This window comes from Brochothrix campestris FSL F6-1037 (assembly GCF_000525915.1).
GTDB classification, from domain to species: Bacteria; Bacillota; Bacilli; order Lactobacillales; family Listeriaceae; genus Brochothrix; species Brochothrix campestris.
On sequence record NZ_AODH01000029.1, the window covers coordinates 1 to 56,658 of the forward strand.

At 40.7% G+C, this 56,658-nt stretch carries 44 protein-coding genes, 6 pseudogenes and 1 riboswitch; of the genes and pseudogenes, 11 read left to right on the forward strand and 39 right to left on the reverse strand.

Going from position 1 to position 56,658, the window contains the following annotated elements:
* Positions 1 to 269 precede the first annotated feature (269 nt).
* Positions 270 to 2,039 (reverse strand): excinuclease ABC subunit UvrC, encoded by a 1,770-nt coding sequence (gene uvrC, locus BCAMP_RS06900; RefSeq protein ID WP_035314707.1) that lies wholly within the window; start codon positions 2,037 to 2,039, stop codon positions 270 to 272.
* 164 nt (positions 2,040 to 2,203) lie between these two features.
* On the opposite strand from uvrC, the gene BCAMP_RS06905 reads away from it, so the two are divergent.
* On the forward strand, positions 2,204 to 3,187 hold the full coding sequence (locus tag BCAMP_RS06905) for a hypothetical protein (protein ID WP_035314708.1): 984 nt from the start codon (positions 2,204 to 2,206) through the stop codon (positions 3,185 to 3,187).
* Between the two features lie 499 nt (positions 3,188 to 3,686).
* On the opposite strand, the gene aldA is transcribed toward BCAMP_RS06905, so the two are convergent.
* The 4 genes from aldA to BCAMP_RS06925 form a co-directional block, all read right to left on the reverse strand.
* A complete protein-coding gene (aldA, locus tag BCAMP_RS06910; protein ID WP_035314709.1) occupies positions 3,687 to 5,120 on the reverse strand; it encodes an aldehyde dehydrogenase in 1,434 nt (477 codons plus the stop codon).
* A gap of 175 nt (positions 5,121 to 5,295) precedes the next feature.
* A complete protein-coding gene (trxA, locus tag BCAMP_RS06915; RefSeq protein ID WP_035314711.1) occupies positions 5,296 to 5,613 on the reverse strand; it encodes a thioredoxin in 318 nt (105 codons plus the stop codon).
* A 117-nt stretch (positions 5,614 to 5,730) separates the two neighbouring features.
* Positions 5,731 to 8,085: an endonuclease MutS2 gene (locus tag BCAMP_RS06920; protein WP_035314713.1), complete on the reverse strand. Its 2,355-nt coding sequence runs from the start codon at positions 8,083 to 8,085 to the stop codon at positions 5,731 to 5,733.
* 28 nt (positions 8,086 to 8,113) lie between these two features.
* Positions 8,114 to 8,635 carry a CvpA family protein gene (locus BCAMP_RS06925; RefSeq protein WP_035314715.1) on the reverse strand — a complete coding sequence of 174 codons (522 nt, stop codon included), beginning with the start codon at positions 8,633 to 8,635 and terminating at the stop codon, positions 8,114 to 8,116.
* A 207-nt stretch (positions 8,636 to 8,842) separates the two neighbouring features.
* Here BCAMP_RS06925 and BCAMP_RS06930 point away from each other — a divergent pair, with 207 nt between their 5' ends.
* Positions 8,843 to 9,445 carry a nitroreductase family protein gene (locus BCAMP_RS06930; RefSeq protein WP_035314717.1) on the forward strand — a complete coding sequence of 201 codons (603 nt, stop codon included), beginning with the start codon at positions 8,843 to 8,845 and terminating at the stop codon, positions 9,443 to 9,445.
* Positions 9,446 to 9,572: 127 nt separating this feature from the next.
* Positions 9,573 to 9,950 carry a hypothetical protein gene (locus BCAMP_RS06935; protein ID WP_156921181.1) on the forward strand — a complete coding sequence of 126 codons (378 nt, stop codon included), beginning with the start codon at positions 9,573 to 9,575 and terminating at the stop codon, positions 9,948 to 9,950.
* Positions 9,951 to 10,074: 124 nt separating this feature from the next.
* Here the strand turns inward: BCAMP_RS06935 and pheT are convergent.
* From pheT to BCAMP_RS06960, 5 genes and pseudogenes are all read right to left on the reverse strand, one after another.
* Positions 10,075 to 12,485, reverse strand: a pseudogene (pheT, locus tag BCAMP_RS06940) (phenylalanine--tRNA ligase subunit beta).
* Between the two features lie 13 nt (positions 12,486 to 12,498).
* The gene (gene pheS / locus BCAMP_RS06945) at positions 12,499 to 13,542 is read right to left on the reverse strand and encodes a phenylalanine--tRNA ligase subunit alpha (RefSeq protein ID WP_035314721.1); all 1,044 of its coding nucleotides are present in this window, start codon (positions 13,540 to 13,542) and stop codon (positions 12,499 to 12,501) included.
* Positions 13,543 to 13,857: 315 nt separating this feature from the next.
* On the reverse strand, positions 13,858 to 14,205 hold the full coding sequence (locus BCAMP_RS06950) for a winged helix-turn-helix transcriptional regulator (RefSeq protein WP_035314722.1): 348 nt from the start codon (positions 14,203 to 14,205) through the stop codon (positions 13,858 to 13,860).
* A gap of 106 nt (positions 14,206 to 14,311) precedes the next feature.
* Positions 14,312 to 14,773, reverse strand: a complete 462-nt coding sequence (locus BCAMP_RS06955; RefSeq protein ID WP_035314724.1) for a dCTP deaminase/dUTPase family protein — start codon at positions 14,771 to 14,773, stop codon at positions 14,312 to 14,314.
* A 2-nt stretch (positions 14,774 to 14,775) separates the two neighbouring features.
* Positions 14,776 to 15,558, reverse strand: a complete 783-nt coding sequence (locus BCAMP_RS06960; RefSeq protein WP_035314726.1) for a TrmH family RNA methyltransferase — start codon at positions 15,556 to 15,558, stop codon at positions 14,776 to 14,778.
* A 146-nt stretch (positions 15,559 to 15,704) separates the two neighbouring features.
* On the opposite strand from BCAMP_RS06960, the gene BCAMP_RS06965 reads away from it, so the two are divergent.
* The gene (locus BCAMP_RS06965; RefSeq protein ID WP_035314728.1) at positions 15,705 to 16,079 is read left to right on the forward strand and encodes a hypothetical protein; all 375 of its coding nucleotides are present in this window, start codon (positions 15,705 to 15,707) and stop codon (positions 16,077 to 16,079) included.
* A gap of 528 nt (positions 16,080 to 16,607) precedes the next feature.
* On the opposite strand, the gene fni is transcribed toward BCAMP_RS06965, so the two are convergent.
* The 15 genes and pseudogenes from fni to BCAMP_RS07045 form a co-directional block, all read right to left on the reverse strand.
* Complete coding sequence (gene fni / locus BCAMP_RS06970; RefSeq protein WP_035314730.1) at positions 16,608 to 17,681, reverse strand: type 2 isopentenyl-diphosphate Delta-isomerase; 1,074 nt, start codon at positions 17,679 to 17,681, stop codon at positions 16,608 to 16,610.
* Between the two features lie 10 nt (positions 17,682 to 17,691).
* A complete protein-coding gene (locus BCAMP_RS06975) occupies positions 17,692 to 19,848 on the reverse strand; it encodes a DNA topoisomerase III (protein WP_035314731.1) in 2,157 nt (718 codons plus the stop codon).
* A gap of 160 nt (positions 19,849 to 20,008) precedes the next feature.
* The gene (locus BCAMP_RS06980; protein WP_035314732.1) at positions 20,009 to 21,466 is read right to left on the reverse strand and encodes a DUF6270 domain-containing protein; all 1,458 of its coding nucleotides are present in this window, start codon (positions 21,464 to 21,466) and stop codon (positions 20,009 to 20,011) included.
* A gap of 46 nt (positions 21,467 to 21,512) precedes the next feature.
* Positions 21,513 to 23,744, reverse strand: a complete 2,232-nt coding sequence (locus BCAMP_RS06985; RefSeq protein ID WP_035314733.1) for a CDP-glycerol glycerophosphotransferase family protein — start codon at positions 23,742 to 23,744, stop codon at positions 21,513 to 21,515.
* A 313-nt stretch (positions 23,745 to 24,057) separates the two neighbouring features.
* On the reverse strand, positions 24,058 to 25,527 hold the full coding sequence (locus BCAMP_RS06990) for a cryptochrome/photolyase family protein (protein WP_198015737.1): 1,470 nt from the start codon (positions 25,525 to 25,527) through the stop codon (positions 24,058 to 24,060).
* Positions 25,451 to 26,284 carry a Cof-type HAD-IIB family hydrolase gene (locus BCAMP_RS06995; protein ID WP_035314735.1) on the reverse strand — a complete coding sequence of 278 codons (834 nt, stop codon included), beginning with the start codon at positions 26,282 to 26,284 and terminating at the stop codon, positions 25,451 to 25,453. Before BCAMP_RS06995 ends, BCAMP_RS06990 begins: the two co-directional genes overlap by 77 nt.
* 127 nt (positions 26,285 to 26,411) lie before the next feature.
* Positions 26,412 to 26,771 (reverse strand): 50S ribosomal protein L20, encoded by a 360-nt coding sequence (gene rplT / locus BCAMP_RS07000; protein ID WP_035314736.1) that lies wholly within the window; start codon positions 26,769 to 26,771, stop codon positions 26,412 to 26,414.
* A 59-nt stretch (positions 26,772 to 26,830) separates the two neighbouring features.
* Positions 26,831 to 27,031 carry a 50S ribosomal protein L35 gene (gene rpmI, locus BCAMP_RS07005; RefSeq protein ID WP_029091835.1) on the reverse strand — a complete coding sequence of 67 codons (201 nt, stop codon included), beginning with the start codon at positions 27,029 to 27,031 and terminating at the stop codon, positions 26,831 to 26,833.
* A gap of 46 nt (positions 27,032 to 27,077) precedes the next feature.
* Positions 27,078 to 27,596, reverse strand: coding sequence for a translation initiation factor IF-3 (gene infC, locus BCAMP_RS07010; protein ID WP_232217940.1), 519 nt, complete (start codon positions 27,594 to 27,596; stop codon positions 27,078 to 27,080).
* A 220-nt stretch (positions 27,597 to 27,816) separates the two neighbouring features.
* The gene (locus tag BCAMP_RS07015) at positions 27,817 to 28,659 is read right to left on the reverse strand and encodes a polysaccharide deacetylase family protein (protein ID WP_035314740.1); all 843 of its coding nucleotides are present in this window, start codon (positions 28,657 to 28,659) and stop codon (positions 27,817 to 27,819) included.
* A 25-nt stretch (positions 28,660 to 28,684) separates the two neighbouring features.
* Positions 28,685 to 30,049 (reverse strand): TrkH family potassium uptake protein, encoded by a 1,365-nt coding sequence (locus BCAMP_RS07020; RefSeq protein ID WP_035314741.1) that lies wholly within the window; start codon positions 30,047 to 30,049, stop codon positions 28,685 to 28,687.
* Between the two features lie 7 nt (positions 30,050 to 30,056).
* Positions 30,057 to 30,807, reverse strand: a pseudogene (locus BCAMP_RS07025) (TerC family protein).
* 91 nt (positions 30,808 to 30,898) lie between these two features.
* Positions 30,899 to 31,657 carry a TerC family protein gene (locus BCAMP_RS07030; protein WP_035314742.1) on the reverse strand — a complete coding sequence of 253 codons (759 nt, stop codon included), beginning with the start codon at positions 31,655 to 31,657 and terminating at the stop codon, positions 30,899 to 30,901.
* Positions 31,658 to 31,721: 64 nt separating this feature from the next.
* A riboswitch (yybP-ykoY riboswitch) is annotated at positions 31,722 to 31,898 on the reverse strand.
* Between the two features lie 535 nt (positions 31,899 to 32,433).
* Entirely contained in the window at positions 32,434 to 34,008 is a 1,575-nt protein-coding gene (locus BCAMP_RS07040; protein WP_035314744.1) for a peptide chain release factor 3, read from the reverse strand.
* Between the two features lie 139 nt (positions 34,009 to 34,147).
* Positions 34,148 to 35,197: a M42 family metallopeptidase gene (locus BCAMP_RS07045; RefSeq protein ID WP_035314745.1), complete on the reverse strand. Its 1,050-nt coding sequence runs from the start codon at positions 35,195 to 35,197 to the stop codon at positions 34,148 to 34,150.
* 268 nt (positions 35,198 to 35,465) lie between these two features.
* Here BCAMP_RS07045 and BCAMP_RS07050 point away from each other — a divergent pair, with 268 nt between their 5' ends.
* Genes BCAMP_RS07050 through BCAMP_RS07060 form a run of 3 tightly spaced genes read left to right on the forward strand, consistent with a single transcriptional unit; the run spans position 35,466 to position 38,132 of the window.
* Positions 35,466 to 36,932: an MDR family MFS transporter gene (locus BCAMP_RS07050; protein WP_035314746.1), complete on the forward strand. Its 1,467-nt coding sequence runs from the start codon at positions 35,466 to 35,468 to the stop codon at positions 36,930 to 36,932.
* A 16-nt stretch (positions 36,933 to 36,948) separates the two neighbouring features.
* Positions 36,949 to 37,674, forward strand: a complete 726-nt coding sequence (locus tag BCAMP_RS07055) for an alpha/beta hydrolase (protein WP_035314748.1) — start codon at positions 36,949 to 36,951, stop codon at positions 37,672 to 37,674.
* A 5-nt stretch (positions 37,675 to 37,679) separates the two neighbouring features.
* Entirely contained in the window at positions 37,680 to 38,132 is a 453-nt protein-coding gene (locus BCAMP_RS07060) for a GNAT family N-acetyltransferase (RefSeq protein ID WP_035314750.1), read from the forward strand.
* 57 nt (positions 38,133 to 38,189) lie between these two features.
* Here BCAMP_RS07060 and BCAMP_RS07065 read toward each other — a convergent pair whose 3' ends face one another.
* The 7 genes and pseudogenes from BCAMP_RS07065 to BCAMP_RS07095 all read right to left on the reverse strand — a co-directional run bounded on the left by BCAMP_RS07065 (position 38,190) and on the right by BCAMP_RS07095 (position 43,272).
* Positions 38,190 to 38,708: a hypothetical protein gene (locus BCAMP_RS07065; RefSeq protein ID WP_035314751.1), complete on the reverse strand. Its 519-nt coding sequence runs from the start codon at positions 38,706 to 38,708 to the stop codon at positions 38,190 to 38,192.
* Between the two features lie 17 nt (positions 38,709 to 38,725).
* Positions 38,726 to 39,406, reverse strand: coding sequence for a ribose-5-phosphate isomerase RpiA (gene rpiA / locus BCAMP_RS07070; RefSeq protein WP_035314752.1), 681 nt, complete (start codon positions 39,404 to 39,406; stop codon positions 38,726 to 38,728).
* Between the two features lie 20 nt (positions 39,407 to 39,426).
* Positions 39,427 to 39,936 carry a shikimate kinase gene (locus BCAMP_RS07075; RefSeq protein WP_035314753.1) on the reverse strand — a complete coding sequence of 170 codons (510 nt, stop codon included), beginning with the start codon at positions 39,934 to 39,936 and terminating at the stop codon, positions 39,427 to 39,429.
* Between the two features lie 118 nt (positions 39,937 to 40,054).
* Entirely contained in the window at positions 40,055 to 40,843 is a 789-nt protein-coding gene (locus BCAMP_RS07080; protein ID WP_035314755.1) for an SDR family oxidoreductase, read from the reverse strand.
* Between the two features lie 60 nt (positions 40,844 to 40,903).
* A pseudogene (locus BCAMP_RS07085) lies at positions 40,904 to 41,807 on the reverse strand (RluA family pseudouridine synthase).
* 16 nt (positions 41,808 to 41,823) lie between these two features.
* Positions 41,824 to 42,612: an NAD kinase gene (locus tag BCAMP_RS07090; RefSeq protein ID WP_035314756.1), complete on the reverse strand. Its 789-nt coding sequence runs from the start codon at positions 42,610 to 42,612 to the stop codon at positions 41,824 to 41,826.
* 5 nt (positions 42,613 to 42,617) lie between these two features.
* Positions 42,618 to 43,272: pseudogene (locus tag BCAMP_RS07095) on the reverse strand (GTP pyrophosphokinase).
* 98 nt (positions 43,273 to 43,370) lie between these two features.
* On the opposite strand from BCAMP_RS07095, the gene BCAMP_RS07100 reads away from it, so the two are divergent.
* Both BCAMP_RS07100 and BCAMP_RS07105 read left to right on the forward strand, forming a co-directional pair.
* Complete coding sequence (locus tag BCAMP_RS07100) at positions 43,371 to 43,946, forward strand: CYTH domain-containing protein (RefSeq protein ID WP_051456943.1); 576 nt, start codon at positions 43,371 to 43,373, stop codon at positions 43,944 to 43,946.
* A 136-nt stretch (positions 43,947 to 44,082) separates the two neighbouring features.
* On the forward strand, positions 44,083 to 44,847 hold the full coding sequence (locus BCAMP_RS07105) for a DsbA family protein (protein ID WP_035314757.1): 765 nt from the start codon (positions 44,083 to 44,085) through the stop codon (positions 44,845 to 44,847).
* A gap of 46 nt (positions 44,848 to 44,893) precedes the next feature.
* Here the strand turns inward: BCAMP_RS07105 and BCAMP_RS07110 are convergent, their stop codons facing one another.
* Complete coding sequence (locus tag BCAMP_RS07110; RefSeq protein ID WP_035314758.1) at positions 44,894 to 45,811, reverse strand: Ppx/GppA phosphatase family protein; 918 nt, start codon at positions 45,809 to 45,811, stop codon at positions 44,894 to 44,896.
* A 234-nt stretch (positions 45,812 to 46,045) separates the two neighbouring features.
* On the opposite strand from BCAMP_RS07110, the gene BCAMP_RS07115 reads away from it, so the two are divergent.
* Complete coding sequence (locus BCAMP_RS07115; protein WP_051456944.1) at positions 46,046 to 47,299, forward strand: acyltransferase family protein; 1,254 nt, start codon at positions 46,046 to 46,048, stop codon at positions 47,297 to 47,299.
* Positions 47,300 to 47,414: 115 nt separating this feature from the next.
* On the forward strand, positions 47,415 to 47,774 hold the full coding sequence (locus BCAMP_RS14345) for an SGNH/GDSL hydrolase family protein (RefSeq protein WP_051456945.1): 360 nt from the start codon (positions 47,415 to 47,417) through the stop codon (positions 47,772 to 47,774).
* 235 nt (positions 47,775 to 48,009) lie between these two features.
* On the opposite strand, the gene pbp4 is transcribed toward BCAMP_RS14345, so the two are convergent.
* The 6 genes and pseudogenes from pbp4 to BCAMP_RS07140 all read right to left on the reverse strand — a co-directional run bounded on the left by pbp4 (position 48,010) and on the right by BCAMP_RS07140 (position 56,552).
* Positions 48,010 to 50,058, reverse strand: coding sequence for a penicillin-binding protein PBP4(5) (gene pbp4 / locus BCAMP_RS07120; RefSeq protein WP_051456946.1), 2,049 nt, complete (start codon positions 50,056 to 50,058; stop codon positions 48,010 to 48,012).
* Positions 50,059 to 50,389: 331 nt separating this feature from the next.
* Positions 50,390 to 51,119, reverse strand: a pseudogene (locus BCAMP_RS07125) (amino acid ABC transporter ATP-binding protein).
* Entirely contained in the window at positions 51,100 to 52,524 is a 1,425-nt protein-coding gene (locus BCAMP_RS14920; protein WP_408605184.1) for an amino acid ABC transporter substrate-binding protein/permease, read from the reverse strand. The pseudogene BCAMP_RS07125 and the gene BCAMP_RS14920 overlap by 20 nt, the downstream one beginning before the upstream one ends.
* Positions 52,516 to 53,268 (reverse strand): annotated as a pseudogene (locus BCAMP_RS15050) (transporter substrate-binding domain-containing protein); the annotation flags it as partial. The pseudogene BCAMP_RS15050 and the gene BCAMP_RS14920, both read right to left, overlap by 9 nt.
* A 276-nt stretch (positions 53,269 to 53,544) precedes the next feature.
* Positions 53,545 to 55,359 (reverse strand): oligoendopeptidase F, encoded by a 1,815-nt coding sequence (gene pepF / locus BCAMP_RS07135; protein WP_408605185.1) that lies wholly within the window; start codon positions 55,357 to 55,359, stop codon positions 53,545 to 53,547.
* A gap of 86 nt (positions 55,360 to 55,445) precedes the next feature.
* Entirely contained in the window at positions 55,446 to 56,552 is a 1,107-nt protein-coding gene (locus tag BCAMP_RS07140) for a competence protein CoiA (RefSeq protein ID WP_035314761.1), read from the reverse strand.
* Between the last annotated feature and the right edge of the window lie 106 nt (positions 56,553 to 56,658).

The following is a 56,658-nucleotide window of genomic DNA, read 5'->3' on the forward strand; positions in this document are numbered from 1 at the left end:
TCCACAGCGGAGCGCGGAGGATGAAGCGTCACCCGCAGAAAGCGTCCTTCACATTAGGAATGACTACAAAAAAAAGCAGCTACCAAAAAAGGTAGCTGCAAAAATGACTTATTTTACTAAATTTTGAATAACAACACTATTTGACATAGAGCCGAATTAAACCGGTTTTACTTTGAACGTTCGTTCAAGTGACTTTGTCTACGAGATGATAAGACTGAATAGAAACGTTGTTATATCCTCTAGTATTTAAATCCTAAACTTGGGTGATTTCACTTTAATTTTTCTAGTATGCGTTCAGCAATCACCTGCGGAATACCAATTTTAGTATACTCAGATAGCGGTGCCTCACTCATTTTTTTAATGGAACCGAAGTGTTTTAACAGCTTTTGTTTACGTTTCGGTCCAACACCTTCAATCCCATCCAATTTCGAACTAAAACTCGTTTTGCTATGCACTTGACGATGAAAGGTAATCGCAAAACGATGCACCTCATCCTGAATACGTTGCAGTAGATAGAAGGCTTCTGATCGTGGATCTAAGTACAAGGCGTCTAGCGGATCACCAAATACGAGGTAGCTCGTGTTATGTTTCGCATCTTTCGCCATACCAGCCACTGGTACATCAATGCCTAATTCATTGCTTAAAACATCTTTTGCGATATCAACCTGGCCTTTCCCACCATCGATTAAGATGAGATCTGGCATTGGAAGTTGCTCTTTTAACACGCGCCAATAACGGCGACGAATCACTTCTTGCATCGTTGCATAATCATCAGGACCTGTCACCGTTTTAATTTTATATTTACGGTATTTAGAACGCGAAGGTTTTCCATCTTCAAAACACACCATCGCTGAAACCGCATCGACACCTTGAATGTTTGAATTATCGAAGGCTTCAATCAGACGTGGCACTGGAATTGCTAGCGCTTCGCCAAGTTGCTCCGCCGCACCGATTGTGCGCTCATCATTGCGGGCAATCAGTGAGAATTTCTGTTGTAAGGCTATGCTTGCATTTTTATGAGCTAAAATCGTCAAATCTTTTTTGCTCCCTCGTTGAGGTACTAAACAAGGCACTTCTAATAATTCCTCAATTAAGTGATTATCAACTGAGTCCGGCAAAAAAATTTCTTGTGGCACTAAATGATTCATCCGTTTATAAAATTGCGCAATATAGGAAGTAAATTCATCAGCCGCTTCATCATGAATCGGGAACAACGATACGTCACGTTCGATTAACTTGCCTTGTCGCACAAAAAACACTTGCACACACATCCACCCTTTATCAACCGCATAACCAAATACATCCCGGTCTGTGAAATCATTGCTCGTCATCGTTTGTTTTTGAATCGTCAATTCGATACTTTCAATCTGGTCACGGTACTCGGCAGCCTTTTCAAACTCCAATCTTTCAGCAGCTGCCTGCATTTTCAATTGTAATTGTTTGACCACCTTTTGGTGACCTCCGTTTAAAAATTGGGCAATCTTAACAATCATATCATTGTAGGTCGCTTCCGATACGCTATTCACACAGGGGCCTAAGCATTGTCCTAAATGATAATACAAACAGGGACGCCCCGGAATCGCTTTACATTTACGGAGTGGATATAGTTTATCCAAGATTTTTTTCGTTTCGTTAGCGGCACTCACATTTGGATAAGGACCAAAATATTTCCCCTTATCATTTAACAATTTACGGGTAATGATTAAACGTGGATGACGTTCATTTGTAATTTTAAGATACGGATAGGTCTTATCATCTTTTAACATAATATTATATTTCGGGTCATGTTTTTTTATCAGATTAATTTCAAGTAACAGCGCTTCAACATCAGATCGTGTTACGATGTATTCAAAATCAACAATATCCGCTACCAATCGTTGTGTTTTACCATTGTGTGAACCGGTAAAGTAAGAACGCACACGATTTTTGAGAATTTTAGCTTTCCCGACATAAATAATCGTGCCATTACTATCTTTCATTAAATAGCAACCAGGGAAGTCAGGTAATATTTCGAGTTTATGTTTAATTAAATCATTCATTCGCTACACTCCTTATACATCTTCAGTATAACTGAGTTGGTCAGCTACTCGCAACTTTGCGAAATGCAGCAACCTTTGTTCGAAGATAATGAGATAAACTTGCAACTAACCTCAGACTGTTAGATAATATAGACAAATATAGAAATAGAAAAGAGGATTTACTTATGAGAGACAAGCTCTCATTTAAAACATCTGCCCCGATTGATCGCCAAACTGTCTGGCGCACGATTTGTGAAACGTATATTAAGCATTACATTGAACAAGATGATGATTTTCTCACGTATACCGATTTTTTAGAACCGTTTTCGGACGAAACTTTAAATCCTTTACTGCCCTCACTACTTGCAAGTTATTTTAGTGAACATCACATGGGACAAACAATTTATGAACAAATCGTTAGTGGCTTATCGATTCCTGATTATCAAATCAACCGTGTCGTTCATTGGTTTGATGATAGTGTAGTCAGCTTATTTGATGTCCTTGAACGGACACCGCAAAATAATTGGCTCTTACACAACCATCTGAATGCGCAAGAGTACTTCGTTAACCATCGCACACTCAAAGGATTAGATACGTATAGTAGTGAGCAACTTGACCAACTCTTTTATGTGACGCTTGTGCGTGAAAATACACATTATTATGCCTTAGAAAATACCATCACTCTCGGAGAAAAAGAAGAACGACTTATTTTTTCCCTCCTCAATCATAAAGAAACAAATTGGCAGCAAGATTTCACTAAACAGCAACAGTTATTTTTCAACATTGCCTTTACACATGACTTTTACTTAGAAAATAAACAATTGGATATGGGCACCTTTCTTGATACTGCCATGCATAAACAAGAAATTATGCTTGTTCTCGAAAATGAATTTGTACGGTACAAGTCACCTGAGCAACAACATGTTGCCCGGCATTTACTTGGTGAGGTTTTCTTGCAAATGACCACAGCACCAGAGTTGCAAAATGCTCAAATTAATTCAGTTGCTGCTGCTTTGACATACTTGTTGCAGCAACCACCCTTTAATTTTGGTACATCAGAAACGCAAAACACGATTGCGCAACGGTATAACATTTCTATTTCAACGATGCGAAAATGGTACCGTTACTTAAAAAATGAACTTACACCGTTTATTGATTCTTATCACTAAGAAAAATAGTAACTTTAAATTGATTGTACACAAGCTCATATAAGCCCTCTAAATTAGACAGATAACCTGTGGCAGCTACTTACTAGTACCAACTCTCAAAAACTTCAACGTTTTTTGACTAAAAAAGCCAGCGACGTCTTACAGTCGCTGGCTTTAAATTGTAAACAAAGTCTAAATAAACTTCATTTTCTTTGACATGCTATTACAGTGACTTTGTTGACGAGATGATAAGGCGGAATAGAAATGCTGTTATATTCTCTAGTTACATCACCTAGAAGCTGTTACCTTTCAGATAAATGGCAGCGACGGTAAACAGTCGCTATTCTTTTCCATTCCAATATCTTTAAAGTTGAACGAGCTGATTTCACTTTTGTTGTAGGAAAAACGAGCCTTCGAGATGCGTGAACAAGTGGTACCCGACTCCGAGAAGCAAGACATTGACAAGCTAGAAGAGCGTTTATCTTCAGTGGCTGGCTTTTTTTTATTATTTTACTATCTTTTAATTCGTTTCTAAATAGACAACCTGTGTTTGCAAATATTCTTCTAGGCCATGTTTACCATCGGCACCACCGATACCTGATTTACGAAAGCCCGCATGAAAGCCTTGCATTGCTTCAAAATTTTCACGATTAATATATGTTTCGCCAAATTTAAGGCCTCGAACAACCTTAAAAGCCGTATTCAAGTTTGACGTATAAACAGATGACGTTAGACCAAACTCACTGTCATTCGCTAAGCCAATCACTTCTTCTAAAGATGTGAACACTACAATTGGTAAAACTGGACCAAAAACCTCTTCTTGGATGATTGCCATTTCATTTGTTACATCGACAATAACCGTCGGTTCAAAGAAATTCCCTTCACCGGCTACACGTTTACCACCAAGAACAACACGTCCACCTTGTTCTTGCGCTTTTTTCACCTTCGCTTCAACACTATCAACAGACTTCGCATCAATTAATGGGCCCATATGCAAATCACTAATTTCACTTGTGTTGCCATATTTAACAGCACTCATCAGATTGACTAATTTTTGTATAAATACTTCTTGGATATCGGCATGTACATACACACGTTCTGCACAGTTACACACTTGTCCCGTATTAATAACACGGGAATCAACAATTGCTTTTGCTGCCAAGTCTAAATCGGCATCAGGCATCACAATGGCGGGCGCCTTGCCACCTAGTTCAAGCGATACTTTCGTAATGTTTTCAGCTGCAGCTTCCATCACTTTTTGCCCCGCAGACACACTACCGGTAATGCTAACCATGCCAACATCGGGATGACTGGCTAAACGATTACCGACGGTTGCACCTCCACCTGTTACTAAATTGAAGACACCTTTAGGCAAGCCGACTTCATCAACAAGTTTAGCGAATTCGTACGCATTTTCTGGTGTGAGTGTTGAAGGTTTTACAACGATTGTGTTCCCTGTTACAAGTGCAGGTGCCATTTTTCGGGCAATTAAAAAGAACGGAAAGTTCCAAGGTAAAATACCAGTCGTGACACCAATCGCACGCTTGAATAAAAAGATATTTTCATTTGGACGATCACTTTGGATAATTTCACCCTCATATCGTCGTGCCCATTCTGCCATATAATCAAGGTAATCAGCTGTGAAATACACTTCGGTCTCAGCTAACCCCTGTACTTTTCCACCTTCAGTTTTAATCAATTCAATGAATACGTGTGCTTTTTCACGGATTTTATTAGCGATTTTCTTCAAATAACCGGCACGTTCAATTGCAGGTAATGCTTCCCACTCATCTTGTGCCGCTTTAGCTGCTGCAATCGCACGATCGACCTGTGCTTGTGTTGCACGTGGTACCAATGATAACACCTTATTGGTTGATGGATCTAACACCTCATCAAAGTCTGTTCCGTCTTCAAACGCCCCATTGATATAAAACTGTAGTTTTTTATCTGACATTTTGCCACCCCTTTTAGTTTGATGTAACAACACCTTGTAAGCGCTATCACACATTAAATTATATCGCTTTTAAATATATATCGCCACTTTTTGAATTCGTTTCATATAAAAAAAACCGAAACGGAAATATCCGTTTCGGTTTGAGACTTCTTAGCATTTGATTCCAGTTTAATTCCTATAAATATTTGGCAATTGCTTCGTCTAACTCTTCTTTTGGACGGTAGCCAATAATTGTTTCTTTCACTTCGTTATCTTTTTTAATGATTAATGTTGGGATACTCATAACACCAAATTCTTTTGATGTTGCTTGATTATCATCGACATTTACTTTGACGATTTTAACTTTTTCTCCGAGTTCTTCGCTGATTTCATCTAGTACAGGCGCAACCATACGACACGGTCCACACCAAGGTGCCCAAAAATCCACTAATACTAAACCGTCTTTTGTTTCTGTTGCAAATGTTGCATCTGTTACTTCTTGTACATTACTCATTGTTATTTCCTCCCTTTATTTAACGCTTGTTCAACACAAGCTCATTGTTATGTGAATAGATCCTTTATTCATTGCATTAGTATAGCACCGAAACTGACGCATCGTCTATTTTTCTGCTTACTTAAGTTCGACAACCGTCATACCATTACCACCTTCAGCTGCTGCACCATGATGATAGCCTTTAACGAGACGATGTTGCTTCAAATAGTCTTGTACACCCTGTCTAAGCGCCCCTGTTCCTTTTCCGTGAATGATTGATACTTGGGCATAGCCCGCTAGTAATGCTTCGTCTAAGTACTTGTCCAAGCGATGAACCGCATCTTCATAGCGTGCACCTCGTAAATCCAACTCTGTTTTCACATGACTCTCACGCTTAATTGTCGTTAAAAAGCGCTGTTCTTGCGGTTTTTCAGTTGTGACATAGGTCATATTCGTTTCTTTAATGGTTGTCTTCATATGGCCCATTTGCACCTGCCAACTTTTCTTATCCACTCGTTTGATTAACTCACCTTTTTGCCCGAGTGATTCAACACGAACCGTATCACCGACAGCTAACACATGATTGGTAACTTTCGGTTTCACAATCGGCCCTTTTTTGAGTGTTTTTGGTCGTGCTTCTGACAGTTGATGGCGCCGTTCAATCAGTTCATGTTCTTTAAACTGACTGCGTTGCATACTCTGCATTTCGCGTAATTCTTTAATGATTTTATCCGCTGTTTCTTCCGCATTCATAATTACCGCATTGGCCTTCGAATTGGCATGATCCAACAGACGATTTTTATTCGTCTCATAAGAAACAAGCGCTTCTTCCAATTGTTTATGAAGCGCGCTTGCTTCATGCACGGTCTCCACCGCTTCTTCAAACCGTACTTCGGCTTGTTGGCGCATGTCTTCTAATTCTGAAATCATATTGTTTAAGTCGGTACTTTCTTCATCAACAAGACCGCGGGCACTATCAATCACATCGGCTGGTAAGCCTAATCGTTGCGAAATATCAAACGCGTTCGAGCGACCAGGGATACCGATTTGCAAACGATAGGTTGGTTTTAACGTTTCTACATCAAATTCAACCGATGCATTCATTGTATAGCTACGGTTATAGGCAAACGCTTTTAGTTCGGGATAATGCGTCGTTGCCATAATTTGTGCCCCCGTTTGGTGCATCGCATCGAGAATAGCAATCGCTAAGGCCGCTCCTTCTTGTGGATCTGTTCCCGCACCTAATTCATCGAATAACACGAGACTATTTTCATCAACTTCTTTAAAAATATGCACGATGTTCGTCATATGAGAAGAAAAGGTTGAGAGTGATTGTTCGATTGACTGTTCATCACCAATATCGGCGAAAATTTGACTGTATATTGGTAACTCTGACCCTACTTCAGCGGGGATTTGCAACCCAGACTGTGCCATCATCGCTAATAAACCAAGTGTTTTGAGCGTGATTGTTTTACCACCGGTATTCGGTCCGGTAATGATTAATGCCTCAAAATCGCCTCCGACATAAATATCATTCGGGACAATATCGGCCGGATTAATTAGCGGGTGACGGGCATCAATTAAGTTAACACGACGTTGATCATTCATTAACGGTGTCACTGCGTTCATTTGTTTCCCTAAACGAGCCTTTGCAAAGGTAAAGTCAAACACACCTAATTGATGTGTATTATGGCTAATTTCATTCGTAAACGGTTCAATTGCCACCGATAATTCTTTTAGGATACGAGCCACTTCATGTCGTTCTTTCACCTGAAGTTCACGTCGCTCATTATTTAAATCAACCACGGCCTGCGGTTCAATAAAGAGTGTTTGCCCCGAAGCAGATTGATCGTGTACAATCCCACCAAACTGACCTTTGTATTCGATTTTGACTGGAATAACATAGCGGTCGTTACGTATTGTTATGATGGCATCAGATAACATTTTACTCGCTGAACGTGAGCGGATGATACCTTCCAATTTTTCGCGTACATACCCTTCTGAGCGAACCAAGGCTGAACGAATCGCCCGCAACTCTGTACTCGCTGCATCCATCACATATCCCGTTTCATCAATTGATTCTAGCACTTCTTTTTCAATATCAAGCAAGGGGACAAGTGATTCTGCTAATTTCGTTAACGCAGGCATCTCAATCCCATTTGTTTCGAATTGCATGATAAACGCCTTAAAGAGACGAGCAACTTGTAAGTTGCGGGCAACCTGATACAGTTCTGTACCATTTAAGTCGGCACCGATTTCAAGTCTTTTCAGGGCAAAGGTGACGTCATGGATGCCCTGTAAAGGCGCTTCTCCACGTAAACGTAACACTTTGGCTGCCTCATCTGTTTGAGCTAACCGTTCTTGTACGGCGGTTAAGTCCGTTGCTGGCTTTAAGCCATGGATATGTTTTTCGCCTAAGCTTGATACAACTTGTTCAATTAGACGCTGTTTAATTTTTTCGAATTCGAGTACTGCTGCTACCTTTTTATTCATGTGCTCACCTTCCATAGTTCCATTTTAATTACTTATATTGTATCATCCAATGATAAAAATAATCGGATAATAAGGGGGTTTCTGTCACCATCCATTGCGCTAATTGTGACGATTGATAGGCTGTTTGAATCGTTTCGCTTGAAAAGAGCAATGAAAAATTCAGCACCATAAATATCACGGCATAAAAGATAACAAAGCCAAGTACACCACCGATAAGACCATTTAATTGTTTTAAGATGGGTAACTGTGTCACTGCGTTAATCAAAGTAATTATAATTTTAACGACAATCGAGCTGACGGTAAAAATAATCGCAAAGGCAATGACGTTATAAAATACAACCTCACTGTTTAAAAATGACAAGGCTGATTCGTTTGAGACATCAAAGGTAATAAACGTTAGATGTTGTGCTAATGGTTTATAGTACATATAGGCAATGAGCCACACGACAATTAAGCCGACAAACTTCAAGATATACTTCACTGCCCCTTGGCGCATCCCATTAAAGACACCGATTAACAGCAACAGGCTGATTCCGATTGTTACAATCATTACCTTCTTCCTTTCTGTGGAGCTGTTACTTTAATTCCTTTGTCTATTATAACAGTCTCTCTGCCTTTGTATTAACTTAAATGCCTTTTTACGACAGATTTATATCTTTTTCAAAAAAGTTAACTTTTTCACTTTACATATCAAAAGATAGGAGCTATACTATTGTAAGTAGATAACGCTATCACATAAAAAAGGGGATTACTTAACATGTCTAACTTATTTTTAGAAGCATCTCAAAAACGTCGTTCAATCTATGCATTGGATACGAACACCAACTTATCAAACGCACAAATTACTGAAACAATTCAAGCTGCTATTGCTCACTCACCTTCTGCTTTCAACTCACAAACAACTAAAGCGGTTGTATTATATGGTGACGAAAGTGCTAAATTATGGGCAATCGTTTTAGAAGCGTTACGTAAAGTAACTCCTGCTGAAGCATTTGCTGCAACTGAAGGTAAAATTGCTTCCTTTAACGCTGGTGTTGGGACCGTTCTTTTCTTTGAAGACACTAGCATTGTCTCTGGCTTACAAGCTGGTTTTCCATTATACGCAGATAACTTCCCATTATGGTCAGAACAATCTGCTGGGATTGCTGCTTTTGCAGTTTGGACAGCTCTTGCTCAAGAAAACATCGGTGGTTCATTACAACATTATTCTAACCTAATTGAAGATGAAGTAAAAGCTGCTTGGGAACTTCCTGCTGAATGGCGCTTAACTGCTCAAATGCCAATCGGAAACATTGCAGCACCTGCTGGCGATAAAGAATTTGCACCAATTGCTGAACGAGTTCTTGTTTTTGGTGAATAAAGAACGAAAGTGACTGCAACCCGTTAGAAGTAAGCAACTTGGAAGGGAAATGTGAGCGATTATTCACCGTCGCAATCATTTTCCTGAAAGTTGAAAGTTTCTGGTTGATGGAACTGGAAGAACAAAAGTGACAGCAGCTCGTTCAACTTCGAAGATATTGGAAGGGAAAAGGTCTGCGACTATTTGCCGTCGCTGCCTTTTAGCTGAAATATCCCAGAAGTTAGCTGATGGAACTGGAGGAACGAAAGTGACACTAGCTCGTTCAACTTCGAAGATATTGGAAGGGAAAAGGTCTGCGACTATTTCCCGTCGCTGCCTTTTAGCTGAAATATCCCAGAAGTTAGCTGATGGAACTGGAAGAACAAAAGTGACAGCAGCTCGTTCAACTTCGAAGATATTGGAAGGGAAAAGGTCTGCGACTATTTGCCGTCGCTGCCTTTTAGCTGAAATATCACAGAAGTTAGCTGATGGAACTGGAGGAACGAAAGTGACTGCAACCCGTTAGAAGTATGCAACAATCATTTAGAACAGCGTATCGGCACTACTATCGAGACGCTGTTTTTGTTTTGCAACGAAAAAAAAGCGTCCCTCAGATGGGACGCTTTTTTCACAAGGAAAACCTTATGCTCTTATCGAATTTCAGCACCAATTGCCACCAAGGCAGCCACAATCTTATCGTAAGATGCGCTAACTTCTTCATCTGTTAACGTGCGACTTGGATCAAAATAAGTTAAATTATAAGCCATCGATTTTTTATCAGCGCCCATTTTTTCATTGACGAAGACATCAAATAAGACGATGTGTTTCAACAAGCTGCCACCATTATCACGAATGATTGTTTCTAACGTCGCATTGCTGATTTCGCTATCGACTAACACCGCAATGTCACGGTGACTTTCAGGGAAACGTGGCATATCATAATACTGTTTTTCTACCGTATCAGCAGCTAATAACTGTTGAAGATTAAGCTCAAATACATACGTTTCTGGTAAATCTAGTCGTGTTGCTTCTGATGGGTGTAATTGACCCACAAAACCGATTTCATCCTCACCTAAGAAGATTGCTGCTGCGCGGCCTGGGTGTAGTTGTGGACGTTTTGTCGCTTCAAACCGTAAGGCTGTTGTTAAACCAAGTGAGGCAACAATCGCTTCAATTATCCCTTTCACATCAAAGAAATCAACGGGACGGGCAAGTTTTAACCATGGTGTTGATTCCGCTAGACCAGTCACCGCACCTGCTAAATGTTCTTCTTCGGTCGGACGGTCTGTATCATTACCATAAAAGACACGGGCAATTTCATAAAAGGCAACGTCTGATTGACGACGGGCAACATTATATGCGACAACATCAAGTAAACCAGCAATTAAACTCGTACGTAAATGCGATCGTTCTTCACTCATTGGCATGGCTAATTTGGTTAATGCTGTTTCTTTTAACGCTAAGTAACCCGCTTTCTCTGCTGTTTCTAACCCGTAAGTAATCGCTTGATAATAGCCATTACCTTCGAGTAAGTGACGCATTTCGCGTGTTTTTTTGTTGGCTGTAACTTAATTTACCTGGTGTTGCTTCGCCTTTTGGCAACGTTGATGGTAATTTATCATAACCATAAATACGGCCAACTTCTTCAAGTAAATCCGCTTCAATTGAAATGTCCGGACGACGCGATGGCACTTTTACCATAAAGCGATCGCCTTCATTTGTTGTTTCAAATTGGAGGCGACTGAAACTTGTTGCTACATCAGCTGCGGTCATGTCTGTCCCTAACACATGGTTAACTCGTTTAACATCTAATGGCAAGGTTACATTAAAGGCTTCACGATAATCAAGTGTTAACGGTTCAGCTAAGATGGTCGCATCGGCTAACTCAACCAGTAAGGCAAGTGCATGCTGACGAGCTTGCTCTGCAATAAAATAATCCATTCCTTTTTCATACCGCATGCTAGCTTCGCTACGGATACCGACAGCCTTCGCAGACAAACGTGTAACTGTTGGTTGGAATAAAGCTGTTTCAAGCGCTACTCGTGTTGTTTTAGCAGTCACTTCACTGTCTAATCCCCCCATGATACCCGCAATCGCAATCGGTGTTTCATTGCTTGTAATCACTAGGTTTGTCGCTGTTAATTGACGTTCTGATCCATCTAAGGTTGTCAATTTTTCGGCGTCATGCGCTCGACGTACCGTAATATCATTGCCAGCTAACGTATCAAAATCAAAGGCATGTAACGGTTGACCGTATGTCAACAAAATATAGTTGGTAATATCGACAACATTGTTATGCGGACGAATGCCCGCTTTCATCAACTTCAGTTGTAACCAGAGTGGTGATTCTTTAATGACGACGTTTTCAGCGATTGCAATGCTGTAATATGGAACATCGGTTGTATCGGCAACTGCAATCGATAGTAATTCATCGGTTTTTTGATCAGCTACGGCAGTAATTTCAGGAATGTTAACAAGCGGTTTTTCGCCAATGATTGCGCCTACTTCATACGCAACTCCTCGCATACTCAAGGCATCTGAACGGTTTGGTGTAATCCCTAAATCTAAAATCGGATCATTTAAGGCAAGTAATTCTAAAACATCTGTTCCAGGAGCTGGCTTGTCAGCAAAGACATAAATCCCTTCAGCATATGCCTTTGGCACAACCTTACCGTCGAACCCTAGTTCTTGTAAGGCACAAATCATCCCATTTGAGACTTCACCACGTAATTTAGCTTTTTTAATTTTAATGCCGCCTGGTAAACGAGCACCCGGTAAGGCCACAATCACAGCTTGACCAACAGCCACGTTTGGCGCCCCGCAGACAATTTCAGCTAAGTCTGTTTCACCGACATCAATTGTTAATTTATGCAATTTTTCAGCATTAGGATGTTGCTCACAAGTGATAACATGACCAACAACGATTTTTTTTTAAACCGTCAGCAAAACTAAACACATCTTCGACTTCAATACCAGTACGGGAAATGACTTCACCTAAGGCTTTCGCTTCTTGATTTAAGTTGGGTAAGTATTCTTTTAACCATTTATATGATACAAACATGTATGTTTCCTCCTTAGTCTTTCACTTTGAATTGTTGTAAAAAGCGGACATCATTCGTGTAGAAATGACGAATATCATCAACGCCATATTTCAACATTGCAATCCGGTCTGGTCCCATCCCAAAGGCAAAACCACCATAAATTGACGAATCAATTCCTGCCATTTCTAATACGTTCGGATGTACCATACCGGCACCTAATACTTCAATCCAACCGGTTCCTTTGCAGACGTTACAGCCAGCGCCACCACATTTGAAACATGAGATATCCATTTCAACTGATGGTTCTGTGAATGGGAAAAACGATGGGCGTAAACGGATTTCACGTTCTTCACCGAACATCTTTTTAGCAAAGGCTGTCAATGTACCTTTTAAATCAGCCATTGTGACATGTTTATCAATCACTAACCCTTCAATTTGTGTGAACTGATGTGAATGGGTCGCATCATCGCTGTCTCGGCGATACACTTTACCAGGACAAACAATTTTAATTGGTCCAGTGGAAAAATCATGTTTTTCCATGGTACGGGCTTGGACTGGTGATGTATGTGTACGCAAAAGAACTTCATCAGTAATATAGAATGTATCTTGCATGTCGCGCGCTGGATGATCCTTTGGTAAGTTTAGCATTTCAAAGTTATAGTGATCTTGTTCAACTTCTGGGCCTTCTACAACACTGTAGCCCATCCCAATAAAGAGGTCTTCGAGTTGCTCAACGACCTGTGTTAAAAGATGCGTTGTGCCTGTTTGAACGGCACGACTTGGCAAAGTGACATCAATGCTTTCATGTGCCAATTGTGCTTCGATTTTAGCGGACTCGAGTGCTTGATGTTTTTCTTCCATTGCCGCATTAATCGCTTCGCGTACTTCATTAGCAACTTTTCCCATCAACGGACGTTCTTCGTTTGAGAGCTTACCCATCCCTTTCATAATTTCAGTCATCGGTCCTTTTTTACCTAAAAATTTTACGCGGACATCGTTTAACTGACCTAAATCAACAACGTTTGTAATCGCAACAATGACTTCTTCTTTTAAACTTCTTAATTTATCAATACTCATCGTAATCCTCCTTTAATTGTTTGAACCTGTGGACAAAATAAAAAACCCCGTCTCCAAAAAGGGACGAGGTTCAGCGCGGTACCACCCTAATAAAAGAGCAGAAGGCCCTTTCACTTCATTAAGATAACGGCTGTTGATAGACAACCGGCTAACTTTACACATGCTGTGGTCCCGTTAGCGACTCCAGAGTTGAACGGCTTGTGTGTTGCTGTATGAGAGTAGTCTCAGTCTTGCTACTCCTTCCTGTCATCTTTCACACACACCTTATGCTCTTTCATAGTCTGTTTATTTAACTGTGTCTTAATTATACGGTGTTTAACCGTTATTTTCAACTGTTGTCTGTGGAATTTCAATCCATTTTTCGGCCCATTCATGAATATCTTTGGTCGCTTTTTGTAAATCCTTACCTTTTTGCGTCAAAACATATTCAATCCGTACCGGTGTTTCTGGATAAACTTTACGTTCAACTATTCCTTTTGCTTCAAGTTCTTTTAACCGTTCAGCTAGAACACGATCACTCATGTTCGGAATGAGTTCTGAAATTTCTTTAAAACGACGGCAGTCTGCGTTAAGTAACACTTCAATGATGAGTCCGGTCCAACGTTTACCAATTAATTGATAAGCTTCTTCAAACCTTGGGCATAATTTTTCTGAAGTAATCATCGTTACATTCACCTCGTCTCTCTATTTTACTATATTATAGCACCCAGTCGTAATGTTAGCCACTATCTAAATCTACATCACTTGTTTTTTGTAAGTAGTGTAAAACTTATAGACCTGAACTACCGATGCCACCATTACGTTGCTCGTTTAAGGTCAGATCGTTATCGGCAACAAAGTATTTTTTAAAAATACCTTGGGCAATTCGTTCACCCGCTTCAATCGTTACCGCTTCAGCGGAATGATTCACGAGACAAATACCAATGTTGCCATAATTACCAGCATTGGCATAGTATGAAGCATCAATAATCCCAACCGTATTTGCGAGCGTAAGATGACGTTTAATACCAATCGACGATCGCACATACATTTCAAGTACTTCGTCATCGAGCATGTAGGCACAGACGTCTGTCCAAAAAAGATGTTGTGCTCCGGGTGCGATAACAGCTGTTTCATTTGCACTAAAATCATAACCAGCTGAACGGGCATCTGCACGAACGGGCAGTGTAATTTGTGCTGCTTTAAATTTACGATGTTCCGTTGGAATGATTTCAAATCCTCTTGTTTTCATAGTTATCCCTGCTCTCTATCGTTATGGTCTGCTAAGTGATACGCTAAAATACCCGTCGCAACACCGACATTTAATGATTCTGATTTCCCATAAATGGGAATATAGATTTTTTCATCGAGTAACGCCATCACTTCTGGATTAATACCTTGGGCTTCATTTCCGACAACAAGTGCAACACGTTCAAGTGGTTCGATTTGATAATGACGTTTTGCTTTGGCATCAAGTAAGGCACCAAAAACAGGGATTTCAGCTGCTTGGATTGCTGGGATGAAAGTCGTTAAGTCAACCCCTGCCAAAACATTAATATGATAAAGACTGCCCTGCGTTGCACGGACGACTTTTGGGTTGTACATATCGCCACTACCCTTACCAAGGACGACCGTATCATAACCGGCCGCATCCGCTGTGCGAATAATCGTACCGATGTTCCCTGGATCTTGTACCTCGTCCATAATTAGTACAAAGTTCATATCATCGATGTTAGAGTGACTTTCAATCATCTCAATTTCAGCAAAAATCCCCTGCGTTGAATTCGTTTCTGCAAGCGCATCGGCTACCTGAGGTGTAACACTGAATTTAGCTAACATATCGACGTTCCAGTTTGTTGGGATTTTTGTGTCTTCTCGGACGATTAATGCTTTAATTGTTTGTTTAGCGAAAATGGCTTCTTCTATCAAATGAATACCTTCGACCAAGTAACTCCCACTGGCTTCGCGACCTTTTTTTGTTGCCAGTTTACGCCATTTTTTAATGCGGTCATTTTTAATTGATGTTATTTTTTCCATTGATTACACGTCCTTTTAGTTGAATACAATGCTTTAATTATAGCACATCTTATTATTTTTAATTAGTGTTATTATCAGTTACAATGAAGGTGATTAAGTCGCTGACTAACTCTAGAAACAGCTGACTTACGAAGAGAGGTGAAGTGATGAACGGCTTACTCCTGCTCACAACGGTTTTACTATTGTTTTTTTGCAGTTGGCTGCTCATAAAATATCTCAAAAGTGACAGTCGCCAACTCTTTATTGCGTCGCAAAAGCGCGAGTGGTACAGTTATCAAACAGTTGACAATGAGATTGTTTTTACTTGGCAAGGACGATTTTTCACCGCGCGTCCACAGCCGTTACAAGTGCACGATGACCACTTAGTGACGACTTATTTTATTACACCGTTTGACTACGAAAAACTAACTGGCTTAGATACCGCCGATGTTCGAATCATGACCGATTTGTTGGAAGAAAGTTATCCTCATTGTCATTTTCGTTGGGCCGATCCGTTGGCTACCCTTTTGATAGCTTTTTAAAACGAACATTTGATTAAGACCACTGACTTAAAGCGGCCCACAAAACACAAACACCCATCAGCGTTACTGATGGGTGTTTCAGACTGAAGATAAACGCTGTTCCAGGTCGTCAATGCCTCGCCTTCTCGGAGTCGAGTACCATCTGTACACTCACCTCTAAGGCTCGTGTTTCCTAGAACAAAAGAATTTAAAGCCGTTCTAAACGGCAGTGATTGGAGAAAATAACGTCTCGACTATTTCCCGTCGATGCGTTATTTTTGAAATCAACCAAGTTTAGGATTTAAATACGAGAGGATATAACAACGTTTCTTTTCGTTCAAGTCAGCTTGTAATCAAAGTCGTATCAAACTTCCTTGTCTTCTCAGTTGTTTGCTTCTAACAGGTTGATTTCACTTTCGTTTCTCCAGTTACATCAACCAGAAGTTTTCAACTTTCAGAAAAATGATTGCGACGGGAAATAAAGGCTGTAAAGAAAGTTCCAAGCTGTGTCAGAATTAAACGGAGCCAAAAGAACTTTCCTTCCTCCAGTTACATTAAGCGTTGGGCCAGTTGTTCCATTTTAACCCCACGTAACTCGCCCCATTCTTTGAGGCGACCATATGCGACAATTGGTACTTTTCGTAACTTAGATAAATTACGGGCATTCACCATTACCGCAATCATTTTCATTTGTAGTTTCCATTCTTCAACCCACTCGATCGTCGCCTCCACATCATGTTCTTTTAGATAAGCTAAAATCACACCGGCAATCCCGACTGCTTCTGCCCCAAGTGCTAAACATTTAATCGCATCCAGCGGGTGACGTACGCCACCAGAGGCAAAGTACGGCATATTCACATAATTTGGCGACTGAATCGCAATCAAAGACTGTGCAGTTGTTTGACCCCAGTCGTTAAAATAATCCCATTTTCCATCACGTCGACGCGCATTTTCGATGCGGGCAAAGTCAGTCCCACCTTTACCTGCTAGGTCAATAATATCGACATTGATATCGCGTAAGCGCATGATTGTTTTTCGAGCTAAACCGAAGCCCACTTCTTTCACAATCACAGGAACATTAACATGCTCTTTAATCGCCGCAATGTTTTCTAACCAATGATCAAAGTCACGTGACCCTTCTTTCATCACGAGTTCTTGGGCAACATTCACGTGAATTTGTAAGGCATCGGCTGCTAAAATATCAATAGCCTGCTGTGCCTGTATCGGTGATAAATCCGCGCTAATATTAGCAAACAATACACCCTCTGGATGATTTTTACGGACAATGCTATAACTTGAAGCCAGTTTAGGGTCACGAATTGCTGAATGCATCGAACCAACTGCCATCATCAGTCCTGTCGCTGCCGCTACTTCAGCTAATTGTCCATTTAATTTCTCAGTATGAGGGCTTCCACCAGTCATTGCATTAATATAAAGAGGGGTTTCAAACGCTAACCCCGCCACTTCACCAGCTAAATCAACATCGGCTAAATTTACCATTGGAATCGCATCATTAATCAGTTCTAATTCATCGAACTGTGACTGTAATTTCGTATTATGTTGCGACACCGCAAAATAAATATGTTCATCTTTACGACGTTGGCGTTCAATATTGTCGTTCATTTTCTTCCTCCTAATCGTTTAACTTCAACTTAGCAAGTGCTTCTGCTAACGGGTTATTAAACGGTTCATCATCCTGCCGTTGTTTTTTCATGTATTTGGCGACATCGCCTTTCGATACACGACCTTTTTTGTGTTTCTCAAATCGTTTATCCATCGCTTCTTGACTTTCACGATGACCACAAACACAAGAGTAGACTGCAGTTGAACCTTTGCCTCGTAGTTGTAATTTCTTCTTACATTCAGGACATCGCGCATTGGTCGTCCGTACCACGTTTTTCTTTGTACCACATTGTGGATCTGAACAAACGAGCATCTTCCCTTGTTTCGTTTTCACATCGAGCATAAACTTATCACAGGTTGGACATTTCGTCGCCGTTAAATTATCATGTTTATATTTCTTTTCACTTTTCTTAATATCGCTAATCACTTGTTGTGTGTAATTTTTCATCTCGGTAATAAATTGCCCTTTTGAATACTTCCCTTTTTCAATCTGCGCTAACTTTGTTTCCCAATCAGCTGTTAAATCTGGTGTTTTTAATTTTTGAGGTGCGAGATCAAGTAATTGACGCCCCTTCATTGTGACACGCAAGCCACCATTAACTTGTTCAACAACGTTCATCGCATACAGTTTTTCAATAATATCAGCCCGCGTTGCGACAGTTCCAATCCCACCGGTTTCTTTCAACGTTTTCGCTTTCTGAGAATCTTCAATTTGGAAGATTGTCGTCGGGTTTTCCATCGCCTTCAATAAGGTACCTTCATTTAAATAGGCTGGCGCTGTTGTGTGTCCCTCAGAAAGCGACAGTTTAGCAGCCGAATAACGCTCACCTTGTTTAAACGGTAACGCTTTAGCGTTTCCTTTTGTTTCATACAAGGCCTTAAAACCTAGCTCTGTCACAATCTGCTGTTTCGCTTTGAAAACATTGCCGTCAATCTCAGCTTCAATTACCTGCTCTGTATAGACGTGAGCTGGTAATAGAACACTCACAAATTTTTCAACAACTAAATTATAGATGGCCAATTCACGTGAACCCATTTTCAAGTAATTAGGGGCTTCTTCGGTTGGAATAATGGCATGATGATCAGATACCTTCGCATCGTTCACAAAGCTTTGATTCACCTTAAGTGGTTCACGTAAGACGGCTTTGACCTGCTCGCCAAACTTCGATTTACGGGCAGCCGTTAACCGTTCTTTTAAGGTTGGTACCACATCTTTTGAAATAAAGCGTGAATCCGTTCGTGGATAGGTTAATACCTTATGCGTTTCATAGAGCGATTGCATGATTTTTAACGTTTCTTTCGCTGAATATTTAAAGCGCTTATATGCATCTTGTTGCAAGGTTGTTAAATCATATAAGGCACCCGCATATTGTTTCTTTTCGCTATTTTTAACAGCTGTTATTTTGACCGGTTTCCCTTTGAGTTGTTGTGCTAATTGCTTAACGGTCGCCTCATCTTTAACACTTGTTTGTTGACCGTTATACCACTTGAAATGAGTGCCTTCAACCGTTAAATCCAATCCATAAAAAGGTGTGGATTTAAAACGGTTAATTTGATCCTGACGATGCGCAATCATTGCCAATGTCGGTGTTTGCACGCGACCACATGACAGTTGCGCATCATACTTTTTAGTTAAGGCACGGGTTGCATTGATCCCAACTAACCAATCCGCTTCTGACCGTGCAAGTGCTGCTTGATACAATGGTTCAAAGGCCTTCGCGTCACGGAGGTTATTAAATCCTTGTTTAATTGCTTGATTGGTCACGGAAGAAATCCAGAGTCGTTTAATCGTTTTATTTTTCAATTTACATTTTTCTAAAATCAGACGTGCCACTAGTTCACCTTCACGCCCAGCATCGGTCGCAATAATAACCTCATTCACATCATCGCGTTCGATTAGACGTTTAACCGCGTTGAATTGACTACTTGTTTGTTTAATGACAACTGTTTTCATTTGATTGGGAATAATTGGCAGTACCGCTAAATCCCATTCTTTATATTTATTATCGTATTGCTCTGGCTGTGCATTCGTTACCAAATGGCCTAACGCCCAAGTAACAATATATTTTGGTCCTTCAATTGATTGACGACTTGCGTTTGTCGCACCCATTACCCGTGCAATATCGCGGGCAACAGACGGTTTTTCTGCTAGAATAAGCGATTTCATTGTTTCCACCTACTTCGATTTTTTTTGGCTATTAATGGATGCCAAAGTCTCTCCCTATCTTATCATATTCACACGCGTTTCACACCACCACAAAAAAAACACGTCGCGGCACTTATCGCTAATAAATGCGCCGACGTGCTATATCAGTTAAACGTAGCAGTTAGGCTTTCCATTTCGCCGTTAGTCTGCTTCGCCAGCTTTTTTTGCTATGCTCTCGCGTTGCTTTTGGTTCACCAATTGCATTCCACTTTGTAGCGGTGTTTTCTTTGAAGTTTAAAATGCGGTAATAACGTTGCATGTTTTCATCAATCTGTGTTTTTTTCGTCAACTCTTGCATACAACTATCACCCGTTCGTTTTGATACGGTTAAAAACCAGCCACTATTTTTTGTTGGATGATCTTCGATTGTCCGAGTTACCTTATCACTCATATAATACTCGCCAGTTGTATTAATCGCTTTCAAATCAATGGTGCCATCCAAATAAATTACTTCATCACCCAAGTCAGTTTTATTCCAATTGCTCTGGCCAAAACGAGTCACAATACGACGATACGATTCAATGTTCGTTTTCAACGATGCCCTTGTCAGTTCTTGAATAAAGTAACCACTTGCGGATTGCGGATGATTTTTGAGGAAGTAACCCGCTGCATCTCTTGTCGGCTTATCGATCATCTGCTCATATTGATGCATTGGAATGTAGTAATCCCCCCATTCACGAACATCAGCAAATGACTGGACATCATCACCAACTTTTTTACAGATACCTCCTGGTAACACTTCTTCCAATTTGAAATAGCCTCGTTCTTCCATCACTAACTTAATTAATTGTTGTTGGGCATCATCATAAAATGCCTGATTAAAATGGAGGTAAAACGGTCCCCATTCATTTTCAGCACTACTGTAATAACGCTCTTCATCAAACCGTAACGCCTTCACTTCCGGATACCTCGTGAGGAGGTATGTATCCATCTCCGTCCAAATATCATTCATGCGTTCTATCGTTGCCGCTGTTCTTTTCTTATCTTTGATGACAACAGATAAGTCTTCAAAACTTTTTGTGTCTGAGTTGAAATAACGATTGGTGAATTTTTTAGTGTTTAAGATAATGGTTGTTTCTGGTGATTCTTGCTTAATATAAGCCATAAAGCGATCAATGCTATCTTTCCAAAGTACAAGATAGCCTGCTCTATCCGTTAATGGATTAATAGCCGCCTTGACCTCTTGTTTGACAACCTTATTATAAAAGTCGATTTTTTGATACTGCCATTGTTTCCCAGACACATAGCTGCCATCCTGCAGTTCAATCACACCATAATACGTATCCATATAAAAATCTAACAGTAAGTAATCCTGCTCATTCGTCGCGATTTTTCGCAAAAACACCTTGGTTAAATCCTCTTTAAAACACTTTTTCACAAAGGGATTAACCTTGCCTTCAAGCTCTGCTGGAATTTTCCCCAATAATTCCTCTGATAACGGTTGTGACATTAAAGACACGACAGACATATGATACTGATCATTTGAAAATGCAAAGAAATCTTTGTAATCCCTCACGATTGAACTCTTAAATAAATCTCGACTGACACAAGCACCAAAACTAGTCATTTTTGGTAACAAGAAAATCTCCCCTTCCATAGCTTATCCCTACGATGCTATGTTTCCCTTATTTTCGTATCTGCTGTTCAAACACCCCGCTCCAAAAGGGCGAGTCTTTTTCCAAGTTAATTACCTCATCAAACACAGTATCACCAAATAAGCGGCGCCATTCTCGTTGATAAGCTTTTTGATAATGTTTTTTTGATTGCTCGGTACTAAATTGTTGCGTCTTTTCGAACTCACGAATCGCCATTATTTCAGCTAAAGTTTTCGGCATCGTTGGTCCGTACGGTACGAAGTTAACGTCGTTGCCTAATGAAACAATACTCGCTTTTTTAGCGCTATCTTTTAAGACGCCACCTCTCATCATCGCAGTCACAAGATGGTTATTCGCTTGGCGTTCTTTCGTCCCCTTAACAAAACTCGGCAAGACCGTTGTATCGCTCAATAAACCACCTAAATATAAATCTTTTTGACGATATTCTTTGTTTGCAACAAGCTCAACTTCGCGACTATCATCTTTGAAAAACCAGAGGGCAACAGCTTCACCTGAACGGCCCTTATCAAGTGGACAAAAACGTGCTTTTGCTGCCAAATAACGCGGACTTGGGGTTTGATCAACAATCCCTCGTTCAACCGCTGCCACGAGCTCTTCAGTCGTTTTCGCAATAAAACCAGGTAATTCTTCCTCACTTAAATTTAAACCACGGGCGCTGCGATACTCGTCAACATCGTATAAATAATGCACGATTGGTTTTTCTGTCGGTATAAAATCAAAGAACACACTTGAATAATCTGAGATTAATACATCCATTGTACTCATCAGTAAATTCGTTGAAATATCACCTGGTGGCATAATAATATTGTCCGGCATTTTGACCATTTTTAAAACCGATCGTGTAATTGGATGCCCTCTAAATAAAATATTGGCATCAATTCGTGCTAGAGCCTCTAAGTCACTTACTAACTTATCGACATCAAAGTGATTGTCTTTAGACGTTCCACGCCAAGTCGGTGCATATAATACATTGGCTTTCCCATTATTGATTTTCAAACGTTCTAAAATAGCTCGTTTGACGGTATCATCCTGTTTCAGTGTAATATCAATCCGGGGATAGCCCGCAATTGCAACTTTTGCCGAACGAATGCCTTTAATTGAATAGGCATATTCCTGTTGTTCGACCATAAATTGATTTGGAACAATTAAGTGGGTCGCTTGTAAATAATTTCGTGTACTGATTGCAACACCGACTTCTTTGTTGGCACTTTGGCGTCCCACTGTTTTGTAAAAGATACCGTGCGTGGTGTGTAAGTACTTTTGACCAGGTTTACGTACAACATATTGTGCAAAGACCGAATCACAAATTAGGTATTTTGCGGTGGTAATGTATCGTAAATAAGCATCTGAATTACGCTTCACGAAAATAATATTCGCCTGCTTACGATAGTGTTGTGGGATGGCTTCAAAGTCATTAATAACCCATATGTGTATGTAGTCACTAAAGTCTTCATCTCTAAATGTATAATCAAAAACCCCACCTGGATTACCCATCATGCTCGACCCACTCATGCTCTCATAAAACACCATTTTATCGTTTAATTCTTCGTAAAACTCATAGCACATTGCATATTTAACAGATACATCAGCGATTGCTTTTTGGTAGGATTTCTCTGACATATTACTCGGAATACGGTATAAATCTGCCTCACGATATTTTGCTAAAGCCGCCTTTTCTGCTCCTGTTTGAGCTAGGCAAAAAGCCAATCGTCGGTATATTTCAGGACGATGTACTTGTTGTCGTGAAACAGTCTGTTGGTAATTAACCGCCGCTTGCTCATAATTAGCGATATCTTCAAAACAGCGCGCTAAATTATAATACCAACCCGAAAAGACCTTTTCTCCTTCGAGTGCGTGTTCAATATAAGGAATCGCCTCTGTTGGTCGATTCAATTTTTTTAGTAAAATACCTAACTGATAATATAAGTGCGAATCGTTGTGAGTCTCCGTTAATTTTTCTTTATAAGCGGCGATTGCTAATTCCCATTCACCCTGTTGCTCATGAAGGACCCCTATGCCAAAACGAGACACATTTTTCACATCGCTTAATCCGATGGCAGCAGTAAACGCTTCGTTTGCAGCTGTTTGTTGACCGTCAACTTGCAGTTGTAGTCCCTTTGCATATAATGCATCGGCCGTCGGTTGTACCTTTTGCTCGACTACGTCGTCTTTCAGTTGTTCTTGTTGTAGCGGTGATTCCTGTTTTTTAAACTGTTTCTTCCATCTGCCAAATAATCCCATATCCTACGCCCCCACATCTTTAGTCTGTCACTGATTCCCCTACGTCTTGTTCGTACATATTCTTCTGTTATATTTTAAAAAAACTATCATTATTTATTATAACTAAGTTAGAACAAGGCTGTCAAACACTGCTCAAACTCGAAACGTTTACACTCGTTCGTCGCATAAAAAAACTAAGCATTTAATAATGCTTAGTGCCCGACTGTAGACAAAGTCGAATGAAACTTCCTTTTCTGTGAAAATAAGTCAACGAACTCTGACTACTGATAATCAGACTGAATAGAAATACTGCTCTATCTTCTAGTTGCATCAGCTAACCGTCAGTTTTATTTTTTATTCGCTTAAAACGTTCGATTGCAGCCAATCGTGCAGTTTGGTGGTCAACGATTGGCGCAAGATAAGTAAGTCCATACTTCTGCGGTTCATGAATTTCTTTGGACTTTGCCAATACAAGTTCAGGTAACCAACGGCGAATGAACGCACCATCCGGATCAAATCGCTTGCTTTGGACCGTTGGATTAAACACACGGAAGTACGGCACAGCATCAACACCCGTTGAGGCAGCCCACTGCCAACCACCTGCATTTGAAGCACGATCATAATCAATTAGTTTCTCCGCAAAATAGCGCTCACCTTCGCGCCAATCAATCCCGAGATCTTTCACTAAGAACGAGGACACCACCATCCGCAGGCGATTGTGCATCCAGCCAGTGGCATTCAATTGTTTCATCGCCGCGTCAACTAATGGATAACCGGTTTCGCCCTTACACCAAGCATTAAATCCCGCTGGATTAACCTCCCATTCGAGCGCACGGTATTGAGGCGTTAATGCTTCCGTTTGTATCGTGGGATTTTCACACGCAATCATCTGATAAAAATCACGCCAAGCCAACTCTTTAATGTAAGTCGCCTGTCCTCGTTGCTCGCTTGTGACGACACGACGATACACTTCCACTATTGAGAGGACACCATACTTTAAATAAGGCGACATCCGACTCGTGCCTGCACGGGCAGGAAAATCACGGTCGTAGTCATACGTCGCTAACGGACCGGCAATAAATTGCTCTAACTGTTGACGTGCAGCTGTGACACCAATCGTTTCATCCCATTGCTGAGCCCTTAACTGTGTAAGCAAGCCTGCAAAAACGCGTCTGCCTTCATCGAAGCATGCCCCTTCATACTGAGGAGAACACGACTGCTCACAGCGAATACGATGCCAACTCGGCTTTTCTAATGCTAGCCATTGACGATAGTAAGGTGTAAATACTCGATAGGATGAGCCGTCTGCTTTTTTCACTTCCGCCACGCCATGTAAATGGCCGTCTAAAAACTGTTGGTAAGGGATCTGCTTGTCTTCCAACAACGCTATTAATTGCTGATCACGACGCAAACGCTCACCAGACAATTGCCTATTAAAGTAAAACGTCACATTAGTTCCAAGCGTCGCTAACAAAGACGTAAACGCAGCACTCAGTTCACCAGCAATAAAATGCAACGGTGCTATCTGCTGACATTCAGTCTGAAACCAGTTCAATGTTTTAAAGAAATAATCATGTCGTGCAGTTTTTGGAGCAAACTGCGAGGGATTCAAATGAAACAACAGCACTATTTGATCATGTGTTTCTCGAGCATCTAAGGCAGCTTGTAAGGCTGGTTGATGATCCAAGCGTAAATCATTCCGAAACAAGACAATATGTATCATTGGTTTAAGCAAGTAAATGCGCTTGAATAAATTGACCGACGCCACCTTCGTCACTATCAACCGTTGAAATATGTTTAGCAACCGCTTTAACAACTGGTTTTGCATTACACATTGCTAAGCTTTCAGGTGTTGCTTGTAACATTGACATGTCATTCTCATTATCCCCACACGTTAATGTCGTTTCGAGCTCTAAGTAGCCATGCTCTGCTAGCCATTGCACTGCAGCTCCCTTTGTACTGTTACCGACCATCACATCTAATAAGTTACTGCCCGAAATAACCGTTTCAACACCTAGTGCTAAGAATTCAGTTCGCACTGTTTCAAGCAACGCCTCATCTTCAATAATAACGAGCATTTTCAACATCGCCTCATCTTCATGTAAGGCACCTAAAATATCTGGTGTAATCGTATACGGTGTTTTTTCATCCTCTGTTTTAGCTTCCGCATTAATTTTGACATAACGTTCCATCGTGCCGTATAATGCCGGACTAAGTAAACGTTCTGTTGTATAAATGTGATAAGGAACCTGATGTTTTTGCGCAATCGCAACTGTTTTTTGCATCGTTTCAAGCGGTATTGCGTTTTTAAATAACACCTCGCCAGTTGTCCAGTCACGGATTAAAGCACCGTTACATGAAATAACGGGCAAGCTGATGTTCATTTGTGAGGCATAAATACGCGCACCTAAATCGAGTCGTCCCGTTGCCATAATCAACTGACCTCCTTGTGCCTGCCATTGTTTAAAGGCCGCTAAGGTAATTGGGTGCAATTCTTTTTTTGATGTTAAAGCTGTCCCATCCATATCGGTCACGATTGTTTTAATGTTTGCTAATGTCATTGTAATACCCCCTGATATGTTGCAGTCGCTAACGGACTGTTCTCTTTTATTTTAACATGAATCGCTCACTTTTGTTGACGTGCTTAAACACAAAAAAAGCCTCTCACAAGGAGAGGCTTTAGCGCTATTATTTAGCTAATTCTGTTTTTGCTGCGTCACATAATTGTGTGAATGCTGCAAAATCATTAACTGCTAATTCAGCTAACATCTTACGGTTCATATCAATACCAGCTAATTTTAAGCCGTGGATTAATTTAGAGTAAGATAATTCGTTCATACGAGCTGCTGCGTTAATACGAGCAATCCATAATCTACGGAAGTTACGTTTTGTTTGGTGACGATCACGGTAAGCATACATGTTTGCTTTCATTACAGCTTGGTTAGCTACGCTGAAAATAATGTGTTTTGCTCCGTAATAACCTTTTGCTAATTTGATGACCTTTTTGCGACGTGCGCGTGTTACAGTACCGCCTTTAACTCGTGGCATAAGAATTCCCTCCTGATTTTAAAAACAATGATTTTTGGTCGTTTCTTGGACGACTTCGATTATTTGATGTTGTCTAATTGTTGACGGATACGTTTCATATCGCCAGCTGATACTAATGCAGATTTACGTAAATGACGTTTTGCTTTAGTAGATTTGTTTGCAAACAAGTGACTTGTTTTAGCACGGCCACGTTTCAATTTACCTGAAGCAGTTTTTTTGAAACGTTTAGCTGTACCTCTGTGTGTTTTCATTTTTGGCATGGTTTTTTCCTCCTTGTATTAACACAGCATTAAATGCTGTCCCCGATTAGCTTTCTTTCGGCGCTAAAACTAAGAACATACTACGTCCGTCCATTTTAGCTTTTGATTCGACTGTCGCAATTTCTGCACACTCGGATGCAAAACGGTTTAGAACTTCTAATCCAATTTCTTTATGTGTAATCGCACGTCCTTTGAAACGGATAGAAGCTTTCACTTTATCGCCTTTTTCTAAGAACTTAACTGCGTTACGCAATTTTGTATTGAAATCATGTTCATCAATTGTTGGACTTAGTCGTACTTCTTTTTGCGTAATTGTCTTTTGGTTTTTACGCGCTTCTTTGTCTTTCTTTTGTTGTTCGAATCGGAACTTACCGTAATCCATAATACGGGCTACTGGCGGTTTTGCGTTCGGAGCAACAAGAACAAGATCAAGATTTGCACGTTCTGCAAGTTCGAGTGCATCATGTTTAGATGTTACACCTAACTGCTCACCAGTTTGAGTAATTACACGAAGTTCACGAGCACGAATATTTTCATTGATCAAAGTGTTGTCTTTGCTAATGATAATCCACCTCCAAATTAAATTGAACCTAGCATGATGTTCAAAAACATGAAAAAAACGGGCATTTCATCTCAGAAATACCCGCAAACAGACTTAATTAAATAGTTTGTTAGCCTGAAAACAATGACGTCAACAAGGCGAGAAGCGGAAACTTCTTCTTTCATGTATTATTTAAACTCACAAGATTTATATTACCACGTCACTTTGTAACTGTCAATCCTTTTTACAAACCATTTTCAATTAAAGTGCGATAACCTTCGATACTTAAGCCCGGTGTAATCCGCACACGTTTCAATTGATAATACCCGTCAGCTTTAGACGCAAGCCCTGGCTCAGTCGTAACGGCTAGTTTGTAGCCGGCGGTGTTAGCGGCTGCCAACGTCTCGTCATTGTATCGACCGACAGGATAACTTAAGATGATGCTATCGTAGTCGAGCTCGTCTTTAATAAACCGCTTCGAATCAATCATTTCGGTTAACTGCGTCTCTTTGGCCAGCAGGTTCAGTTCTTGATGATTGACCGTATGACTTTCAATCGTCACCTGCTGCTGTTGCATTGCTTTCATTTGTTCGATTGTGAGATGATTCGGTTTTCCAGTAGTGCCTGTAATCATAAAAACAGTACTCGCAAGACCATAGCGTTCCAACACCGGTAAAGCTGCTGTGTAATTATCGGTATAGCCATCATCAAAAGTGATAAGGACTACCTTTTCGGCTGGAACCGTATTCGTTTCAAAGGCCTGATACAATTCAGCTGGGGTTAAGGTGTAATAGCCTGCTTCTTTAAGAAACTGCATCTGTTGCTCAAATTCTGTAGGTGGCACCCGTAACGAATTACCGCTCGAAATGCTATGATACATTAAAATCGGTATTTTAACCGGTGTTTCACGTGTTAACCATCTCTGTGTTTCTTCCGCTTTTCCAGGTGGGGGTACTGCCTTCTTCGGTGCTTTCTGTACCTGCTTCACTGGTTTTATTTCTGTTTTTTGGGAAAGGTACGCATCTGTCCCCATTGCGGCAACCACGCATAAACCAATGAGAAGCAACCACTTCGCTATCTTCGTCATCTGGACTCCTTTTGGCTATTGTCAGCTAGCCTGACACAACCTTTTCTTTCGGATATCTAAACCCATATTCATTATCTGTTTTCGCTGCTGTAAACAATAAAATATACATCATCGATACCCGTCCAACAAACATTAACATAATAATAACCAGTTTACCAACGATAGACAGTTGAGCCGTTGCACCGAGTGACAAGCCCGATGTCCCGAAGGCTGATGCCGTTTCAAACATTAATGACATCAGAGGAATATTGACCTCTGTTAGCGATAAAATTAAGACCGAAGTGAAACAAAGCAAGCCCGAAAACAAGGTGACCGATAAGGCTTTTCTTAAATCTTCTTCAATGAGCTCACGTCCAAATACATGCACATGTTTATGGCCACGTGCTGTTGCAAAAATAAACAACACCGTCATTGCAAAGGTTGTTGTCCGTATCCCACCACCCGTTGAACTGGGTGATGAACCGATGAACATAAATAAAATTAAAATCAATAAGGTCGTGGCCGAGTACTGATTTAAATCCAGCAAAGTAAAACCACCACTGCGGGCCGTCGCCGAGGTGAATAAGGAATAAAACAAGCCTTGATGCCAAGTCATCCCACTAAAGAATTTATTAAATTCTAGGAGAATGATTAACATCGCCCCTGCAAAGTAGAGACCAAAATAAGTAAAGGTTGTTAATTTCGTAAAGAGCGAAAAACGAAAGGGTCGCTTCGTTGATTTTCGTCCAATTAAAAAGCGCTTGACTTCTAACAGCACCGGAAAACCAATGCCCCCCATGATCATTAATAACATGACAACCGTTTGGATGAAATAATCACCCGCGAATGGTTCCATTGATAAGCCATCCATATCCATCCCTGCACTAGTGGCAGCTGCAACACTCAAGAAGAAACCATGGAAGAAAGCTGAACCCACATCTTTATAATGAGGAATCGTGTATAAACCAATCAAAATACCGCCGATTACCTCTGCCGTCGTAATAATAATAAACACGTCACGAATCAGATTAACCATGCCACTCATTGAGTAGGCATTTACATCCGTTTGAATGAGACGACGTTGTTTCAAACCAATTCGACGTCGCAACATCAAATAAAACAATGTACTCATCATCATAATACCGAGGCCTCCGACTTGGAAGAAAATCATCATACAGACAAGACCAAACGTACTGTAGGTACCTCCTGGGCTAACAGGCGATAGACCAGTGACACTGACTGAACTTGCCGCGACAAATAACGTATCAATGAACGACACTTCTTGCCCTGGCTTTTTTGCAATCGGCAATAACAAAACGAGTGTGGCAACTGTCATCGCGACAAAATAAAACGATACAATCGCTTGTACTGGCGTCAAATTACGCAATCGTAATCGCAAGTGATAGAACATGGTTAATTCACCCTTTCTGATGTGTCAACTTTATCTTAATTAATGCGCCGATAATAATGACTATCATAACACCCCAGAATGTAACTTGCCACCCGATACTTTCTGGGAACCCAAGCGCTAAAACACCGATATCTTTATGTGCCAAGGTTAAGACCGCTAATTTCACACCGACCCAACCGACAAGCAAGAAGGCCGCCTGTTCTAAAACAGGATAAAGTTCTAACCAACGGACAATTTTAGTGGCAGCGAAGCGAATACACAATAACCCGATAAAACCACCAATAAACATCACGATAAACTTCCAGCCATCCATACCACCAATTGAGAACGTATGTGTACTCGGTAAGGTAATCACTAAGGCCGCCGCAGCTAAAATCGAATCAATCGCAAAGGCGATGTCCGACAATTCAACCTTCAACACCGTCCCCCAAAATGATTGGGACTTTCTGTCGGTATCTATGGCAGTCATTGACGCTTCTTCCGTCATAAAATGTTTCACCGCTAAATAGAGCAAGTACAACGCACCAAGCGCTTGTATATACCACATATCAACCAAGAGCGATATGACAAACAGCGCTGTGAATCGTAAAACCATCGCACCCACTAAACCATAAAACAGTGCTTTTTTTTTGCGCCTGTGGCTCTAATCCCTTAACCATTACCGCCATCACGACTGCATTATCGGCTGATAACACCACTTCTAAACCAACCAATACGATAAATACCCAACCGTATTGTAAAAAAAGACTTGCATCCATTTTGACACCTTCTTCATTAAATTTCTTCACATGTTTGTTTGCATAAAGAAAACTCAATCAAACACTTTGTAAAGTGTCTGATTGAGTCATTTTAAACTGTTGTTTCTTTTGCTTTACGCGATACAATCACACTGATTACAATAATCAATACCATCACGCCATAAAAAATACTTTGCCACACTGTCCCATGTGGGAAGTGTGCGTCTAACAGCGCTACTTTTTCATGCGCTAAGGTCATAACAACCAATTTGACACCGACCCAACCGACGAGGACAAATGCCCCAGTTTCGAGTGCGGGGTATTTTTTCAACAAGTTCACCACCGCTGTTGCAACAAAGCGAATGATGATTAAGCCAATCACGCCACCAAGGAACATAACGATAAACTGCGCTGTGTCAATCTCAGCAATATGGCCCCAACCTGATGGTGGCAACGTAATTGCTAATGCCACTGCTGCTAACATTGAATCAACTGCAAAGGCAATATCTGCCACTTCAACCTTAATGACCGTCGCCCAGAAACCACCTTGCTTACGTTTCTTAGTTTTATGTTCGCCTTCTTTATGGGCGAATTTCTTATAGAGATTAGAACCCGCTATGTAAAGTAAGTAAACTGCACCAAGCGCTTGCAACTGCCAATATTTAGCCAAGGTTGCGATTAAGAATAACGCGATAAAACGGAACACTAACGCTCCGACCAAACCATAAAACAACGCCTTTTTTTGTTGTTCTGGCTCTAAGTGTTTCACCATTACTGCCATCACGACCGCGTTATCAGCCGCTAAAATTCCTTCCAATCCAATTAATACGATTAAAACCCAACCATACTGTAATAACATTGCTGCATCCAAAAAATCGCCTCCTCTAAATTATCTGTGTTAAAGTCCCAGTGACGTTTAAGGTGTATGGCGGTTAGACCCCTTTTTTTTAAACAAAAAAACAAGCCCTTTGCCCACCTTAAATAAGTGTGGACAAAGGTCTCGCTGACATGACACATGTTGATAAAACCGATGGAATTAATCCATGTATTGACGACTTTATCTTGCTTACTGTTATCAACAGTAAGCAACGCTACTCCCCTTTGACACAAAATGTCAAACTGATATTTAATTGAGTATATCGTAACATATGGCCAATTCATTCGTCAATTTTTTTTACGATTTTTTTGCAGCTGGCTTATTATGCTGATATAGTTGCAATGGAATTCTATTTAAGTGTAAAATGAAGTATAGTTTCACTAACGTTGTTTCTATCAATCTAAGAATAGAGGTATCTTTCAATGAGTTATTATTCAATTCCTATTGCCACAATTATTATTGGTTTTATTTTTTTTACTTTTGGACCTTTTTACTTGTTAAATCCTCAAAAAAACGCATCTCTAAACTCGGTTTTTTCAACCTACTGCTCATCGCAGTCATTTTAATTGTAGCCGGATTACTACTATTGCTCGTATTTACAGGCGATTTGGCCACTTTGTTGTAATAATAGCTAGAGAAATGAAAGTGAAATCAGCTCGTAAACAACGTCACTGTAATAGCATTCGAAAGAAAATGAAATCCGTTTAGACTTTATCTACAATCTGAAAGGAGGGGACCGAAACTAATCGGTCCCCTCCTTTTATCTTAGCTTAGATTAATTCAAACAGTTCAACATCCGGGTTCTTATCACTAAACCAGCGTAAGGCAAATTCATTTTCAAACAAGAAGACGGGTTGATCGTAACGGTCACGCACAAGCATATTACGAGTCGTTGCTAATTTTTCATCCGCATCTTCTGGTTTGATCCAACGCGCCATTTTCTTGCCCATTGGTTCCATGATGATTTCAGAATTGTACTCATTGTTCATCCGGTGTTCAAACACCTCGAACTGTAATTGACCAACAGCTCCAAGCATGTAGTCACCCGCATGCCATGTTTTGTACAACTGAATGGCACCCTCTTGTACTAATTGTTCGACACCTTTATGGAAATGTTTTTGTTTCATGACGTTTTTAGCTGACACACGCATAAACAATTCCGGTGTGAATTGTGGCATTTTTTCATAATGCAGGTTTTTAGCCCCCATCGTAATCGTGTCCCCAATTTGATAGTTACCTGTATCATATAAACCGATAATATCACCCGAAACGGCATGGCTCACAATTTCTTGAGAATCGGCCATAAATTGGGTTGAGTTATTCAGCTTAATCGTTTTACCTGTCCGTGCTAAATGAACGTTCATGCCTTTTTCAAACGCCCCCGAACAAATACGGACGAAGGCGATCCGATCGCGATGGGCTTTGTTCATATTGGCTTGGATTTTGAAAATAAAACCAGAGAACTTGCTGTCGGTTGGATCAACTAAGTCACCTTCTTCAGTTTGGCGCGGTTGCGGTGCTGGAGCAAAATCAACAAAAGTTGATAAGAAGTTTTCAACACCAAAGTTGGCTAAGGCACTACCAAAAAAGACAGGTGTTAATTCACCAGCTGAAATCGCCGCTTCATCAAATTCATTGCCTGCTTCATCTAATAAGTTGATTTCTTCCATTGCTTCATCAAAATAAGTTGATTCCTGCACAGCATGAGGTGCCAATAATTCATTTTTATCATTAAGAGGGATAAAGCGGTCCGCTTCGTCCTCATAACGATATTGCTCAATACGGTGATTATAGCGGTCAATGTTACCAATCAACTCTTTTCCCATCCCGATTGGCCAGTTCATTGGATAAGCACCAATGCCCAGCACTTCTTCTAATTCTGAAATCAAGTCCATTGGATCGCGACCCGGACGGTCTAATTTGTTAATAAAGGTAAAGATGGGAATACCGCGCATGCGACAAACTTTGAACAGTTTCATCGTTTGTGGTTCAATCCCTTTAGCCGAGTCAATTACCATCACTGCACTATCGACCGCCATCAATGTACGGTACGTATCCTCACTAAAATCCTGGTGACCAGGAGTATCAAGGATGTTGATGCGGTAATGATCGAAATCAAATTGCATCACTGAACTTGTTACCGAGATACCACGTTGTTTTTCAATATCCATCCAATCGGATGTGGCAAACTTACCTGACTTTTTACCTTTTACTGTTCCGGCTGAACGAATCGCACCACCAAACAGTAAGAGTTGTTCTGTAATCGTTGTTTTACCCGCATCGGGGTGAGAAATAATCGCAAACGTTTTACGCGATTCAATTTCTTTTTTAATTGCGTCTATCATGAATACCCTCCGTTTATCTAAATAGAATCTGATGTTTAACAAAATAAACTACATCGGACTTCCTCCGTAACTTAAAATTGACATAAAATTAGTATAGCATATTTCAGACGATAACTTTAGCGTTCGTGTGAAAAAACAGCTATTTGTTGTCGGCTAATGGTGAGAATATATAGGCCCATACGAGTTGCTCTGTCGCTGTAATCGCTTCTTTATGCGTCCGTTCGTAAGCATGAGAGGCTTCGATTCCCGCACCAATTAAGCCATGTTTCACATCAGCACCAGCCTTCATTGCTGCACTAGCATCGGAGCCATAAAACGGATAAATATCAACGCAGTAAGCCAGCTGTTGCGCCTGTGCCAATCCCACTAAATGTTGCCGTAGACCATAATGATAAGGACCACTGCTGTCCTTCGCACAAATTGACACATGGTACTCATCACTCGTTTGCCCATCACCGATTGCCCCCATATCAACAGCGATATACTCTACCACCTCTTCAGGGATGCTCGAATTACCACCATAGCCGATTTCTTCATTATTGGAAATTAAGAAATGAGTTGTGTAGGGTAAGGTCTGCTGTTCTGCTACGAGACGCCCAAGCGTTTCAATCAAAACAGCAACACTCACCTTATCGTCTAGATGACGTGACTTAATAAAATCACCACTACGTGTACTACGGGCATCAAAACTAATAAAATCACCGACTTCAATGCCCAATTCACGTGTTTGAGCAGCCGTTGCCACCTTTTCATCAATTCGAACTTCCATATTAGCTGCATTTCGCTCAGCCGAGCCCGCATCAGCATATACGTGCACCGTTGTTTGATGCATTAAAATCGTGCCAGTATACGTTTTGCCACTGGCGGTCGTGATTGTACAGTACTCTCCTTCAATCGCATTAAAACGAAACCCACCCACAAGCGATAAAGCTAGACGACCGTTGGACTTCACTTCTTTTACCATCGCACCTAATGTATCGACATGTGCCGTTAATAAGCGTTGCTCTGTGTTGTTTTTACCAGGAATAGTCACGATGCGATTGCCTTTATTAGTCGGCGCTACTGTTAATCCCATCGCTGTCAAGCGGTCGGTAATGTACGACATGATTGACTCCGTATAGCCGGTTGGACTTGCAATTTGTGTCAATTCGAATAAGGTTGCAATTGTTTTTTCAGTTGTTATTGTCATTTGTGTCAGCCTTCTTTCCTTCATTCAGTGAGTTATCTAGAACTCTAATTCACCTTAATTATACACAATTGGAGGCCTAACGAATACCGTCAGCTTTTGATGAGCGTTATTCGCCTATTACCGTTAAAAATGTTAAAATAATAGCAGCTCTTAAACAACACGTATCATTTCCATTTAGGCGCTAAATGGAAGCCTGACTTTGCTTGTTATGATTAGCAAATAACACATTAGGTTCGCCGCAAACGAGCTTAGTAAAGGAGAATGTTCTTTGAAAAAAACACATGTAAAATGGGTCACTGTCGCCATCTTTGTTTCAACCTTTATGACCGCGATTGAAGGCACCATTGTTTCTACAGCCGTGCCACGGATTGTTAGTGAACTCAACGGTATTTCAATTATGAACTGGGTCTTTTCAATCTACTTATTAACATCAGCTGTCTGTGTGCCGATTTTTGGTAAATTAGCTGATATTTATGGCCGAAAACCGATATTCATTATCGGAACGATTGTCTTCATGATTGGTTCGGCCCTTTGTGGCTTTGCGCAAGACATGACCCAACTAATTATTTATCGTGCCATCCAAGGGATTGGAGCTGGCTCGATTATGCCGTTAAGCTTTATTATTATCGCTGATATTTATTCAGTTGATAAGCGAGCAAAAATTATGGGCCTTAATGGAGCCGCCTGGGGTATCGCTGGTATCTTTGGTCCGCTCCTCGGCGGATTCATCGTCGATTACTTAACCTGGCACTGGATTTTCTTCATCAACGTGCCGATTGGGATTATCCTCATCATCTTAATGAAGATGTACTTCCATGAAGAAGTCAGCAAAACTGAGCAGACGATTGATTACATCGGCACCTTCCTCTTAACAATCGGCTTAGTCGCCTTGTTACTCGGATTTCAATTAGCTGGTGACACCTTAAGTTGGCTTGCACCGAGTGTACTAATTGCGTTTGCAATAGCGCTTGTTTTTCTTGGACTCTTCGTTTGGCAAGAAAATCGTACGAAATACCCCATCTTACCGTTACCGATGTTTAAAAACAGTTCGTTTACCTTCGCCAACTGTGTCGCTATTTTAGCAAGTGCCTTTTTAATTGGTGTTAACGTGTATATGCCGATGTGGGTACAAGGTATTCTCGGATTAAGCGCAACGATTGCCGGATTCACGCTCGCACCGATGTCAATCACGTGGATCCTCGGTTCATTTATCGGTGGTAAAATGATTGAAAACAGCACGATTCGTCGTGTCATTGGTTTAGGGACGTTTGTGATTGCCCTCGCCGGTCTTTGGCTGATGGTGTTGACACAGACCGCTTCGATTTGGCTGTTCCTCGGTGCTTCTGCGGTGATGGGACTCGGCTTCGGAATTACGATTACGATGACGACCATTACAGCACAAAATGTCGTCGCACCTACCGACATGGGATCAGCTACATCTGTTAACACCCTCTTCCGTACCCTCGGACAAGTGATGGGGATGGCTGTCTTTGGTACCATTTTCAACTCGGTGACAACACGTCATTTAGCTGATGCAACCACAGCCGGTGTAACACACGCTAATTTAACGCAATTGCTCAATCCCAATCATGCACCAATTGCCGCAGAAGCAGTTGCACAACTTAAACATATTTTATTCAGTGGCTTGCATACGGTCTTTATCGCGATGTTTATCATTACACTTATTACTTTTATTTTCCATCTACCAATTACAACCATGAAATTTAAAAAATAAGCACGGAGGTGAGCCCATGACGGCCCGTTTGGATGAACAGCACCAACTTTATAGTCAGTTTTTAAAGACCGACTTAACCTTTATCATTCACTACCCACCACATTACGATCCGACACATAAGTACCCGTACCTAATTGTGCAAGATGGGCAAGATTTCATCACATATGGCGACTTGTTTACTAAAAGTGATGCGGCGATGTTAGCTGGTACGCTTCATAGCTACATTACAATTGCAATTCCGTATGAGTCCGTCGCGCTACGAGCTGAACGTTGTCATCCTAATGGGGCATCATTCAGTAACTATCAACGCTGTATTGCCGAAGAATTAACACCTTATTTAGATGCGAAGCTGCCTTCACTGCAACTGGCACAGGGACGTTACCTCGCTGGGGTCTCACTCGGCGCCACATTTTCGTTAGCCCTTTGCTTGCGTTACCGCTTCACTTTTGGTAAAGTATGTTTATTCTCGCCTTTTTTAGATGAGACACTGCTCGAAAAATGTCGCACAACGACACCCGTTTCATTAGTCATCTCACACACTTACGGAACAGATGAGCAACACGTCGACACTACTTTTGGCGAGCCGGATTGTGATTTCACAACCCCGAATCAACAACTAGCAACCATTTGGTCCGAACAGACAGATTATACTGGTTGGACCTTTAACGGCGCCCATCTGTGGCGACATTGGTCTGATCAATTAGCGCAAAGCTTACAAGTTTTTAATGAAAAGGAGTTTTAAGAACCATGACTGTAGTTAAAATTAACCCTGAAAATACCGAGGAATTAGCAATTGTGAAAGCGATTCGTGAGAAGGTCTTTGTTGAAGAACAAAACTTTTCTCCCGATGAAGATAACGATGGTAAAGAATCTGAATGCGAACACTTCCTTGCCTACGATGATGAAACAGGTCATCCAGTCGCAACTGGTCGTTTATACATTCACGATAACCGCGGTAAATTACAACGTATTTGTGTTTTAAAAGAAGGACGTGGCAAAGGCTTTGGTCGCAAGATAATTTTAGCGATTGAACAGTCAGCCCGTGAAGAGCAGCTTGACTCTTTATACTTGTCTGCTCAAGAGCATGCTGTTCCTTTTTATGAAAAGCTTGGATTCGTTGCGACAACTGGTGAACGATACATCGATATGGGCGGTATTTGGCACATCGATATGGACTATAAAATCGCTGTACATGCCTAACAAAAAAGAGTACGACCCTCACTTCTTCCTTGAAGAAATGAGGGTCGTACTCTTTTTTTAGCTATTGACAAAGGTTACCGTTTTTTGCAAAGCAACCAATTCATCATCGAGGCAGCTGAGCGTTAGCACCTCGGCCTTGTGATAGTCAACAACCGCTCCTTTTTTGCCATAGACATCAATCTTTTGCAACTGTAATGTGGTTTTATCCTCGCCAATTAAATAGCCATTGTTCTGTTCAAAAATCGTCTGAATACGACAAAGAATAACTTTAGCCTGCAGCTGTTTACAGAGCGAATCAACAATGTTAAAGCTATTCAACTGCAATGGTAACAGCTGCGTCACTTGCTCCGAACGGCGATTTTCAATTTCAAGTAAATAAGGTTCTGCCACTTCAAGTTGTTTAATGGCTGCTGTTTCCATCACAATCAGCCCTTCTGTCCGTCCACTTGGTGCCACTAACTCGATCCCAATCCGCCGTGGATTAACCGCTACTACGACACCAATCATAAACGCGTCGTGATGATAGAGACCAATCACCCGTTGTTCATTGGCACAGGTACTCAGTTTTGCATACATGATTAGACCTTCTTTCTTTAAAAAGTTGCGACACTGACCGCCCCAGTAGCAGTTGCGATAATCGTTACTTCTGTCATTTGATTAAAGAGGCCGTGTTCAACCACACCAGTCATGTGCTTCAACTCAGTCGCTAAGGCGAGTGGCTCAGTAATCGGCTCGAACTGTAAATCAAGGATGTAATTGCCACTGTCAGTTAGGTAAGGTGTCTCGTCAGCAGAGCGACGCAACACTGGGTTATATCCTCGTTTTGCAAGCGCTCGTTCCAATTGTTGATAGCCAAACTGAACCACCTCAACCGGCAGACCGAAGGCACCTAACTGTGTGACCGTCTTTGATTCGTCGGCAATCCAAATACGTTGCTGTGCTGCTTCAGCCACAAGTTTTTCGAACAGCAGTGCACCACCGCCACCTTTAATCCCATAAACAGAGCCATCCGCCACAAAAATCTCATCAGCGCCATCAATACAAACATCAATCGTTGTTGCCTCATTAAGATCCATTAAAGGAATGTTCAGTTCTTTTGCTAAGGCTGCTGTTTGCATTGAGGTGACGACTCCAGTTACTTGTAATCCCTCTGCGACTTTCTTTGCCAAAGCCTGTAAAAAATAAAACACTGTTGACCCCGTACCTAAGCCAACTATCATGCCATCTTTAATATAGTCAACTGCCCGTTCTCCTGCTGCTTGTTTACCGTTCATTCAAAAGCCCCACCTTCAAGTTAGTTTGCTAATATTTGTTTGATAATCTCATTGACCGTTAAGTGATTGGTTACAATTGTTTCATTTGCTAAACGATAAATTTTATCGCGTTCAGTGAATAACTGTTGGATTTGAGCTGGTGTATTGGTCTTTAACAGCGGACGTGACCGTTTTAATTTGCGCGATCGTTTTTGCCACAGCTCCCAATCCATCTTCAAATAGACGGTCGTTGCTTCCTGTAAACAAGCCGTGCGAATGTTAGCATTCATAAATGCACCACCGCCAAGCGCTAAAATATGCGTCTTATTATCGCGTAATTGCGCGATAACGAGTTCTTCTTCTAACGCTCTAAAAGCCGCTTCACCTTTAGTTGCAAAAATGTCTTGCACTGACATCTTTGTCTGCTGTTCAATCAAATCATCACTATCGGCAAACGGAAGCAGCGTCCGTTTGCCTAATTCTCGACCAATGGTTGTTTTACCAACACCCATAAAACCAACTAACACGATTGTTTTTTGTTTGGTTTGCATTCGACTGCCTCCTCGTCTGTTCTTTTTGACGGTCATCCATAAAAAAAAGCAACATAAGAAGGCGCACCTCTTTATCTTGCTTGTTTCTGAAGAAGTGTGAACCGCTTAGTCATTCAGTTTAGTAACCAATGATGTGGTAACCACTATCAACATGAATGTTTTCACCTGTAATCCCACTTGCCATATCACTTAATAAGAATAATGCCGTTGTGCCGACTTCTTCTGAAGTCGTAACGCGACGCAATGGTGCGCGTTCTTCAACCATTTTTTGAGACTCACTAAAGTTCCCCACACCACGAGCAGACAACGTCCGGATTGGTCCGGCTGAAATCGCATTGACCCGAATGCCAGTTGGACCATACTCATTCGCTAAATAACGAACAGATGATTCTAAGGCCGCTTTCGCCACACCCATCAAGTTATAATTTTGAATAACGCGTTCGCCACCTAAGTACGTTAACGTAATCAGACTCGCATTATCAGCTAATAACTCCGCTTGGTGTGCTGCTCGAATAATAGCTGTAAACGAATAGGCACTAATATCAAGTGCTTGAGCAAAGCTAGCACGATCGACCGCTGAATACGCATCACCTAAAAAGTCTTTGTTAGCGAAGGCAACCGAATGTACAATCCCACTTAACTGACCCGCTTTGACTTTCAAATCAGCCACTGCTGTAGCGATATCCTCGTCACTTGTAACATCACATTTCACCATATCTGGTTCTTTATTCAAATCTGATAATTCAAGCGCTAACTTTAATAACCCTTTGGCTGAACGTTCTTTTGAGTATGAAAAAATCAATTTGGCGCCGGCTTTATCAAGTTCTTTAGCAATGCCCCAGCCAATACTGCGTTTATTTGCAACACCCATAATTAAAACGGTTTTATTTTCAAAGTTCAAATACATAATTGCCTCCTATATAACGATATTTTCCTTTTCTATTTTACATGACTTTACGATAAATAACTATCGAATTGATGTAATTAGCTCTGATTGTGCCAAGACGGCTGCCATGTCGGCAGGCAATTCACAAACAAAGCTCATTTCCTCACCGGTAAACGGGTGAATTAATCGTAGCTTTTCACTATGCAACGCCTGTCGTTTCAAACGTGTCACACTGCCCTTGTACATATCGTCACCCATTAAAGTATGACCCAAATGTTGAAAATGAACACGGATTTGATGCGTCCGTCCCGTCCGTAATTCGACGTTAACATCCGTCCAATCATGGTAATGGTTTCGCACCTGATAATGTGTTTCAGCATATTTACCATCCGCTCGCACTTCACGAATCATAATGCTACCATCTTTACGGCCGATTGGCGCAATGATTGCACCTGATTCAGCGATAGTCCCTTCGGCAAAGGCACGATAAGTCCGTTTGACGAGTCCTTGTTGGTGCAACTCACTTAAACGCGCATGCGCAAAGCGATTTTTAGCAATCAACATGATTCCCGATGTATCTTTATCAAGGCGTGAGACAATATGAATTGCTTGTTTCTCGCCGTTTTGATAGTAATGGCCCTTAATAAAATTCGCCATCGTTTGCGTTGGATGATACTGGGCCGTAATCGATGCTATTCCCGCTGGTTTATCCACGACTAAAATAAACTCATCTTCAAATAGTACTTTAAGCGGTCCAATTTCAGGGATGATCGAGTCATTTTCTTGTTCAATCGGTGTATCAACCGTAATCACATCACCAGTTGATACTTGATAGCGAACATTTTCAACCTTTTCGTTGACGCGTATTTGACCACCGCTAAATTTAATTGCCGATAACAAACGTTTAGAAATATGATGATGACTTAAAAAAAGTCCGTAATAACAAGCCATTATCGGCAGGCGTAACTGTCCATGTAAGTTTCATTCAATCGTTCCTTCTCTTAGTTAATAAATGAATTATGCACACGATTCCAAAAAGTCGATGCTTTTAATCGGGCAAATTGCACTTTTTTCGCAGATAATTCATAATCCAAACGGGTAACATTTTCATGCAGTTCCGTTTGGTGGTCAATCGTTAAAATGCACTTCGTACCACCTGTCGGAATCAGTTTAATTTTTTGTTCCTTTGGTAAAATCAACGATGAACCAATGGTTCGAAACACACGATTGTTAATCGATGCCATCTCTGTCAATTGCATCACTTCAATGGTCGGATGAATAATCGCTCCACCAAGCGAACGGTTATACGCGGTTGATCCAGTCGGTGTCGAAACACAGAGACCATCGCCGCGAAAATACTCAAACAGTTCATTTTCTAAATAAACATCGACCGCTAAAGTCCCTGAAGCCATCCGAAAAGTTGATTCATTGAGCACTAAATACTTACTTGGCTCTGCATCTTCCTTACTGAGGCGCACCTCGATTAACGGATAACTTTCAATGCTGTATTTTCCGTGTGCAATCCCTTCTGCAAGGGAATTGACTTCGTGAGGCAACCAATCCGCATAGAAGCCCAAATGGCCTGTGTGGATACCGACAAAGGCAGTATTAGCCAGACGATTTTCATAGTGATGAAAGGCATCGAGTAACGTCCCGTCTCCACCAATTGTAACGACAATATCAGGTGCATTCTCATCCTCACTTAAACCTAAAGACGTAAACCGTTCAATTAGATGGACACGTATTTCTTGCGACATTAAATCATGCCTTGTTCGAATCGCGTATTTCACTCATTTCACCTCTTATTTACATGTTTTCGATCTTTAATATGTTGGCGCTGTTGTTTTTTAATGTACAGCTGTGCCTCATGAATTTCATCACGGATATGCGACATCTCCTCATCAAGCTGAAATGCAGCTTCTGAAGCGCGTTGCAATCGTTCTTTAATTTCAATCGGAAATTCATCGCTGTATTTATAACTCAACGAATGTTCGATTGTCGCCCAAAAATTCATCGCTAATGTTCTAATTTGGATTTCAGCGATGACTTTTTTTTTCACCGTTGATTGTTTGCACGGGATACTCTAACACGACATGATACGAGCGATAGCCGCTTGGCTTTTTATTTGAAATGTAATCGCGTTCTTCAATAATTCGAAAATCATTGCGTTTCCGTAAATGATCGACAACTATGCCAATGTCCTCAACGAACTGACACATAACGCGACAGCCTGCAATATCGGTAACTTCTTCGGCAAAACGCGTATCTTCGATGTGTTTTTTTGAAGCTTTATCAATAATACTTTCAATTGGTTTTACACGTCCGGTAACAAATTCAATCGGAGAGTGTTTGCCCTCTAATTTATATTGTGTGCGAATACCTTTTAATTTCATTTTCAACTCAGCCACAGTCTGTTGATATGGCGCTAAAAATCCATCCCAATCTTCCATTGAATTCACCTCTGTTTAATGTTACGCTACTTTTACAGTTTACCATATTTCTTAGCTTTAGTACGCTTATTCCCTCAACTTGAAAGGTGGATTTTATCATGCAAGAACGCGAAATCGAATTCAAAAACCTACTGACAAAAACAGAATACACTGCCTTATTGGCTCATTTTAAAACAGCAGCGGCGACGACGATTACACAAACAAACAGTTATTTTGACACACCAGATTACCAACTAAAAGAGCAGCACTGCGGCTTGCGTATCCGAACCTTTGCAACGAAACAAAACGAACTGACCTTAAAATCACCCCTACCTGTTGGCTTGCTTGAAACAACCGCTTTCTTAAGTGATGAGCAAACGAACGACATCCTCGCCGGCAGCCCATTACCTCAAGGTGAAGTATATGATGCCCTCATCGCCCGTGGTATTGACCCTCAAGCGATTGTCTGTTTCGGCAGTTTAACGACCGAGCGGATTGAATGCAGCTATCAATCAGGATTACTCGTGTTAGATCACAGCCGCTATTTAGGCCAAGAAGATTATGAAATCGAATTCGAAGTACCGGATGAACAAATCGGGCAACTCGAATTCAATGCCTTATTAGAGGCCTTTTCAATTAAACAACAGCCAACTTCTAACAAAGTCGCTCGTTTTATCAGGCGCTTAAAGAGGTGAATTAGCAACAAAGGTACCGCTTTCACTCACAGTCCATTCTCATTTGTTTTTAATTTCCAAAGCAAATTAATTGTCCAATTGTCATTTGATTGCTAAAATGAAGTTACATTAAATATTAGGACAAGGTGATTACACTATGTTGAACTCGTTGAATCAGCGCTCATTCCATCCACAGACACGAACTGAAAAACCATTAGAACTTTATCTCTTTTTCAATCCTTTAAATGAAAGTTCTTGGGAATTAGAACGCATTATTCGCAAAGTAAAAACTAAATACGCCCCTTATTTTAAACTAAGATACGTCCTTCATCTCGAAGCGTGTATCAGTTGTGACAAACAAGAAGGTTATCGAACAATTTTTTATGCGATTAAAGCAGCTGAGCTACAAGGTCATCGTCTTGGAACTGAATTTATCCAACGATTGTTCGACCATCTCTACCTTGCTAAAGAGACAATCACTAATCAGCAGACACTGCTTGAAATCGCTTCACAGTCGGGCTTGGATATGAATGAATTCCAACTTGATCTTGCTTCTACTATTACAGAAAAAGCCTATTTATGTGATCGTTCAATTGCAGCTGAAATGGATGTGACTCAATCTCCATCCTTAGTTTTCTTTAACCGATACCATGAAGAAGAAGGCCTTAAAATTGAAGGCTTACACTCGCTTGATATTTATCAACATATCTTCCGTGAATTACTACAGAACGAGCCCATTACAGACATCAATCTTTCAATTGAACAGTGCATCCGTTTACTTCGTTTTTCCAATTGTGACGAAATTGCTCGTCTGCTCAATATTTCTGAAAAGCAAGTTACGTGTGAACTTAAAAAACTCTGCCTTCAAAACAAAGTGAGAAAAACGATTACTCAACAAGGTATCCTCTGGAAAATCAACTAAACAAACGCCCTCACAGTAGCTTAGATACTTACTGCCGGGGCGTTTTTTATTCGTTTATTTGTCGACACATGCTTTCGAGTACGCCTTCTTTTAAACCACATTCACTAAACACTAGTTGTGGACTATCAATATATCTTAGCAATACTTTCAACGGCGCTAATCCCGCGACAATCGTCTCTGACCGTTTCTTCCCTAGTGCAGGGATTGCTTGTCGTTGTAAAAGCGTGCTTGACTGGATAGTTGCGATAATCGCTAACACTTCCGCCGTATCCATCACCTGAGCGTGGACAGTTTCTTCAGTACCATTTGCAACGCGAGCAACACTCCGATTCGACCCACCGACAGCAACACAAGGAACACCTTTGGCTTCCTGTAAAAAAATGAGCTGCTCAAACGCTGTTTCAAGCTGAGTTTCCATTTGAATGAGACGTTCACTTGACCATTCGTAGGTGGCTGTACCGAATCTATTTGTTAACGTAACTGCCCCCATCGGAAGGCTGACTAAGGCGCTTATTTCACCCCTCTTCATATAAATAAGCTCACAGCTACCGCCACCTGTATCAATAATCACGGCCTCTTGTAGATTAGGTAGGCCCTTCTTAACACCGAGAAAGTCATAGGTAGCTTCTTCTTCCCCCGTAATAAGAGCCATCTTAATCCCTGTCTCACTAGCTATTCGCTCAAATAAAACGGCACGATTGACGGCACGTCTCGCTGCTGCGGTTGCAATTGCCTGATATCGCTGAACACCTAAACGTTTCATAATCTTAGAAAATCCTGCCAGTACAACCACTGCCTCAGCTATTTTTTCGGTTGCAATCACACCACCAGAACTCATTCCCTCGCTTAACCGTGTGAATGCTGTATGTTTTGCAATGACCCTTGTCTCCTCGTTTGTAAGCGTTTCGTAAATTGTTAAGCGAATGGCATTTGATCCCATATCAATGATTGCAATTACTGTCATAACCAGTCTCCTTAGTCAGAAAATTTAAACAACTAATTCTAATATAGCAAAAAACAATCTTTTTCTCAAATGCGTGTGAATTCATCAATCCTACTATTTATTTTGACTAGTTATATATTGCTATCCGCGAACTTTTGTAATACAATTGTAATGTTAATGTAACCAAAAAGAAATAAAAACAGCTATTATACATCGAAAAGAGGACTCAAATGAATAATAAAAAAAAACTTTTACTTGCCTGGACTCGACGGCTTACGCGCGGTAGCCATCCTCGTTGTTTTTGCTTATCATCTTCATGCCCCGTGGGCGCAAGGTGGTTTTATTGGCGTTGATATTTTCTTTATCTTATCGGGCTATTTAATTACCTCTGCGATTTTACGTGAATGGCAGCAAACACAATCGTTTGACTTTAAAAAATTTCTTTACCGCCGCTTCAAGCGCCTTATTCCAGCTGTTTATTTTCTAATTATCGTTGTTGTCGTCTATGTTTTACTGTTTAAACCTGTCATTTTGCATACCTTACGTGGCGATGCCCTTGCAAGCCTATTTTATTCAAGTAACTGGTGGTTTATTTTTCATGACGTTAGTTATTTTGATTCTTTCGGTGCGGGATCGCCCTTAAAAAACCTTTGGTCGCTCGCGATTGAGGAACAATTTTACTTTGTCTGGCCCATTATTTTACTCATATTACTCAAATATTGTCAAAACAAGAAACAATTGCTTGGGGTGGTCGTTGTAATGATTATCCTATCGATTAGTTTGATGGCTTGGCTCTTCGTTCCTGGCAGTGATCCCAGTAGGGTTTATTACGGTACAGACACCCGTTGTTTTGCACTTCTATTTGGTGCCCTTTTAGCGATTGCAATACCAACTAATCGGCTTTTAAAGCCATTACCTGCAACTGCTGTAAAAACGCTTAATTATATTGGCTTAGGCGCTTTCACCCTTTTATTAATAGGAGTACTAACCCTTTCTGAACTAAGTTCTTTTCTTTACTATGGTGGTTTTGTCCTCGTTGCATTTTTAGCAATGATTGCGGTTTTCGTCTCTGCGCACCCATTAACGATTTGGTCGAAAATATTGGCAACTCCTCCCTTACACTATTTTGGCACGCGTTCATATAGTCTTTATTTATGGCACTATCCCGTTATCATTTTAACGACACCTATTACTGCAGCTGGAGTCTTTTCTCCCACTCGATCACTGCTTCAATTCAGCATCACACTCGTGTTAGCAGAATTATCTTTTCGCTACGTTGAAGCACCCATTCGACAACATGGCTTTAAACATGTGTTTCGTCACTTTCTACCACAACAATTCAAACAAACACAGCCGCTTCTCAAAAGTTGTTTCATTGCACTGATTGTTCTTTTTGGTATCGCACTTGGAAATGTAATGACTATTTTTGAAGAACCCACTCCAAAACCAATAACAACAGTTAAAATTACACAGAAAGCTTCAAAAAAAAACACCACCGACACAGACTAATAAGCGCTCTTATCAACAGTACTTATTTATTGGTGATTCTCTCGCCATCGATATTAGTGATAAACTATCTAAGACCTTAACACCGATTACAATTGATGGTGCAATCGGACGACAAATGGTAGAGGCAACGATAATTGCACAACATTATCGCAGCTTCGACACTAGTAAAACAGCTATTTTTTTAGCACTCGGTACAAATGGAACGTTCTCACAGAGCGCTTTGGATAACGTTATTAAACAGTTCGTTAACGCACATGTCTATTTGGTAAACACACGCGTGCCACGAAAATGGGAATCAGCTGTCAATCATTTATTAGCGAAAACAGCCTCTAAAAACAAACAAGTATCCTTAATCAATTGGTATGATACCGCTATTTCACATCCTGAATACTTCGCACCAGACGGTGTCCATTTAGAAAAAAGTGGCATCGAGGCCTATGTGAACTTAATAGAAGACAGCCTTTCTTCAACTTAAATCAGCAACACTTAGGTCGATGCTTCAGATTGTAGACACGATCGAATTAAACTGCTTTTTCTTTCAAATCTTAATACAGTGACTTTGCCTACGAAATGAACACTATCCTTTAGTTACATCAGCTAAGTGCTTTTTTCATTTTCGTTATAGGCACGATGAGCGAGTAACGGTGCATGTACTGATAGTATGTAATCGCGATTGAGCAAGTCGTAACGACCTAGAATAGCCTTTATTTTCAGTCACAAGCAGAAGACGACACCATAAACGGTGTCGTCTTCTGCTTGCTTATTTTTGATAATAGTTCTCTAAAATTGGTTTGGTTAGCTCTACTATTTTTTTTGTTTTTAAGGTTTTTATTCGATTTTTCAACCATTGTGACTGAGACATAGGATGCCGTTGTTGTATCAAACGCGAGTACAAAACTATTTTCATCACCTTTTGTATCTTGCTTATCTTTGATTTCTGCGGTTCCTGTTTTAGCCGCAATTTCTTGTCCTGTTGTTTGAAGCCCGTGCGCGGTTCCAGCTGTGCGGTTGACTGTTTCATATAAGGCTTTTGTGACTGTATTAGCAGCAGATTTTGTAAACACCGCCTTATCCTTTCGCTTATCTTTCACTTCTAAATGAGGATAAACAATCGCACCATCATTGGCGAATGCCGAATACATTGTCACTTGATCGATTGGTGTCATTAAGAGCTCTCCTTGCCCGTATGCAGTATCCGCTAGTAAGATATCAGTATCGATACCTTTATTAGATAGTTGCGCCTTATCCATCTCTAGTGGCAATTTAAGCGACTCGTCAAACGGAAGTTTTTCTAAGCCTGCCTCAAATCGTTTTTGACCGATTGTCAGTGCTTCTTGAGCAAAGTAAATATTATCTGAATACACAAGTGCAGCGGTCATATTGACCTGCGGCACGTCTGAGACACGGGTGACAAAATAATCACCCCATGACTTATCTTGTTGCCATTTCAAGCCACTAATTGCTTGTGCTTGCGTTGGATCAATCACCTTCGCATCAAGCCCAATCGCAGCCGTAATTGTTTTAAAGGTTGATCCGGGGGCAAAACGAGCCGTATAGCGCGCTAAAAACGGAAGATTTTTGTTCGCCGCTAGTTTTTGATACGCCGCCGTACTGATACCAGCTGTCATTTCATTAGGGTCATACGACGGTGAACTGACTAGCGCCGTTAAACCACCCGTTTTAGGATCCAACGCCGTATAAGAGCCAACTGTCTCTTTTAATTGGGCATACGCTTGTTTTTGTAGCTCGCCATCAATCGTGAGTTGAATGTTTTCACCTGCAACAGCTTTTTGCGACTGTATTTCATCAGCTTTGCCTGTCACATCATTAGTGACTGTAATCGTCCCACCGTTTTTGCCTTTTAGACGTGTGTTGTAAGTTGCTTCTAACCCAGCCTTACCAATTAAGTCACCGGCTTTGTAGCTCGGTTCCTTATCGATATCTGCAGCTGAAACCTCACCAACATAACCAATCAAGTGGGCTGCAGCTGCTCCATACGGATAAAAGCGTGCTGTTACTTCATTCATAGTGACACCATTAATATCATCGGGTACTTTGAAACTGAGCGGCACAATTTTCAAAGGAATGAAGCTTTCATCGTTCACCCATTCTTGAGCTAATTCTTGCTCTAACGTTTTTTTCTCTAACTTAAATAAGGCCGCAATTGCGGTTAAATTTGCTTCTTTCCCCTTACCTTCAGTTAGTTGTTTCGGATAAAGGCCTGCTTGTTTTTGACGCTTATTATAGGCTAAGTTATTGCCTGCAACATCTGTGATTGCACCTCGTACAGCTTCATCTTCGCTAACCGCAATCTTATCACCTGGCGACATAAAGGGAATAATCAAACTTGGTTCCCAAACAACTTTTGCTTCACCGTCTGTCTTTACTACAGTCCCTTTATATTTCATCTTATTCGTCCAGCCTAAAAATGTTTTAAAACGAGCTGTATAACTAAATTCATACGTATCTGTCGCTTTATTTTGGATCATTTTAATAGCACTCACCTGTGTTTTCGTTGTTTCAATACTCGAAAACACATTTTTATAACGCGCGACAACCGCTTTGCTATTTTTTTCATCATTCGTTTTTTTGACGCTAATTAACGGTGCCAATTTATCGTAATCTTGACTTTCAATCGCTTCGATAAAGGCCGTCGCGACTTTTTCTTCCTTACTCGTACGATTGCTTAACATCACAACTAATACTACGATAGCCACCACAACGATGGCTCCTACTATGATTAGTTTTTTACTTTTCATGTCTTCACGTCCTCTCTCATCGGTATCATTATAACTTAAAGTAGACATATAAAAAAATAAAAAGAGACAGTTGATTAATATCAACTGTCTCTGTTTGTAGACAAAGTCTAAACAGACTTCCTTTTCTTTGTAATACTATTACAGTGACTTTGTTTACAAAATGACTTGACTGAAAAGAAACGGTGTTATATCCTCTCGTTCTAGTAGGCACGACGAGCGAGTGACTGTGCGCGTACTGATGGTACGTAATCCCGAGCGAGCAAGTCGTAACGACCTAGTACAGCGTTTATCTTCAGTCTCAGAGACAAAGTCCTTAGAATCCCTAATTAATTTATAACACTTTATTTAAAAAGTCGCTGGTCCGTGGATTTTGAGGTTTTGTAAAGACCTCATCCGGATGACCTTCTTCAACAATATAACCACCGTCCATGAAAATAACACGGTCGCCAACTTCTTTCGCAAAGCCCATCTCATGTGTGACAACGACCATTGTCATACCTTCTTTGGCTAAATCTTTCATCACTTGTAACACTTCACCAACCATCTCAGGGTCAAGCGCTGAGGTCGGTTCATCGAAAAGCATAATGTCAGGGTTCATTGCTAATGCACGAGCAATCGCGACACGTTGTTTCTGACCACCAGATAAGGTTTGAGGGTAAACATTCGCCTTATCCGCTAAACCAACCCGATCTAATAATTTCAAACCATTCGCTTTGGCTTCGGCTTTCGACATTTTTTTTCAGCTCAGTTGGAGCTAACGTTATGTTTTCGAGCACTGATAAGTTAGGGAATAAATTAAAATGTTGGAATACCATACCGATATGTTCTCGCACCTTATTGAGGTTGATTTTTTTATCGGTTAAATCCTTGCCATCAACGATAACATTACCTGCTGTGATTTCTTCAAGTTTATTTAAGCAGCGTAAAAAGGTACTTTTCCCTGAACCAGAGGGCCCGATAACACAGACCACTTCGCCTTGTTCAATTGCAACGTCAATGCCTTTTAACACTTCAAGTTGACCGTATGATTTTTTTAATTGTTTAACGTTTAACTTTGCCATTTGCCATTCTCCTTTCGAGGAAATCAGATACTTTCGTTAAGCACATGATGACGATAAAGTACATAATCCCGACAATTAACCAGATTTTTAATGATTCTAAATCACGAGCGATAATGATTTTACCACTTTGAGTCAATTCATAAATACCGATAATTGAGAGTATTGATGTATCTTTTAAGGTCATAACAAACTGGTTCACGAACGATGGAATCATCACACGAATTGCTTGTGGGATGATGACACGGCGCATCGCTGTTTTATAAGGTAAACCTAAACTGCGGGCTGCTTCCATTTGACCACTATCAACTGATTGAATCCCTCCACGGACAATTTCAGCCATGTAAGCTCCAGCGTTAAGGCTTAAGGTAATAATACCTGCAGCGAAGGCTGAGAGACGGAAGTCAAAGGCAGTTGGTACACCAAAGTAAATAAAGAATGCTTGAACAATCAATGGTGTCCCACGGAAGATATCAATGTAAATAATACTAATCCAACGCACAAACGGATTGGCCGATACACGCATGAAACCAAAGAGAATACCGACGACTGAAGCAATCGCTAAAGAAATCGCTGTCAGTAAGATGGTCATCCCTAAACCTTTCATTAAATCCGGATAGTTCGCTTTAATCAGTCCAAAGAACGTCTTATCTTTAGCCACTGTTTCGGCTTTATCCGTTTTCAAGTAAGTGTCTTGTATTTTTTGATACTCGCCACTCGTTTTAATGTTCGCTAAGCCTGTATTAAAGGCAGTTAATAAATCAGCGTTTTTATTTTTACCGACTGCAAAGCCGTATGAATTACCTTTTTCTTTATCTGTCACTAATTTCAGACCGTTGCCGTTTTTAACACCGTAAGCAAGTACCGGATAATCATCGAACACGGCAACTGAGTTGCCGGTCTTCACATCATTGTACATGCTGTCTGAGTCATCAAAGGCAACCGGTGTGAAATCATATTTTTGCTTAATTGAGTTGGCGAAGGTTGCACCTTCTGTGCCGGTTTTAACCGCTACTCGTTTGCCTTTTAAGTCGTCATATGAAGTCACCTGATCATCATCTTCTGCTACCGCCATGACAACACCCGAATCAAAATACGGATCAGAGAAAGCAAATTTGGCTTTACGTTCTGGCGTAATGCTCATTCCTGCAATCACAGCATCCACTTGATTGGATTCTAATGCTTGTACAGCCGAATTAAAGCCGACTGATTTAATTTCGTACATAAAGTTTTGGTCTTTAGCAATTGCTTTAACAAGATCCATATCAATCCCAACGAATTCACCTTTTTTGTTGACAAATTCGAACGGTGCAAACGTCGTATCTGTTGCTATTGTATAAGTTTTATCACGATCAAGCGTCACTTGTTTCGATGCTGATGACTGTGTCTCACCTAAGTATGTACTAATAATCTCATCGTATTTACCCGACGCTTTTAAGTTAGCTAAGCCTTTGTTGAATTTTTTCAGCAATTCTTCGTTACCTGTTTGATTCAAGGCAAAACCGTATGAATTCCCCTTTTCTTTTGGAGTAACAATTTTCAAGCCATTGCCTTCGTTAACGCCGTATGCTAATACGGGATAATCGTCAAAGACTGCCACTGAATTACCGGCTTTAACATCATCATACATGTTAGCAGAGTCATCAAAGGTTACTGTTTTAAAACCGTATTTAGCTTTAATTGATTCAGCAAAAGTTGCCCCTTCTGTTCCGGTTTTAATGGCAACGCGTTTCCCTTTTAAATCTTGATAACTTTTGACTGTATTATCTTTATCGGCAACTGCCATAACAATTCCTGAGTCAAAGTAAGGATCAGAGAAACTGAATTTTGCTTGACGTTCAGGTGTGATACTCATACCTGCAATAACGCCATCCACTTGTTTTGATTCTAGCGCTTGCACAGCTGCATTAAATCCGAGTGGTTTTATTTCAACTTTGAAATCTTGGTCTTTTGCTATCGCCTGTAACAGGTCCATATCAATACCAACATATTCACCTTTATCCTTGTATTCGAACGGAGCAAATGTCACATCAGTTGCGATTGTGTATGTTTTTTGTGCTGAGTCTTTCTCATTTGAACAACCCATCGCAATTACTGTCACGATTAGTAGTAATAATGATAGCATTGTTAACTTTGTTAGTTTTTTCATCATATCCTCCCTTTCAAAAATAATAACCTATACTTGATAGTAACATAAGTTTAATTTATTGAAAACGAGTTATAATGCGTCACAAAAGGCCGTTTCTAATGAATAATCCAATCTATTATCGTTCTTTCCTTATATAACAAGCTTTTTAAAAAGTGATTATTCTGACATTTTTAAAAAAAATGTTAGATAATCTCACAAGAAAAAAAGCATCCCTTAGAAAAAGGGATGCCACAGTATTTGTCAGTATTAGCCGCTTGGCTGTTGGCACTGATTTCACTTTTATTTCTTCGCCATAATTTCTTCAAACTCACTTAAGCGCGTCTCAAATACCTTTAAGGCATCTTCAATCGGTTTAGCTGTCGTCATATCAACACCAGCTGCTTTCAATACATCAATCGGATAATCAGAGTTACCTGCCTTTAAGAAAGTCAAATAGCGGGCCACGGCTGGTTCGCCTTCGGTTAAAATATGTTGCGCTAAGGCCGACGCTGCTGAAAAACCAGTGGCATATTGGTACACATAATAATTGTAATAGAAATGAGGAATTCGTGCCCACTCATAACCAATCTCTTCATCGTGTACCAGTGTATCACCGTAATACTTTTTATTAATACCATAGTATAATTCCGTTAAAAACTCAGCCGTTAACGCCTTGCCAGCTTGATCAGCAAGATGTATCTCATGCTCAAATTCAGCGAACTGCGTTTGACGGAAAACAGTCCCTTTAAAGCCATCTAAGAAATGATTAATGATATACGCTTGGATTTTTTCATCTTCATATGTTTTCAGTAAATAATCCGTCAATAAATTTTCATTAGTCGTTGATGCTATTTCTGCTAAGAAGATAGTATAGTCTCCGTAGACAGCTGGTTGATTGTTACGTGTTAAATAACTGTGGACACTGTGACCAAATTCATGCACTAGCGTATACAAATTATCTAACGTATCATGCCAGTTTAAGAGGATAAAAGGATTCGTTCCGTATGAGCCACCCGAGTAGGCACCACTGCGCTTGCCTTTGTTTTCAACGACGTCAACCCAGCGTTTATCAAAACCTTCTTTTAAAATACTGACATATTCTTCGCCGAGAGGTGCGAGCGCCGCAATTGTCACAGCTTTTGCTTCCTCATAAGTGAACGATAATTCGTCAACATCTGCAACTAACGGTGTATATAAATCATAAACATGGAGTTCATCCACAGCTAGCACCTGTTTGCGTAAACGTACATAACGGTGAAGTAAGTCAACGTTATTGCCTACAGTTTCCAACAATGTTTGATGAACCGTTTGCGGAATGTTATTACTAAACACCGCAGCTTCACGCGCGTCAGTAAATTGTTTAACTTCCGCACGGAAATTATCTTCTTTAATTTGCCCAGTTAATGTCGAGGCAAACGTATTTAACAATGCTTTATATGTTTGATAAACGTTTTGAAACGCGTCACGACGGACGCGACGGTCTTTACTTTCTAACAGTGGCCCATATAAGCCATGGGTGATTTCAACCGTTTCACCATTTTCATCTTCAATCGACGGAAAACGAAGGTCCGCGTTATTTAAAATACCGAATGTATTTTGTGAGGCATTTAAAACTTCACCCGCTTTTGCTAATAACGCTTCTTCTTTATCTGATAGCGTATGCGCACGCTTATTTGTGATTTTTTCTAATTCATGGGCATACACACGTAATTGCGCTGATTCGTATACGTAGGTAGCAATTGTTTCATCCGCAACCGCTAGTAGTTCGGGTTCCATAAATGATAAAGCTGCTGACGCTTTAGATGCCAATGATTCGGCCCGACTATTTAACGCCTGATAGACGGTGTTCCCGGTATCTTGATCATGCTTCATGCTCGCATAGACATAAACTTTTGATAGTCTAACGACTAGTTCATCACTAAACTGTAAGGCTGACAACAGTTGGTCTGCCGATTCAGCAAGGGTTCCTTTGAAACGCACTGCCTCGTCTGTCAATTGTTGTACGGCTTTAAATTCGCTTTCCCAGCTTTCATCTGATGTAAAAATTGTTGTTAAATCCCACGTGTCTTCAACCGGTACTTCTGTACGTAAAACCACTTTTGTTGCCATTTTTATCAGTCCTTTGTCTTAGTATGTGTCTATTATCCAACATCGCTGTCGTTTGTGCAACATTAAAACCTTTTATTAATAGATTATTCTGACTATCTTGTGCTTTCCTTCTGGACGACTCGTGTTAAAAGTGACCACTCTCTCGTCTGTTCGATGCGATTAAAACCAATGGGAGCGACGATTTGATACTGACCACTTTGATACGTTAGTTTGTTGAGTTGCCGCAATACGCGCAAATAAATTATTACTAATTGATAGCTATCGGGTGTCATCGTCACAAAGGATTTCGGTTTAATCACTTCATACCACCATCTGTGCAACTCACTTTCCGAGTAACTTTTCCGCTGATTAAAGCACTGGATTAAGTGATACTGCCAGACAAAGGCAGGTGTTTGAATGAACCACTGCTGTGGTAATTCGACCCCGACAAAATAAGGAAAATACTGCAGATGTTCTTTTCGATGATAGAGATATGAGCGAAACGAGCGATTACTTTTACTATTAAAACGATTGATTTGTATTTGACGCTTTAACTCACTGTATTGTCTCCGCGGATGATGCACTTGTTCTTTTGGTCGAAATAACCAGCGTGATAGTTGACGATAGGTTATCTCCGCCACCTTTACTCTCCGCTGTCTGGCATAAAAAAACTGACCGTGTTGCTGTTGTAAGCTATCGTAACTGATGAATTGCTGTGTCGTTGGTGAATAAGCAATGAGGTAAAACCCCAACTGCTGATGATACGAAATCAGCCCACCAATAAAGCGGCTGATTACAACCGTTTTATTGTTATCCTGTAGTTCTCCAATTAACCAAGTAACTCGTAATCCAATTGAATGGTATGCTAGGGTTCGTTTAATTAGTTCCTCATGGGTTGTATGCGACAATTGATATTCAAGCACATGGTTATTTCCTGGGACATAAAGATCTGCCCGCTTTTTTATCGCTTTAAAATAAAACTCACTGTGAACCTCATCTGTTTGAGAAATCCAAGCATGTAACGTTTTTTTCATCGTTAAATGGTGTTCACTTTCACCACTCTGACAAGACTGACCTTGTCGATGCGCAAAATGCGGCCGATTACTCATGCCACGTTTAATCACACAACGTGCGCCACAGCTCGGGCAATAATAAGTTTCCGACTCTTTTGCTTGATCGATTTGTATCAGTCGTGACGCTTGGTTATGAGCTAGTTGCATAATATCCCTCCAATCCTTATTCAACATAACTCCTCTTTCATCCTAAAAAAATAGCAGTCTTTCTTTGGCAAAGCCAAAGAAAGACTGCTATTTTTTAGGATGATTT

Coding starts and splice junctions, on each gene's coding strand:
- uvrC (WP_035314707.1), bottom strand. CDS start 2,039: ATGAATGATTTAATTAAACATAAACTCGAAATATTACCTGACTTCCCT.
- BCAMP_RS06905 (WP_035314708.1), top strand. CDS start 2,204: ATGAGAGACAAGCTCTCATTTAAAACATCTGCCCCGATTGATCGCCAA.
- aldA (WP_035314709.1), bottom strand. CDS start 5,120: ATGTCAGATAAAAAACTACAGTTTTATATCAATGGGGCGTTTGAAGAC.
- trxA (WP_035314711.1), bottom strand. CDS start 5,613: ATGAGTAATGTACAAGAAGTAACAGATGCAACATTTGCAACAGAAACA.
- BCAMP_RS06920 (WP_035314713.1), bottom strand. CDS start 8,085: ATGAATAAAAAGGTAGCAGCAGTACTCGAATTCGAAAAAATTAAACAG.
- BCAMP_RS06925 (WP_035314715.1), bottom strand. CDS start 8,635: ATGATTGTAACAATCGGAATCAGCCTGTTGCTGTTAATCGGTGTCTTT.
- BCAMP_RS06930 (WP_035314717.1), top strand. CDS start 8,843: ATGTCTAACTTATTTTTAGAAGCATCTCAAAAACGTCGTTCAATCTAT.
- pheS (WP_035314721.1), bottom strand. CDS start 13,542: ATGAGTATTGATAAATTAAGAAGTTTAAAAGAAGAAGTCATTGTTGCG.
- BCAMP_RS06950 (WP_035314722.1), bottom strand. CDS start 14,205: ATGATTACTTCAGAAAAATTATGCCCAAGGTTTGAAGAAGCTTATCAA.
- BCAMP_RS06955 (WP_035314724.1), bottom strand. CDS start 14,773: ATGAAAACAAGAGGATTTGAAATCATTCCAACGGAACATCGTAAATTT.
- BCAMP_RS06960 (WP_035314726.1), bottom strand. CDS start 15,558: ATGGAAAAAATAACATCAATTAAAAATGACCGCATTAAAAAATGGCGT.
- BCAMP_RS06965 (WP_035314728.1), top strand. CDS start 15,705: ATGAACGGCTTACTCCTGCTCACAACGGTTTTACTATTGTTTTTTTGC.
- fni (WP_035314730.1), bottom strand. CDS start 17,681: ATGAACGACAATATTGAACGCCAACGTCGTAAAGATGAACATATTTAT.
- BCAMP_RS06975 (WP_035314731.1), bottom strand. CDS start 19,848: ATGAAATCGCTTATTCTAGCAGAAAAACCGTCTGTTGCCCGCGATATT.
- BCAMP_RS06985 (WP_035314733.1), bottom strand. CDS start 23,744: ATGGGATTATTTGGCAGATGGAAGAAACAGTTTAAAAAACAGGAATCA.
- BCAMP_RS06995 (WP_035314735.1), bottom strand. CDS start 26,284: ATGACATTAGCAAACATTAAAACAATCGTGACCGATATGGATGGGACA.
- rplT (WP_035314736.1), bottom strand. CDS start 26,771: ATGCCACGAGTTAAAGGCGGTACTGTAACACGCGCACGTCGCAAAAAG.
- rpmI (WP_029091835.1), bottom strand. CDS start 27,031: ATGCCAAAAATGAAAACACACAGAGGTACAGCTAAACGTTTCAAAAAA.
- BCAMP_RS07015 (WP_035314740.1), bottom strand. CDS start 28,659: ATGACGAAGATAGCGAAGTGGTTGCTTCTCATTGGTTTATGCGTGGTT.
- BCAMP_RS07020 (WP_035314741.1), bottom strand. CDS start 30,049: ATGTTCTATCACTTGCGATTACGATTGCGTAATTTGACGCCAGTACAA.
- BCAMP_RS07040 (WP_035314744.1), bottom strand. CDS start 34,008: ATGATAGACGCAATTAAAAAAGAAATTGAATCGCGTAAAACGTTTGCG.
- BCAMP_RS07045 (WP_035314745.1), bottom strand. CDS start 35,197: ATGACAATAACAACTGAAAAAACAATTGCAACCTTATTCGAATTGACA.
- BCAMP_RS07055 (WP_035314748.1), top strand. CDS start 36,949: ATGACGGCCCGTTTGGATGAACAGCACCAACTTTATAGTCAGTTTTTA.
- BCAMP_RS07060 (WP_035314750.1), top strand. CDS start 37,680: ATGACTGTAGTTAAAATTAACCCTGAAAATACCGAGGAATTAGCAATT.
- BCAMP_RS07065 (WP_035314751.1), bottom strand. CDS start 38,708: ATGTATGCAAAACTGAGTACCTGTGCCAATGAACAACGGGTGATTGGT.
- rpiA (WP_035314752.1), bottom strand. CDS start 39,406: ATGAACGGTAAACAAGCAGCAGGAGAACGGGCAGTTGACTATATTAAA.
- BCAMP_RS07075 (WP_035314753.1), bottom strand. CDS start 39,936: ATGCAAACCAAACAAAAAACAATCGTGTTAGTTGGTTTTATGGGTGTT.
- BCAMP_RS07080 (WP_035314755.1), bottom strand. CDS start 40,843: ATGTATTTGAACTTTGAAAATAAAACCGTTTTAATTATGGGTGTTGCA.
- BCAMP_RS07100 (WP_051456943.1), top strand. CDS start 43,371: ATGCAAGAACGCGAAATCGAATTCAAAAACCTACTGACAAAAACAGAA.
- BCAMP_RS07105 (WP_035314757.1), top strand. CDS start 44,083: ATGTTGAACTCGTTGAATCAGCGCTCATTCCATCCACAGACACGAACT.
- BCAMP_RS07110 (WP_035314758.1), bottom strand. CDS start 45,811: ATGACAGTAATTGCAATCATTGATATGGGATCAAATGCCATTCGCTTA.
- BCAMP_RS14345 (WP_051456945.1), top strand. CDS start 47,415: ATGGTAGAGGCAACGATAATTGCACAACATTATCGCAGCTTCGACACT.
- pbp4 (WP_051456946.1), bottom strand. CDS start 50,058: ATGAAAAGTAAAAAACTAATCATAGTAGGAGCCATCGTTGTGGTGGCT.
- BCAMP_RS07140 (WP_035314761.1), bottom strand. CDS start 56,552: ATGCAACTAGCTCATAACCAAGCGTCACGACTGATACAAATCGATCAA.